Genomic DNA, 57,671 nt, shown 5'->3' on the forward strand with positions numbered 1-57,671 from the left:
CTCGGCCTCTGCCTCTGCCTCTGCCTCTGCCTCTGCCTCTGCCGCCGAGAGCCTCAGGCGCGCAGCGCCGACGCGGCGGACCTCGGCCCCACCGCGAGGTGCACGAGCATCGTCGCCGCCAGCACGACGGCCGAGATCAGCAGCAGCCGATCGGGGGCCACCCCGATCTCCAGCGCAGCCCCGCCCAGGCCGCTGCCCAGCGCCGATCCCAGCGCCATCGCGCTGCCGTTGAGGGCGAAGACGAGCGCCGCCGAGTCCGGAGCCATCGCGCTGAGGCGAGCCTGCAGCGGAACGCCGGAGCCGCCGTTGCCGACCGCGCACGCGAAGAACCACACGATCGCGGCGACCGTGCCCAGCGCGCCGGGCAGCAGCAGTCCGAGCGAGCCGAGCAGCGCGGAGGCGATGAGCAGCCCCAGGATGCCGGTGACGACCTGCACGGGCGGGCGTCGGTCGGTGAGCCTGCCCGTGAGCACGTTGCCGACCAGGCTCAGCAGGCCGTAGCAGAACATCACCAGGACCATGACGAGCCCTCCGCCCACCCTCGGACCCACGATGAGCGTCGCATAGGTGAAGCAGAGGTAGCTCGCGCACATGATGCCGACGGGCACGACGAGCGCGGCCAGCAGACGCGGCTCCCGCAGCGGCTGCAGCGTCTCCCGGAGCGAGCGCGGAGGCAGGCGCAGCCGCGGGACCCGGAGCAGGATGCCGACGAGCGCCGCCGAGCCGACGGCGACGACGAGGAACAGCGGAATCCGCCAGTCGCTCTGCCCGAGCAGCAGGCCGAGCGGCACGCCGAGCGCCGTGGCGGTCAGCCACCCGCCGAGGATGAGCGAGAGGGCGCGCCCTCGGCGCTCCGGAGGCGTCTTCGCCACCACGTAGGCGCTGATCACGGCGTTGAGCAGGGCGCCGCCGAGCGCCGAGACCACCCGCCCTGTCATGGCGATCGCGTAGGTGGGGGCGAGCGCGACGACGAGGTTGCCGATCACGAAGACCCCGAGTGCGCCGACGATCGTCGCCTTGCGCTCCCACCCTCCGGTGAGCGCGCCGAGCACGGGTCCGGCGAGGGCGCTCGTCAGGGCGAACACCGCCATCAGCTGACCTGCCGCCGCCGGTCCGACGCTCAGGTCATCGGCGATCTGCGGGAGCAGGCCCGCGAGGACGTAGCCGTCGATGCCCATCGAGAACGTGGCGACGGCGAGCCACACGAGCGCTCCGACTCCTGCACCACGGGCGCCATCGGCCCTCTCCCCCTCGACGTCGCGCACTCCGCCATCCAATCAGAGTCGGCGCCGCCACGACCGCGACGCCCCGGCGTCAGGCGTCCTGCTGATACACGTCGGGCACGCCGTCTCCGTCCTCGTCGAGAGCCTCCCTCTCGGAGATCGCGCGGTAGCGGCGGTTCCGCAGGCCGAGGAGGACGGATGCCGCGAGTGCGGCGATCACCGAGGCGCCGAGGATCGCCGTCTTCGCCGCATCGTGCGCGACCCCCGCGGGGAAGCTGAGCTCGCCGATCAGCAGCGACACCGTGAACCCGATGCCGGCCAGCATCCCCACCCCGACGAGGTCGACCCAGCGCAGTCCGTCGCTCAGCCGGCTCCGCGTCACGGTCGTGGTGATCCAGGTGGCCGCGACGATGCCGAGGGGCTTGCCGATGACGAGAGCGCAGACGATCGCGATGGTCACCGGATGGGTCATGGTCTGCACGAAGCCGTCGCCCACCACCGTGACCCCGGCGGCGAAGAACGCGAAGACGGGCACGGCGAACCCTGCGGAGAGCGGGCGGAACCGGTGCTCGAACTCCTCGGCGAGACCGGCGTCGGAGGAGCCGTCTACGGGCTTCACCGGGATCATGAAGGCCAGTGCCACGCCGGCGATCGTCGCGTGGATGCCGGAGGCGTGCACGAACGCCCAGACCGCGACGCCGATCGGGAGGAGGATCGCCCACGCCGCGAACCGGTGACGGAGGAAGAAGCCGCGGCGGCGCTGCGCGAGCGCCGCGTAGAGGGCGAGTCCGAGGAGAGCGGCGGGCAGCGGCATCGGATTGAGGTCGTCGGTGTAGAAGACGCCGATGATGACGATCGCAATGAGGTCGTCGACCACCGCGAGGGTGAGCAGGAAGAGCCTCAGCCCGCTCGGCAGGTGCGAGCCGATGATCGCGAGGACCGCCACGGCGAAGGCGATGTCGGTCGCCGTGGGGATCGCCCAGCCGCGCATCAGCACGGGGTCGGGGCCGACCACGGCGAGGTAGATCACGGCCGGAACGACGACACCGCCGACGGCCGCGATCACCGGCACGAGCGCGGTGCGCACGTCGCGGAGGTCGCCGACGACGAACTCGCGCTTGAGCTCGAGCCCCACGAGGAAGAAGAAGACCGCGAGCAACCCGTCTGCAGCCCACGCGCCCAGGCTCAGCTTGAGGTGCCAGGGCTCGTAGCCGATCTCGAGGTCGCGCAGGGCGAAGTACCCGTCGGCGAAGGGCGAGTTCGCCCACACGAGGGCGATGCCCGCCATGACGACGAGCAGGATCCCCCCGACGCTCTCCTTGCGCAGGAGCGCGCCGATGCGGCGGGCTTCGCGGTGACTGCCGCGCGCAGGGAAGGTCTGAGGGGCGACGTGCGGAGGGATGGTCATGGGATCTCCCGGGGTCTCGACAACGATGTGTCGACCAGGCTTCCCGACTCTCCGTCGCCCAGCTTACCGGGCGGTGCGCGCCCGTCCCTGAGAGGTCACGCTGCGGCGATCACGCGGAGGGAAGCGCGCGCACCCTGTTGTTGCGCGGGTTGTGCTCCAGCTCAACCAGACCGAGCGCTTCCAGTGCTGCTCTGTCATGCGCGATTCCTCTCGACGGCGTACTGCCGGGATCGGACGGGCCCCCGGCAGTACATTGTGCTCCTCCGGACCGCTGCGGCGGCAGCATCCGGAGGGAATCCGTCACTTCGCGACGATGAGCCCCTTCGTCGCCTCCTGGGCGCGCTGGAACCGGCGCTGCACGTCGGGCCAGTTCACGATCTCCCAGAACGCCTTGACGTAGTCGGCGCGCACGTTGCGGTAGTCGAGGTAGTAGGCGTGCTCCCAGACGTCGAGCTGCAGCAGCGGGGTCACACCGAGGGGCGCGTTGCCCTGCTGGTCGAAGAGCTGGAAGATCACCGGACGCGCGCCGACGCCGTCCCAGGCGAGCACGGCCCAACCGGAGCCCTGCACGCCGAGCGCGGTGGCCGTGAAGTGCGCGCGGAAGGCGTCGAGCGAGCCGAACGCGTCGTCGAGGGCGGCGGCGAGCTCGCCCTCGGGGGAGCCGCCGCCGTCGGGCGAGAGGTTCTCCCAGAACACCGAGTGGTTGATGTGGCCGCCGAGGTTGAAGGCGAGGTCCTTCTCGAGCTTGTTCACGGCGGAGAGGTCACCCGTCTCGCGTGCGGCGGCGAGCTGCTCCAGGGCGGTGTTCGCGCCGGTGACGTACGCCTGGTGGTGCTTGGAGTGATGCAGCTCCATGATCGTTCCGGAGATGTGCGGTTCGAGGGCCGAGTAGTCGTACGGCAGTTCGTGGAGGGTGTACGGAGCGGACATGCGTCTTCCTTTCGATGGAGGTTCGGGGGTCAGTGCTCGCCGCCGGAAGGCAGCGCGTGGAATCGACGGTCGACGTAGACGAGCGGACGCCCTGGGCGGCCGTGCCGCACCTCGAGCACCTCGGCGATGACGACGGTGGAGGAGCCGACGGGGACGCTCTGGATCGGGCGGCAGCGCAGGGCGACCCTGGCCTCCGGAAGGTACGGCTCCCCGGTCGGGAGCGTGCGCCATCCCTGCTCGGGGGTGAACCGCTCCGACCCGCTCACGGCGAAGCTCTGCGCCAGGGCGGAGTGCTCGTCGTCGACGAGGTGGACGACGAAGCCGTCGGCCGCGAGGATCGCCCCCGCGCTGCCGGTCGCCCTGGTCACCGAGAACACGATGGCGGCGGGGTCGACGGCGACGGAGGCGACGCTCGACGCGGTCAGGCCGACGGGCCCGGCGGGGCTCGCCGCGGTGATGATCGCGACGCCGGCCGGATGCTGTCGGAAAGCGGCTTTGAGGCCCTCGCCGACCTCGGTGGGGACCGGGGCCGCCGGTCGCGTGTCGTTCATGGTCATCGGGCGCGCACCGTCCGATGCGGGGCGCGTGCTTCTCGTGTTCGGGTCACGTCTGCAACGCTAAGACCTCAAGTACACTTGAGGTCAAATCGAGCGAAGGACGCCCCGATGAGCGCAGACACGGACCGCACGCCGCACGCCCCCGACGAGCCCCTGACGATCGGCGAGATGAGCAGGCGCACGGGCGTCGCCCCCTCCGCGCTGCACTTCTACGAGGGCCTCGGACTCATCGCCTCCACCCGCACCTCCGGCAACCAGCGCCGCTACGCCAGGCACATGCTCCGCCGCGTCTCCCTCATCACCGTGGCGAAGCGCCTCGGCATCCCCCTCTCCGACGTGCAGGAGGCGTTCGCCGACGTGCCCCTCACGCAGACGCCGAGTCATGCCGACTGGCAGCGCGCCTCCCGCCGCTGGAAACGCGAGCTGGAGAAGCGCCGCGAGGGCATCGAACGGCTCGAACGCGAACTCACCGGATGCATCGGCTGCGGCTGCCTGTCCATGAAGGCCTGCGGGCTGCTGAACCCCGACGACGCCCTCGGCAGCCAGGGCGCCGGCCCCCAGCGCCTGCGCGAGGACTGAGCTCGACGCTCGCCCCGGGCGCCCTCGAGCGCCCCCGACCCGCCGGTAGGCTCGGGCCATGACGATCGACCTCGAAGCGCTCTACATCGACCTGCACCAGCATCCTGAGCTGTCGTTCCAGGAGACCCGCACCGCCGGCATCGCGGCGCAGCACCTTCGAGATCTCGGGCTCGAAGTCGAGGAGGGCGTCGGCGTCACGGGCGTCGTCGGCGTGCTGCGCAACCCTTCGTCAGGCTCAGGGGAGTCCGGAGACGGCCCCGTCGTCTGGATCCGGGCCGACATGGACGCCCTGCCCGTCGAGGAGCAGACCGGACTGGCGTACGCGAGCACGGCGAAGGGCGTCGACCCCGCGGGCACGACCGTCCCCGTCATGCACGCGTGCGGCCACGACATGCACGTGACGGCCATGATCGGCGCGGTCGAGAAGCTCGTCGCGGAGCGCGCCGACTGGAGCGGCACCGTCGTCGTGCTCATCCAGCCCGCCGAGGAGTACGGAGCAGGGGCGCGCGCCATGCTGGACGCCGGCATCCTCGACCGCTACCCGAAGCCCGACATCGTGCTCGGACAGCACGTCACCCCGCTCCCCGCCGGGATCATCGGCGTGCGCGGCGGCACCCAGATGGCGGCATCCGACGGCCTCACCGTGACCCTGCACGGACGCGGAGGCCACGGCTCCCGCCCGCACGCGACGATCGACCCCGTCGTCATGGCGGCCGCGACCGTCATGCGGCTGCAGACCATCACCTCGCGCGAGATCGACCCCCAGGGCGTCGCGGTCGTGACGGTCGGCTCGATCCACGCCGGCCTGAAGAACAACATCATCCCCGCAGAGGCGAAGCTCGAGCTCAGCCTGCGCTACCCGGACGAGGACGCGCGGGAGAAGGTGCTCGCCAGCGTGGAGCGCATCGTGCGCGCCGAGGCCGCGGCATCCGGCGCCGAGCGCGAGCCGGAGATCCGCACCGACCACACGCTGCCCGCCACGATCAACGACGAGGAGGCCACGGCGCGTGTGACCGCCGCGCTGCAGCGGGTGCTCGGCGAGGCGTCGGTCATCGACCCCGGCATGTTCACCGGCAGCGAGGACGTCTCGTGGTTCGCGAGGGATGCCGGAGTCCCGCTGGTGTTCTGGTTCTGGGGTGGCGCCGACCCGGCGAAGTTCGCCGCGGCGAACGCCGCCGGACGTGTGGCCGAGGACATCCCGACCAATCACTCGCCCTACTTCGCCCCCGAGATCCACCCGACCATCGAGGTCGGCGTCACCGCCCTGTCGACGGCGGCGCGCGAGTTCCTGGGCTGAACGGTCTCGGTTCACCACTCCTCAAGGATCCGCGAGATCGGGCCCGCAGAGCCGGGTCCAGCGCGAGCGCACTCGATTCGTGAGGAGTTGTGAACCACGGACGAAGCGCCCCGGGCTCCGAGAGCCCGGGGCGCATCCGCGTCATCCGGCTACTGGATCTGCCACTTCTGCACGGCGCTCGCCGATACGGCCTGCTGCGTCAGCCCCGTGCCGTTCGTCGACGCCGTCGCGGTGAGCAGGAGCCCGCTCTTCACCGACGTGAGCGTGTACGTGCCGTCGGACTGGGCGGCTGCGGTCCAGCGCTGGTTCGTCCCGCCGCTGCAGGTCCACTGGATGATCTTGGCCCCCGCGGCGACCGACCCTCCGTCGACGTCGGCGCACATCCCCGACTCGACGTTCTTCACCTCGTACGAGCCGTCGGCCTGCCGGGTGAACTGCCACTTCTGGTTCGCTCCCGTGTTGCTCGTCCAGATCACCAGCTGCGTTCCGGCCGTGGTGCTGTGGTTGGGGTTGTCGATCGACTTCCCACCCGAACTGATGGTGCGGATGCCGTCGAGCACTCCCGTCGACGCGACCGGGGTCAGGGAGAGCGTCTGCTCTGCGGCGCTGCGGGTGCCTCCGACCGCGGTTCCGGCGGCGGTCCAGCTGCGGACCGGGGTGGTCTCGGCGAGGCGTCCGGTCGTGGCGGACACCGAGATGACGAGTCCGCTGTAGCGGTTGACCAGGCGGACGGTGCCGTCCGGTGCGTTCGTCGTGGCCGAGCGGTTCTGCACCACCCACCACTGCTGACCCGCAGACGGGGATGCCGCGGCCACGGCCGTGAGCGGGGCGCCCCAGGCGCGTCCGGCCGACGACTGCGACGACACCCCGAGCAGAGCGCCCGTGGCGTCGTTCGCGACGGTGAACGCCCCGTCTCCCGTCGGCGAGAACCTCCAGGTCGCCCGGCCGTTGTCAGCCGTCGCGGAGGTCACGCTTGTGTCGGCGGTCGACTGCACCAGCATCCGTCCTCCCGAGCCGATGCGGTAGGTCTTCGTCGTGTCGACGGGGGTCGCGACCGTGCCGCCGAGCGAGACGTTGACGTACTCACCCGACTTGCCGCCGGAGCATCCGAACGAGCAGTACATCCGGAAGTCCTTGCCGACGATGGCCGAGCTGGTCTTGCTGACCGGATCGAGGAACCAGCGGTACCAGGATGCCGTGTGATACGCCCCGGTGTCTCCGATCAGGGTCCACTTCTGCGAGGACAGGTCGTCGGTCGCGTAGATCTGCTGCGGGGCGTTGCCGCTCTGATCGACGGCCTGCGGCTCGCCGATCCAGAGGCCGAGGTAGGCGTTCCAGGCCACGTCCATCACGAAGAGAGGAGATGTCGGCGGAGTCGTGCCCGCGGCGACCTGCTGAGCCACCGTGCCGGGGGTCGACGGCGAGTACTCGGCGCCGACGGGCGTGTACCCGTTGGCGTTCGAGGTCGTCACCGGCACCATGTTGCTCTCCTTGCCGCCGATGCCCGGCTGCGACCACTGGCCGTCGTACCACTTCTGCCAGCTGCTCGGGGCCATCTTTCCGGAGATGGGGGCGCGGGCGACGTGCGCATGGAACGCCGCCCAGCTGCCGTTCTTGTTCACGATCCGCGAGCCGTAGAAGACGTAGAAGTAGCCGGACGCGGCATCCACGACGAGCCGGGGGTCGCCGTCTCCGTAGTGGTAGGTCTGCTGCGGGAAGTCGGTGGTGCTGCCGCGTGTGGTTCCGAACGGCGAGGTGATGATCCGGTCGCTGATGGTCCAGGTCTTGCCCTGATCCCTGGACACCGCGAGATCGATGCCGTCGAAGTGGATGCCGTCGCCGTAGGGCTGCGGCGTGAACTCGTTGTGCACGAGGCCGTACCAGTCGCCCGAGTCCGGATCGACCCAGACTCCGGCGAGGTCGCAGAAGTTGCGCTGGGAGTACGTGGTCGTGCTCGGCGCGTAGGAGGACACGAGTCCGGTGGGGCTGTTGTTGCAGCGCCAGGTGGTGTCCTTGTTCGAGTCGTTCGCGTTCGTCGGATTCACCGAGTCGGTCAGCGCGCTCGACAGGGTCGCGGTGTCCATGTTCGTGCCGGAGTAGAACGACCATCGCCGCTCCTGTGTCGCACCGTAGAGGGCGTGCGCCTGCTGGAAGTAGTAGGTGCCGTCCTTGTCGATGTAGCTCGCGGCCGGGGTGTCATCCGGCTTCGTCCAGGTGCCGGTGCTGCCCACCGTCACCGTGTACGTCCCGGTCACGGCCGCGCCCGCCGGCACGGACGCGAGGCCCGCCAGCAGAATGCTCGCACCCGCGGCTGCGATCAGTGAAAGTCGTCTTGTCCACGCCATCGTGTCCCACTCTCCGTTGAATGTTTGCGTTACCACTGAGAGCGCGATCTTCTCGCTGTTTTTGGACTGTGTCAATGTTTGAGAATGGCTAAGCGCAAACAGTTTCTCGAACACCCGCCGTGACGGCACTTGTGAGAGCGCGGCATCCGTCCGGCATCCGTGCGTTTATCGGACGGATGCCCGTTTCTCGGACGATCCTGCGCGGATCGTCCGAGAAACGGGGGATCACCCGAAGAGCGGATGCCTGTCGTCAGCCCTTCGAGACCAGGAACTCCCTGAAGTCGGCCGCGGCGAGCATCGCGCGGACTCCGGCGGTTCCACCGGTCGCGCACGACAGATCCGTCACCGACACCCTGGCCTGGTCCCACGACGAGGTTCGCTGCCCCGTCGCGGTGATCGTGCAGCCCGAGGTGCGGAGCGTGACCCGGTACCAGGAGTTCACCTGCACGCCGCCCGGCACCCCGGTGTCGGCGAGCGGCGTCCACGACCCGTTCGCCTTGCCGAGCGACAGCCGTCCGGTGCTGCCGTCGACGCCGGCGAAGTAGCCCGTGTACGCATCGGGGCCGACTCCGGGAGAGGTCGTCCGCGCGAGCACGCCGGCGTTTCCGCTCGGCGCGGTCAGCGACGTGAGTCGCACGTCGGACGACACGGTGTACGCGTCACCGGCGATCGGAGAAGCGAACTTCGGACCGTCGGTCGCGGATGCCGACTGACGTTCGATGCCGCCGGCGATCGTCGACCAGCTGCCGCCGTACCCCGTCCACCCCGTCGAGGCGCCGGATGCCCACGAGTCGGCGTAGGCGGCTGCCGTCGACGCACCGGCCTGGGTGACCTGGAGGTTGCGGAACGACGCCGAGCTCAGGTGCGTGCGCACGCCCGCCTGACCCGAGGCGAAGCATCCGGCGTCGGTCGCGGTCGCCGTGGTGGATGCCGTGCCGTTGTCGGGCTTGATCGTGGCGGTGATCGTGCAGCCGACGATGCTCGCCGTGAGGTGGTACCAGGTGCCGGCGCTCACGCCGCCGGTCACGTTCTGCAGGGCAAGTGAGGTCCAGTTGTTGTTCTGCTTGCCGATGAAGATCGTGCCGTTGGTCTCGACGCCGACGTAGTACCCCGCGTGCGCGTCAGCTCCGACCGCCGGCGCGCGAGTGCGCAGCAGCACGCCGGCCTGACCGGTGGTGTCGAGGCGGATGTCGGTGTCGAGCGTCACGTCGGTCCATCCCGTCGAGCCCACCAGGGACTTCGGTCCGCTGGAGGCTCCGGCCTGGGAGTAGATCCCGCCGCTCACCGACCAGGCGCCGCCGTACGTGGACCAGCCCATATCGTTGCCGGAGTCGAACGGCGCATAGAGGGGAAGAGCGCCCACCGGGCCGGTGCCGAACCGCACGTCGCACCTCGTCGTGGACCCGGCGACGAACTTGGGGGAGACCATCATGATCGCCGACCCGGATGCCGTCGGCACGATGCTCGGGCTGTAGTTGGCGCAGTGCTTGCCCGGTCCGTTGTTGTAGTCGCCGGTGGGGTCGATCGTCATCGGCGCTGATACGGCCTGCCAGGCGCCGACGCCGAGGTTGGTGTTGGTGAACACCACGCGTCCCGACTCGGGCTTGACGACCGTCGTCGGACCGTCCGCCCCCGTGACGACTCGCTGGCCGGACATGATGAGGGTGCCGTTCGGACCTCCGGCCGGACTCCACGCGAGTGCGGGGGTGTGCAGCAGCTGACGGCCGTCCACCGTCTGCACGAGGGTGCCGAGATCGGTCGCCGACCCCCACGAGGCTCCGTCCGGCGAGGTCTTCAGGTAGACGCGACAGGTCTGGTCGGCGTTGCCCACCGAGTCGCGGCACAGCTCGTAGCCCAGCGCGTAGGTGCCGTTGGGCAGCTTCCGCACGATCGGCATGCCGGGGCGCGAGCTGCTGTCCCCCACCGCGACGACGTCCGTCTGGCTGCCCCAGGTCGCGCCGCCGTCGGACGACGTCGTCATCACGAGCTTCTGGCTGTAGCCGGAGGAGCGCAGACGCTCATCGGAGAAATGGCAGGCGAGGTCGCCGTTGGCGTTCAGCACGATCTCCGGCTCCCACAGGCCCGTGGACACCTGGTTGGGCGCCCCCGACTTCGTCACGCAGTTGCCGCGGCGGGTCCAGGTGGCTCCGTAGTCGGTGCTGATGAAGGTCTGCACCTCCTGATTCGACCAGTTCACGTTGTCCCAGGCGTTGCCCGCGGCGATGATCGTGCCGGCGGGCAGACCTCCGGCCGCCTGCGGCAGCTCGTACATCGATCCGAAGTAGATGCCCCACCCGGCGGTCGGCGAGTAGAGGGTGCTCAGCGTCGACCAGGTCTGGCCGCCGTCGGTGCTCCGCTTGACGACGGAGTGGGTGCGCACGCCGGTGTCGTTGACGCTGTACATCACCAGCAGGTCGCCCCGCCGGCTCTGGTCCGCGCTGGCGCCCAGTCGGATGATGCGCGGGTAGTCGTTGTTCTCCGCGCCGCTCGGCGACGACGGCGCTGCGACCACCGAACCCGGTGAGGCCGAAGCCGCCGTGGGGAGGGCCACCAGGCCCGCCGCCCCCAGCACCGCCGCCGCGAGGACGGCCGTCAGACGGGAGGGTCGTCGCCGCCCCGTGGATGATCTCTGCATGACGCTGCTCCTTCTCTTCGTCGAGACGGACGTTCGCCGTCCCGGTCTAGGTGTGCGCGATCCCGCGCACCACGAGCCCTTCCACGCGGAGATCTCCGCCCGCCGCGCGGATGCCGGTGGCGCCCGCGGCGTGAGGGAGGACGTCCGCGACGTCGATGATCGGCACGCCGTCGAGTTCGACGGCGATGCGCTCTCCGTGCAGCCTCACGACGACACGGTGCGGCGCCTCGGACTCGATGTCCGCCGCCGCGGAGGCGAGGATGCGCTCGTCGTAGTCGTGCCGGGCCAGCACCACCCGGTCGACGTGCAGCTGCACGGAGTACCCGAGCAGGAAGTTCACGCCGAGTCGGGTGTCTGCGCCCTCTCCCCCCTCGGAGAAGGCGCTCGCCCTCACCAGGAGGTCTCCGTGTCCGCCGCTCTCGGTCGCCGTGAACGCGAGCGCCGCCTCGATGTCGACGTCCGCGCGCGGGGTCGGATCGAGGAGGGCCTTGCCGTAGCCCGAGAGCGCGCCGTCGACCGGGCCCGCGTCACCATCGCCGAGTCCGGGCGAGACCGTGATCAGCTCGATGACCGGCCCGCCTGCCACGGCGGAGATCCGCAGCGGGTTCTCCCCGTGCGTGAGGCGGATCTCCGCCGTCACGACGTGACCGTCGTGACTCACCAGGATGCGGGTGCTCTCCCCTCCGGCATCCACCCCGATGACGTCTCCGGCGGAGAACACCCCCGCGAGCTGCAGGGAGAACGTGTCCCCACGCGCGGCGTGCAGGCGGTAGCCGGCGGACTCCCCTGCGGCGAGCGCGAGGCTCTCGCCCTGCGTCGACGGGGCGTCGGGCGTGAGCGCGGCCCAGAGCCTCCCCGGCACCGGGACGACGGCCCGGCGATCGGACTCATCGGGAGTGGTGTCGGTGAGGGCGACGTGGCCGATGCGCACGCCGCCGCCCCGCGCATGCACGCCGACGAGGGCGGGGGCGCCGAGCGGCGCAAGCTCCAGCGGCTGACGCCGTCCGTCGAGGAAGACCTCTATGCGGTCGTGGTCGGCGACGATCCTCCACGTGTGCAGCGCGGCGTGCGCGAAGCCTGGCGGGAGCGGTGCATTCCCTGCCGGCTCCCCGCCGTCGATCGCGTGCACGCGATGCGCGTCCCGATCGATCCCGACCACGATCCGACGGCCGTCCTCCGTCTCGAGCATCACTCCGTGCTCGGCGGCATCGAGCGCCGTCAGCGACACCTCGGCGGTGAGCGTGGGCACGGCCCCGATGCGCCAGAGCGCAGCGGCGTCCAGCGCGCCGGTCAGCACGGCGGAGCGATGATCGGGGGCCAGCATCCCTCCCTCGACCTCCCAGGACGCGGCGTCGCCGTCGTTCCAGGCGCAGCGGTGGGTCGGCTCCGCGGGGACGGGGGCTTCGCGCGACGGCCCCAGCACGAGCAGCCGGCCGCCGCCCCACACCTGACGGTCGATGTTCAGATGCCGGGTCAGGTCGGGGTTCATGTTGTGGAACACGAGGTACGTCGACACCAGGTCGGGGCCGACGACGCTGCAGCTGTGCCCGAGCCCGGTGTACTCCGCGTCGGTGCTGACCACCAGCGGATTCAGCAGCCCAGGACTCCATCCGGTGAGCGGATGATCGCTCGACGCCGCATCGATCCGGTAGCCGAGGCTCAGGTAGTGGTTGCCCGTGAGCGTCATGTGGTACCTGCCGTCGCGCTTCGCCACGAAGGGACCCTCGGTCCAGCCGTTCATGTGGATGCCGGTGAGCACGGGCTCCCCGAACTCGGTCGGCGAGGGCATCTCGCACCCCCAGATGCCCTCGTCGCCCGCCCAGTAGAAGTACCGGCGACCGTCATCGTCGATGAGCACGTTGCCGTCGATCGCGTGCCCGACGTTCCCGCTCACGTCGACGAACGGACCGGTGGGGCTCTCGCTCCGCAGCACGTGGTGTCCTTGACCGGACGGCGAGGTGTACATGTGGAACTCCCCGTCGGCGTAGACCACCTCCGGCGCGAACGGGACCAGCCCGGGGAAGACGTCCGGCGCGATCGCCGGCCCGTCCGGCGTCCAGTGCAGGAGGTCGTCGGAGCTCCAGCAGTCCACCTGCGGGGTCGTCGAGTAGAGGTAGTAGCGACCGTCATGGCGGAGCACGAAGGGGTCGGCGTAGTCGCCGTCGCGGGCGATCGGGTTCTCGTAGACGGCCACGGTCACTTGATCCCGCTGATCGCGAACGAGTCGACGAAGTGCCGCTGCATGAGGCTGAACAGCACGACCACGGGGAGCACGGCGATGACGGACGCCGCCATCACCATCGGGAAGTCGGTCTGTTCGGCGTAGTAGCCGGTGAGCGAGGCGACCACGAGCTGCACGGTCGACTTGTCGGGCGAGTTGGTGAAGATGAGCGGACCGAGGTAGTCGTTCCAGGTCGCCATGAAGACGATGATCACGTTGGCGGCGATCGCCGGTCGGCACAGCGGGAGGAAGACGCTCCAGTAGATGCGGAAGTACCCCGCTCCGTCGAGCTTGGCGGCGTCGAGCAGCTCGTTGGAGAGTCCCCTCATGTACTGCCGCAGGAAGAACAGCATGAGCACGTTGCCGAGGGTGCCCGGCACGATGAGCGGCAGCAGGGTGTCGATCCAGCCGACCTCCGCGTAGACGAGGAACTGCGGGATGAGCGTGACGATGACCGGCACCATCATGGTCGCCAGCAGCAGGGTGAACAGCAGTCCCTTGAGCGGGAAGTTCAGCTTGGCGAACGCGAACGCCGCCATGGTGGTCGAGAAGGTGCCGATCGCCACGACGAGCAGCGTGACGATGGCGCTGTTCAGCAGGCCCGAGGCGAGCGGCACCACGTTCCACACGTCGACGTAGTGCGAGAAGTCGAACGGGTCGGGGATCCACTGCGGCGGGAACTCGAAGACCATCTTCGATTCCTTGAGCGAGGTCGACACCATCCACAGGAACGGCAGCACCATGGTGAGCGCCCCGAGCAGGACGAGCACGAAGAAGACGACGGTCGTCGCGCGACGTCGCGCCGTGAGGGTTCGCAGGGTGGCCATGTCGGTTCAGTCCTCCGTGTGCACCCAGCGCCGGGACACCCGGAACTGGATCAGTGTGATGACGAGGATGACGAGCGCGAAGAACACCGCGACGGCCGAGGCGTAGCCCATCTGGTTCGAGGCGAAGGCCTTCTCCCAGATGTAGTAGGTGATGGTGGCCGCGCTGTAGTTCGGCCCGCCGTTCTTGGTGAACAGCTGCACCTCGACGAAGGTCTGCAGCGAGCCGACGATGCCGACCACGATCAGGAAGAAGGTCACGGGGGAGAGCATCGGCAGGGTGATCGAGAAGAACGTCCGGATGCCGGATGCCCCGTCGAGCCGCGCGGCCTCGTAGTAGCTGTCGGGGATGTTGTTGAGGGCGGCGAGGTAGTAGATCGACGTGATGCCGATCATCTTCCAGACGATCATGATCACGATCGTGACCTTGATCCAGGCGGGGTCTCCCAGCCAGTCGGGCCCGCGGATGCCGAACCAGTCGCTGAGCCCCTGGTTGATGGGACCGAACTGGTAGTTGAAGAGCCACTTCCACATCACCACGAGCGCGACGATCGACGACACGTAGGGCAGGAAGTAGAGCACCCGGAAGATCTTGTTGCCAGGGGTGCGGCGGTGGCTGGCGATCGCGAAGAACAGCCCGAACGCGAGGTAGAACGGGATCGGCAGCAGCATGAAGAGGGTGTTGCCCGAGGCGATCCAGAACTTGCGGTCGGAGAGGAACGCCGTGAAGTTGTCGACTCCGACGAAGTGCTGCTCGCCGCTCAGCACGTTCCAGTCGGTGAAGCCGGCGTAGACGGCGACCGAGACGGGGACGACGAAGAACAGCAGCAGCTGCAGGGTGATCGGCGCGACGAAGACGACGCTCCAGGTGCGCTCATGGCGCGCCTGTCTGGGCGCTCTCCTGGGTGCCGTCATGGGCGGGCCTCTCTCGTGAGGGGTCGTCCGGGCCGGTGCACGGCCCGGACGACCCTGTCCGTCTGGTGCTACTTCGCCGTCGCGATCGCGTCGTCGAGCGCGGTCTGCATCTCCGCCTCCACCGACTTCGTGTACTCGGCGGCGGTCACCTCGCCCCGATAGACGCTCGCCACGTTCGACGAGAACACGTTCCACCAGTCGCCGTTGTAGGTGAAGGTCTGAGTGGGTCGGTGGCCGACCTCCTCGATGATGCGGATGAACTGCTGCTTGTTGGCCGGCGGCTTGTCCATCGTCAGGTACTCGTCGTTCGTCATGTCGATGAGGTTGGGGACCGCCTGACCCTTCTCCATGTTCGTGCGCTGCGCGTCTTCGTTGAAGGCGAGGAACGCGGCGAGGTTCTCGGCGTCGGTGGGGTTCTTGCTCGCCTTCGACACCGCGAAGCCGACACCGCCGTACCAGGTCGCCTCCGACGAGGTGGGCGTCGGGACCGGCCACGGCATGAGGTCCCAGTCGAACGTCACCTCGTCCCAGAACTGCCCCTGGCTCCACGGGCCGATGCCCATCATGCCGATCTTGCCGTCGATGAACCGCTGGAAGCTCCCCAGCGAGCTCTCCTCCTCCGAGCTCGGCGCCACTCCCTCTTTAAGGGAGAGGTCGGCGACCCACTGCAGGGCCTCGACGAACTTCGGGTCGGTCACGGAGACCTTCGTGTGATCCGCGTTCAGCCAGTCGGCGTCGTTCGACCACACCGCGGACTCGAGAGAGTACGGGGCGGTGCCGTAGGTCTTGTCCGCGCCCTCCCCTGAGGTCAGCTTCTTGGCGTTGGCGACGAATTCGTCCCAGGTCCAGGGGACCTCGGGGTCGGGATCGGGGATGCCGGCCGCCGCGAAGAGATCCTTGTTGTAGGCGAGGGCGAAGGGGCCGATGTCCTTGGGCAGCGCGTAGATCGCCCCCTGCCCCGGCGTCGTGCCGTCGAACTTCCAGAGGTCGATCGCGTTCTTCCACACGTTGTCGGCGTCGAAGATCTCGTTGTCGGCGACGTAGTCGCTGAGATCGGCGATCACGCCGTTCTTCACGAGCGGCTGCAGGTTCTCGCCCACCATGTAGAAGACGTCCGGCGTCTTCTTGGCGGCGATCATGGTCTGGAGCTTGGTCTGGAAGTCGGCCGCGGGCACGCTGATGTAGTCGACCTTCACCCCCGGGTACTTCTTCTCGTACTGCGCGATCATGTCCTTGAAGACGTCGACCTCCTGCGGGGACCCCCACCCCATGAAGGTGACCGTGCGGTCGCCGGACTGCTCTCCCGAGCCCCCGCCGGAGCATCCGGCCAGAACCAGGGCGGTGGCCGCGACCAGAGCGACTGCTGCGGTGCGTGTTCTCATCTGCCTCTCCTGAATGTGTGAGGAGCCGCCGGTCTCCCTCGACCGCGGCGCTGCGGGTATCCGGCCTGGGAGGACCGGCGGGAACTGCTCTGTTCGGGACGCTAATGTATAGCGCTGTAAATGTCAAAGGATTCTTCCTCGCGTTCGGCCCTAAGATGGCGGAATGGCGACAGGCAGGTCCGGCGGACGGGTGCGATTGCAGGACGTGGCGACCCTCGCCGGCGTCTCGATGAAGACCGTGTCGAACGTCGTCCACGACTACGAGCACGTGTCGGACCGGATGCGCGAGCGGGTGCAGGCGGCGATCGACGAACTCGGGTACCGCCCCAACCTCACCGCGCGACGCCTGGCGACGGGCCGCACCGGGATGCTCGCGCTCGCGATCCCGGAGATGGATCAGCCGTACTTCGCCGAGATCGCCCGCTGCGTCGGCGAGGAGGCCGGCCGCCGCGGCTACCGGATCATCGTGGAGCAGACGCTGAACGACGTCGAGGCCGAACGCGCCGTCATCCGCGACCGCGAGGAGGGACTGGTCGACGGGGTGATCTTCCACCCCGCCCGCATCGACACCCTCGAGATCGCGCGCCTGCGCCCCGACACCCCGCTCGTGCTGCTCGGCGAGGCCGCGCGCCCGCTCACCGCCGACCACGTCATGATCGACAACGTGCGTGCGGCCCGAGAGGCCACCGAGCTGCTGCTCGCGACAGGGCGGCGCCGGATCGCCTTCCTCGCCTCGGTGCGCACGGAGATCGCGGAGTCGACGCACCTGCGACTGCTCGGGTATCAGGAGGCGTTGATCGGCGCCGGCATCCCGCTCGATCCTGCGCTCGTGATCGAGAGCGACGGCTTCGCAATCGACGACGGCGTGCGCGCCCTGACCGCCGCGCTCGACAGGGGCGTCGCCCCCGAGGCCGTCCTCTGCCGCGACGACCTCTTCGGACTGGCCGCGATGAGGGCGCTGAGCAGCGCCGGACTGCGCGTCCCGGAGGACGTCTCGGTGCTCGGCTGGGACGACACGTCGTTGGCCAGGTACGCGACGCCGGCCCTGTCATCCGTGTCGCCGGACAAGCGCGCGATCGCGGCGTCGGCGCTCGATCTGCTCGAGGACCGCATGAACGGCTACGACGGCATCGGGCGCCACCTCCTCGCGCCGTACACGATCGCCGACCGCGGCACTGTGGCTCGACTGCCTCGCTGAGGCATCGCGCCGAGGCATCGGCATCCATCACCGGATTGCATCTTTCTAGCGCTGCAAGTTTTGGATATGCTTCCTGCCATGCCACAGGAAAGCCTCGCGTCGGCCAGCAGCCAAGACGGCCGGTACCCCCGCCCGCAGCTCGTCCGCGCCTCATGGGCCGATCTCTCCGGCCCCTGGCGGTTCGCCGTCGACCCGGACGACCGCGGGATCGCGGAGGGGTGGGCACAGGATCCGGCGGAGATCGCCGGGGAGATCATCGTGCCGTTCCCCCCGGAGTCGCCCGCGTCGGGCATCGGCGACACCGGGTTCCATCGCGTGCTCTGGTACCGACGCACCGTCGCCGCGGCCGAGGTGGCCGAGGCCGGTCACGGGGGAGGCCGCACGCTGCTGCTGCACTTCGGCGCGGTGGACCACCGGGCCGACGTCTGGATCGACGGCACCCACGTCGGAGCGCATGAGGGGGGCCACACGCCGTTCACGGTGGTGGTGCCGGAGAGCGCGGCAGACGGCTTCGACCTCGTCGTGCGCGCAGAGGACGATCCCCTGGACCTCGCGCAGCCCCGGGGCAAGCAGGACTGGGAGGAGCGGCGCCACGTTGTCTGGTACGACCGCACCAGCGGCATCTGGCAGCCCGTGTGGCTGGAGTCGGTGCCCGCCCGTCACGTGCGCAGGCTCACCTGGAGCACCGATCCGGATGCCGCCGTCGTGCGCCTCTCGGTCGAGCTCGACGGCCACCCGTCGCCGGGAACCCGACTCTCGGTGCGCATCACCCGCGGAGAGGAGGTGGCCGCGGCACAGGTGACGGAGCTCACCGGACCCCGCCAGACGCTCACGCTCTCCCTCCCCGCGCTGCGCAACGGCCAGGCACGGGATGCCTGGCTCTGGACCCCCGAGCATCCACTGCTGCTCGACGCGGCGGTGGAGCTGCTGCCGCCGCACGGCGATTCCGACCGGATCGGCTCGTACCTCGGCATCCGCTCGGTGGGGACCGACGGCGGCCGGGTGCTCGTCAACGACCGGCCGGTCGCCGTGCGCGCGGTGCTCTCCCAGGGCTACTGGCCGCAGTCGCATCTCGCGGCCCCGGACGCCGACGCCCTGCGGCACGAGGCGCAGCTCATCAAGGACCTCGGGTTCACCTCGGTGCGCGTGCACCAGAAGATCGAGGACCCGCGCTTCCTCTACTGGACCGATCGCCTGGGTCTTCTCGTGTGGGCTGAGATGCCGAGCGTGTACGAGTTCTCCGCGCTCGCGGTCGAGCGGCTGGTGAGCGAGTGGACGGCCGTGGTTCGGCGGGACTCGTCGCACCCCAGCATCGTCGTGTGGGTGCCGCTCAACGAGAGCTGGGGAGTCGACCGGATCGCACAGGTCTCCGAGGAGCGCGAACTGGCCCGCACGCTCTACCACCTGACGAAGACGCTCGACGGCTCCCGTCTGGTCGTGTCGAACGACGGGTGGGAGCACACCCGCTCCGACCTGTTCACCGTGCACGACTACGAGAACGACTCTGCGGTGCTGCGGGCGCGCTACGGCACATCCGATGCCGTGCGGCAGACCCTCGACGGCATCGCCCCGAACGGCCGGCGCATGCTCGTGGGCACGCCGGAGGAGTCATCCGACACCGCCGGACGGCCCGTGCTGCTCAGCGAGTTCGGCGGCGTGAGCGTCGACCGCGCCACCGACGGCACCTGGGGCTACCGGACCGTCGCCTCGGACGAGGCCCTGGAGACGCATCTCTCCACGCTGTTCTCCGCGGTCCGGGACTGCGCCCCGCTGGCCGGATGGTGCTACACGCAACTGACCGACACGGCGCAGGAGACCAACGGACTCACCGACGAGAACCGCGTGCCGAAGATCCCCGTCGATCGACTTCGGCGGATGATCACCGGCGGCGCCGAGCTGCCCGCCGCATCCCCCGTCTTCCACGCCTAGCCCCGCCCCGCGCTCCCGGCTTCCGAACTTCGGACGCATGTCGCTTTTTCGGACGATTCCGCGCGAATCGTCCGAAAATCGGGTGATCGTCCGAATTTCGGATGCGGCGGTAGGCGGATGCCGGGTCAGACGCCGATGATGCGCGGAGGGGGCGGGGGCGCCAGCTGACGCCGCGGCACCCCGTGCGCCTCGCGGTGCAGGCGCTCCATGCGGCTGTCGAGTTCGGCCGCGGCATCCGCAGCATCCGTCAGGCTGTCGACGAGGTGCGAGGGCACCTGATTCGAGAACTTGTAGTAGATCTTGTGCTCGAGGCTGGCCCAGAAGTCCATCGCTATCGTGCGGAACTGCACCTCGACCGGCACCGACAGCGCCCCCGTGGAGAGGAACACCGGCACCTCGAGGATGGCGTGCAGGCTCTTGTACCCGTTGGGCTTGGGGTTCTTGATGTAGTCCTTCACGATCCGCACGGTGATGTCGTCCTGCGCGGTGAGCAGATCGAACAGCCGGTAGACGTCGGCGATGAAGCTGCAGGTCACGCGGACACCGGCGATGTCGGTGATCTCCTCGCGGATGCGGTCGAAGTCGGGCTCCTCGATGCCCTTGCGCGCGATCTTCTCCACGATGCTGTCCGGCGACTTCACACGGCTCTTCACGTGCTCGATGGGGTTGTACGCGTGATCGTGGGTGAACTCGTCGCGCAGGATCGAGATCTTCGTCTCGACCTCGCGCATGCCGAACTCGTACTCGCGGAGGAAGCGCTGGAACTGATCCCTGAGCTCTTTCGCCTCGGTGATCGCGCTCTCGTCGACGGAAACCGTGCTCATGCTCACGACGCTACGCACTCGTGATCGGAAATCCCTGTGCATCGTCGATGAACGACGCTCAGGCGCCGGCGGTGCGCGACTCCGCGGCCGCCTCGACATCGCCTCTCGCGTCGACGAGCTCCTGACCGGTGATGAGGCCGGGGAGGCCACGGCCGAGACGCGTCGTGAACAGCAGCACGACGGACGCGAGGATGAGGAGGGACGAGATCCCGTCGAAGGCGTCGCCGAGCAGGGGCAGGGCCCCGATGCCGCCGATGCCCGCGGCCCAGCGCAGCGGACGGGTCAGCGCCGCCGGCATCCGCGACCCGGCGTAGCGCAGCTGCACCGCCAGGTCGCCCACCGACCGCCCGCTGATCAGGATGATGAGCAGCCACAGCCCTGATGCCGCCGAGATGCCCATCACCTCGGCGAGGCGTCCGTCGAGGACGGTCTGCCGATCGTGCAGGACGTACTCGAACCACAGCTGCGTGACCACCGCGACGCCGTACATCACGAAGCCGTAGGCGAGGGCGTCGCAGAGCATCGCGATCGCGCGACGTCCGCGCGTCACGGGGCGCGGCTCACCGGCATCCGCACGAGCGCGCACGCCGCGCAGCGAACGAGGCACCACGAGCGCGAACACCGAGCCGAGCACCGCGCCCGTCGTGTTGGTCATCAGGTCGCCGACGTCGAAGAACCGGTAGGCGCAGGGGTACAGGCCCCAGACGCCGGTCAGCTGCGTGGTCTCGATGAGGAGCGAGAGACCGAACCCGACAGCGAGGGCGGTGGGGATGCCGCGGGCGCCGAGCACCCGCAGGAAGACCCCGAGCGGCACGAACAGCAGCACGTTGAAGACGAGCTGCAGCAGCGCGGGGTGGCGCAGCGGGTTGCCCGGCGCGGCGAGCGCCTTCTGCACGTCGCGCACGACCTCCATCGGGTCGGTGATCATGCCGACGCAGCGGATCGCCTCGGGGTCGGGCAGCGGCAGCAGCGTGTAGGTCCAGATCGCCCAGAAGTAGACGAGGGCGGCGAGCCAGAGCAGGGTGCGGCCGAAGCTCAGGCTCCCACGGCGGCGGTAGCTGATCGCCACGAACGGCACGAAGAGCAGGATGCCGAATCCCACTCCGATCGCGATCGCGATGAACCCCAGAAACACTTGATCCCCCACGGGATCCCAGTCTATGTCGCCCCCGTAAGGATTCCGTTAGGGCAGCGCACGCGGGGCGTAGGGATTCCGTGAGGATGTCGTGAGGATCACGGGGAGTGGCGTAGGCTCGCCCGACGTGTCAGACGAATCCCGGGAGAATCCGGACGCACCGCAGATCGCCAAGCGGATCCTCATCGGAGACCCGCTGACGAGCGAGCAGGCCGACAACCAACTGCTCCCCAAGCGCATGGCGCTGCCGATCTTCGCGTCCGACGCGTTGAGCTCGGTCGCGTACGGTCCGCAGGAGATGCTGCTGACGCTCGCGCTCGGCGGGCTGGCGTTCCTCACCTTCGCGCCATGGGTCGCCGCAGCCGTCGTCGTCCTGCTGATCGTGGTCGTGCTGAGCTACCGCCAGCTCATCAAGGCGTACCCGTCCGGCGGCGGCGACTACGAGGTCGCGTCGAAGAACCTCGGCGAGATCCCCGGGGTGATCGTCGCGGCCGCCCTCCTGGTCGACTACATCCTCACCGTCTCTGTGTCGATCGCCTCCGGAGTCGACAACATCATCTCCGCGGTTCCCGAGCTCGACCCGCTCCGGGTGGAGCTCGCGGTGGGCTTCGTCGTCCTCATCGTCATCGTGAACCTGCGCGGCGTGCGCGAGGCGTCCACGGTGTTCGCGATCCCGACGTATCTGTTCATCGGCTCGGTCGGCGTCATGATCGTCACCGGCCTCATCCGCACCTTCCTCGGCGATGCCCCCGTGGCCGACAGCGCCGCGTATCAGATCCAGGGCGAGCACCTCGCGGATGCCGCCATCATCCTGCTCATCCTGCGCGCCTTCTCGAGCGGATGCTCCGCCCTCACCGGCGTCGAGGCCGTGTCCAACGGCGTGCAGGCGTTCCGCGCCCCGAAGATCCGCAACGCCCAGACGACCCTGGTGATGATGGGCTCCATCGCCGCCCTGCTGTTCGCCGGTCTCACCGCCATGGGGCTCATCACGAGCGTCCACTACGCCGAGAACCCCTGCGACCTGATCGGCTTCGACTGCTCGAAGCCGCAGCCCAGCGTGATGGCGCAGATCGCCGCCGCGACCTTCGGGGGCGGCAGCATCCCGTTCTTCATCGTGCAGGCGGCGACCGCCTGCGTGCTGCTGCTCGCGGCCAACACCGCGTTCAACGGCTTCCCCCTGCTGGGCGCCGTGCTCGCCCGCGACGGCTACGCGCCCAAGTCGCTGAACACCCGCGGCGACCGCCTCGTGTTCTCGAACGGCATGATCGTGCTCGGCATCGCCGCGATCATCGTGCTGGTGGTGTTCCAGGCGAAGCTGACGACCCTCATCCAGCTGTACATCATCGGCGTCTTCGTGTCGTTCTCGCTGGGGCAGATCGGCATGGTGCGGCACTGGAAACGGCTGCTGCGGCAGACGGACGGCAGCGTCTCGGCATCCGATCGCCAGGGCGCGAAGGTCGGCCTCGTCATCAACACGATCGGCGCGACGCTGACGGTCTTCGTGCTCGTGATCGTGACGATCACCAAGTTCACGCACGGCGCGTACCTCGTGTTCATCGCGATCCCGGTCCTGGCGTTCCTGATGCTGGGCGTGAAGCGGTACTACCGCGACGTCGAGCACGAGATCGCGATCGACGACATCACGAAGTTCGGCGCCACGGGAGACGTCGCGCTCGTCCTCGTCAGCAAGCTGCAGAAGCCCGTCGTGAAGGCCGTCGACTACGCGATCGCCGCCAAGCACGGCAAGACGATGGCGATCCACGTCGCCGTCTCCGCCGAGGAGGCCGCCGCGCTCCAGAAGGAGTGGGAGGATCACCTGATGCCGATCCCGCTCGTGATCGTGGAGTCGCCGTACCGCTCCTTCGCGCAGCCCATCGCCGGCTTCATCAAGAAGTACCGGGCGAAGCACGGATCGTCGGTCGTGACGGTCTACCTGCCGCAGTACATCGTCGGCCACTGGTGGGAGACGTTCCTGCACAACCGCCGGTCGCGGCGCATCGCCAACCAGCTGATGCTGATCCACGGCGTCTCCATCACGCTCGTGCCGTGGCTGCTCGACTCGTCGGAGCTCATCTACGGCCGCCGTTCGCGTCCGCTGCCGGGCCAGGAGCGCGCCGGTCGCCCCGTGGTCGTGAACGGACGACGCGCCCACCGCCCCGAGGGGCCGCCGTCGGAGGACCCGACGGCGAAGAAGGGCGCGAACGAGGCCTGACCGCGCGGGCGCTCCATGGAATAGCCGATCTCCCGGATGCAAACGCGGAACTGTTCAGTTAACTGGTCACGGAGACGGAGGTGTTCAGCTAACTGGTCACCGCAGATGCGGCGGCCGTCGCATGCGAGGAGTGGCTCAGCCCGAGACGAGGCTGAGCACCAGCGCCGCGACGACCACGGTCGGCACGGCCACCGCTGCACCCCAGAGCATGAAGCGGCCCCAGCGGATGTCGACGCCGAGGGAGACGACCCGGTGATGCCACAGCAGGGTGGCCAGTGACGCCCACGGGGTGATGAGCGGCCCGAGGTTCACGCCGATCAGCAGGGCCATGAGCGCGACGGGTCCGTGCGCGGAGGGTTCGAGGATCAGGTAGGCCGGGAGGTTGTTCACGCCGTTCGCCGCCACGGCCCCCGCCGCCGCGAGCCCCAGGAGCTGGCCGGGACCGTCGCCCGACGACGCGAGCGCGTCGAGGAACCCCAGGACGCCCTGCGCGTGCGCGGTCTCCACCAGCACGAACAGCGCACCGGCCAGGCCGAGCGCACGCCACGGGATGAGCGACAGACGCAGCACGTGCCTCCGGCGGACGGCGAAGAGCACGACGAGGGCGCACGCCGCAGCCGTCGCGGGGATCCAGACCTCCGTCATGACGGCCAGCAGCGGCATGAGCACGATCAGCACCCCGGTGGCGCTCCAGAACAGGATGCGGTCGGAGGGCGCACCGCCCGTGGGCACACGGTAGGCGGCGAACAGCGTGCGGTGATGCGCGACGGTGAGGATCGCGACCGGGATCGCGATGCCGACGAGCGTGGGCGCCCAGCTGAGCGCGAGGAACGCCCCCGGATCGCCGCCCATGCGCTGCGCGGCGAGGAGGTTGGTGAGGTTCGAGACGGGGAGCGCGAGGGATGCCGTGTTCGCCAGCCACACCGTGGCGAGGGCGAACGGCAGCGGGCTCACCCCGATGCTCTGCGCCAGGACCACCACGACCGGGGTGACGATCACGGCGGTGGTGTCGAGCGACAGGAACACCGTGCTCACGACGGCGAGCGCCACGACGGCGGCCCACAGGCCGATCACCCGCCCTCGACCCCAGCGGGCGAGATGCTGGGAGAGCACGTCGAACACGGCGGCATCCCTGGCGAGCTCGGCGACGACCGTGATCGCGATGACGAAGCCCATGACCGGCGCGATGCGCAGTCCGAGCACCTCGGCGTCGTGCGTCGGGAGGAGCCCCGTGAGCACGCAGACCGCCGCGACGGCGACGAGCGCGAGGATGATCACCGTCCCCGCGCTGATCCGTCGAGTCGGTGTGCCCACCCCGCGAGTGTAGACCTCCTCAGCGCGCCTCGAGAACGCCGCCCAGGATGCCGGCCGCCTCGGCGAAACGGGCGGGATCGGCGCTCGCGTAGTTGAGCCGCACGAAGGGCCCGGACGGCTCGGCGGGGAACCACTCGGCGCCGGGGGCGACGACCAGTCCGCGGAGCTCGCACTCGCGGGTGATCTGCCCCACGTCGGACCCCTCGGGCAGTCGCACCCAGAGGTTCAGACCGCCGACGGGCACGGTCTCCACGGTCGCGAGCGGGGCGTGCTCGGCGAGGCACGAGAGCATCAGGTCGCGCCGCGAGCGCAGCTGCTCGCGGAGGCCGCGGAGGTGCGTGCGCCAGCCCGGCTGCGTCACGACCTCGAGCGCGGCGACCTGGAGCAGTCCGCTGACGTACATCGATCCCGCGGCACGGTCGCCCAGGATGCGCTCCCTGGCCGGTCCTCGCGCGATCACCGCCGCGACGCGGAGCGCCGGCGACACGCTCTTCGTGAGCGATCGCAGGTACACGACGTGTCCGTCGTCGTCGAGCGCGGCGAGCGGACGCGGCTCCGCGTCGATGCCGAGATCGTGCGCCCAGTCGTCTTCGATGAGGAAGGCGCCGTGTCTCCGCACGCTCTCCAGCACCGCGTGCGCGGTCTCCGCCGGCCACTGCGCGCCGGTCGGGTTCGCGAACGTCGGCTGCGCGTAGAACGCGCGGGCTCCGGTCTGCGCGAACGCCCGCTCCACGGCATCCGGATCGGGCCCCGCCGGCCCCGAGGGGATCGGCACCAGCACGACCCCGGCCTGCTCCGCCGCGAGCATGGCGCCCCAGTAGGAGGGCGACTCGATCAGCAGCGGCCGGCCCGGTCCGACCACCGCACGGAAGATCGAGCTCAGTCCGCTCTGGCTGCCGGAGATGATCAGCGCATCCCGCGCCGTCGCCGGGGTGACGCCGGCAGGGGCGGATGCCGCGAGCTCCCCGGCGAACCACGCCTGCAGATCCGGGACGCCCGCCGCCGGCGCCCTGGTCATCGCGATCTCGGTGCGGGAGACGCGCGCGAGCGCCTGACGCACCAGACGCTCGGGGAGCAGGTCGACCGCGGGATACCCCGCATGCAGTCCGATCGCGTCGGGGGCGGCGACGCGCTGCGCCGATGCGAGCGCCGACGTGCGGTTCGGAGGAGCGCCGAGGGCTCCGGTCTGCCAGCCGTAGTCGACCGACCGGGCCGCGCGCACGGCGCGCACGAACGTGCCGACGCCTGGCCGCGACTCGACGAGCCCCAGGCCCACGAGCCGGCGCATCGCCTTCTGCACCGTCACGGGGCTCGCGCCGTACTCGGCGGTCAACGCTCGGTTCGACGGCACCCGGGCCCCCGGAGGGGCAGCGGTGATCCATCCGCGCAATCCGGCGACGATTCGGTCGGTGCTATCCTGACTCATGAAAGATCAGAGTAGCGTTATCCTCGATAAGCCGAAGGCGCTATCCTCGCGCGCCGGCCTCTGGTGGGGTCTCCTCGGCATCCTCGCGTTCTCGTTCACGGTCCCGTTCACCCGCATCGCCGTGGGCGGCCTCTCCCCTCTCTTCATCGGCGCCGGACGCGCGGTCGTCGCCGCCGGCCTCGCGGCGATCGCGCTGGCGGCGACCCGACAGCATCCGCCGACCGGTTCGCAGTGGGCGCGCCTGGCCGTCGTCGCCGGCGGCGTCGTCGCCGGCTTCCCGCTGCTCACCTCGTTCGCGCTGACGACCGCCCCCGCCGGACACAGCGCTGTCGTGATCGGCCTGCTCCCCGCGGCGACCGCCGCCATGGTCGTGCTGCGCACGAAGGAGCGACCCGCGACATCCTTCTGGGTCTTCGCCGTCCTGGGCGCGGCCGCCGCCGTCGCCTTCGCGTCGCTGCAGAACGGCGGTTTCGGCGGGCTGCAGTGGTCGGACCTGCTGCTGTTCTGCGCCGTGCTCGCCGCGGCGATCGGATACGCGGAGGGCGGCCTGCTCGCACGCGAGCTCGGCTCATGGCAGACGGTCTCGTGGGCGCTCGTGCTCGCCGCACCGCTGATGATCGCGCTCACCGCGGTCTCCGTCGCCGCCGACCCTCCGAGTGCCACGCCCGTCGAGTGGCTGGCCTTCGCCTACCTCGCCGTCGTGAGCATGTTCCTCGGCTTCTTCGCCTGGTACCGCGGCCTCGCGATCGGCCCGATGGCGCAGGTCAGCCAGGTGCAGCTGGCCCAGCCCGTGATCACGATCCTCTGGGCGGCGCTCCTGTTGCACGAGCGGATCGGCTGGGCGACCGTGCTCGGCGGCCTGGCTGTGATCGCGTGCGCCGCCCTGGCCGTGCGCACCCGGCTCACCCCCACCCGATCGACCGAGGAGTCCTGATGCGCCACACGCCCCGCTACCTGATGACCGACCAGGAGGAGGTCAAGCGGCTCATCCGCGGCAATCCGTGGGCGACGTTCGTGTCGCCGGCATCCACCGGCCTCGTCGCATCGCACTACCCCGTGCTGCTCGACGAAGACGAGAGCGGCATCGTGATCGCCAGTCACTTCGGCCGACCCGACGAGCAGCTGCACGAGCTCGGTGCGCACGAGGTTCTCGTGATCATCCAGGGACCGCACGACTACGTCTCGCCGAGCTTGTACGAACCGGGAGACCTGGTGCCCACCTGGAACCACGTGACCGCGCATCTCTACGGCACGCCCGTGATCCTGGACGAGGAGGAGAACTACGCGATGCTCTCCCGCCTCACCGACCACTTCGAGCAGCACAGGGCGCACGGCCGCAGCCTGAGCGACGACGAGGAGGGCACGCGCCGTGCGGCCAAGGGCACGGTGGGCCTGCGCATGCGGGTCACCCGGTTCGACGCCAGGGCGAAGCTCAGCCAGAACAAGCAGCCGGAGGTGCGCGAACGCATCACGCGGCGGTTCGATGAGACCAACGGCCCGCTCGCCGAGGAGATGCGGCGCATCCAGGGGTGACCGCGCGGCGTCTCACCCGTCGCGGCGTGCGCCCCGTGCGCGGCGCGGCTGGCGGGCGTCCTCCTCGATGCTGAGCATCCGCACGCGGGCGCTGCTGCGCTGGCGCGGGCGCCTGCGCAGCCGTGCGGCGCGCAGACCCCGCCAGCGGCCGGTGAGCAGCTGCACGTAGAGAGTGGCGACCCCGGCGATGAGAAGACCGCAGAGGTTGACGAGGAGCTGGATCGCCGAGCCCCGCGCCTCGTCCCAGGCGCCGACCGCGAGGGTGAGCCCGATGGTGCCCACGGCCGGCACTGTGGTGATCGAGATGAACACGCCGACGAGCGCCGACGACTTCGCCGTCGTCAGGGAGAGCACCCCCGCGATCCCCGCGAGGATGGCGATCACGAACGACCAGGCGTCAGGGGCGACGATGAACTCCGTCGCGGTTCCCGTCGTCGCCTGCGCGAACGTGATCACGCCGAGTCCGTAGAGGAGCGCCCACACGGCCCAGGCGATCGCCGCGCACGCCGCGAAGCCGCCGAGGAGCGTGCCGAGAGCCGGCGCGACGATCCCCCGGCGACGGCGCACGAGCGCATAGGAGATCGCGGCGAGGGGAGCGAACTCCGGTCCGACGACCATCGCCCCGATGATGAGGATCGGCTGATCGAGGATCCGGCCGACCCCGGCGATGAGCGTCGCGAGCAGCAGGAAGACGAAGAACGAGACCGAGGGCCGGGCATCCTCCTCGGCGTGGCTCGCGAGCTGCGCCCACAGCACGCCGTCGGCGGGATGCCCCGGCGCGACCTTCTCCGCACGATCGGCCGCGTCGGAGACGACGACCAGCGGCTCGGACACGACGATGCCGCCCTCCTCCGGCACGCCGAGGTGCCGGAGCGAGCGCATGATGTTGTTCGCGTTCTCCCTGGTCATCTCGAACAGGATCACGTCGCCGTGACCGTCGAGCGCGGCGCCGGGGACCACGATCAGCCCGCAGACGGTGGGGTCCTGCGCGAGGCTCTCGCGAACCTGTGCGGAGAGCGGGCGGGCGACGCTGACGCGGACGGAGAGCATGCCCCTATTGTGCTCGCCTCGGCCTCACCGCACCGCGACGGCGAGCGCATGCGCATACGCCGCCCGCCACACGCGGTCGAATCCGGCGCGGTCGCTCACGCCCTGACGGCAGGCGACGGCGGCGTCCTCCAGTGCCTCCGCCAGGGTGTCGAGGCGGCGCTGTCGCGCACGCTCGTCGGCCGTGTCGTCGCCGAGCCCCGACCTGCTCGACGAGAGCGTGATCGTGCGGCTCCGGATGCCGCGGGAGCGACGGGAGAGGAGGATGCCGACGGGCAGGAGCACGACGGCGAGCGCGATCGCGGCGAGCAGCGGAGGCGCACCGACGGCGCACAGGGCCACCCACGCGACGACGCTGCCGCCGAAGGACAGCGGCGCGTACAGCCGGTTCGCCTCGGCCAGCCGGCGCTCGGCATCCGAGGAGTCGGGCGGATAGATGGCCAGCACGCAGGCGACGGTGCCGTAGTGGCTCACGCTCCGCGACAGGTGCCCCCACCGCGGGGCGCGAACGAGCGCGGCGGGCACCGCGGCGGTTACGGGTGCGGTGGTGAAGCGGGGACGGTGGATGAGGGACATGCCTTCCACACTCCTCCGCGCGCGACCGCGAGGCGCGGATCCAGACGGAACCCGAACGGCTCCCGCCCGTTTCCATGCGGAACGGCTACGCGGGCCGGTCCTCAGACTCTTCGTTCGCCGCCGCCTCGATCCAGTCCACGACCTCCTGGTCGTCGGAGCCGACTTGATCGACGCCCGCACGATGCCCGTGAGCGCCCGACGTGCAGCGCGTATGGGTTCTGTGTGACGCCTTCTCGCCACCTCGCCACACGGCATAAGACGGGATCATGACTCTCACCGAGATCCTCCCCACACTGCGTCGCAGCCTTCCCGTTCCACTCACCGTGCATCTCTGGCCCGTGCACACCGAGGCGACCACCACCGACGTCACAGTCGGCGGCATCTCGCTGATGCGCCTGCTCGAGGTCAGCGGCGCCCCCGCGGTGCTGACGGGAGACCTGCCTTACTCCCTGATGGGTACCCACCGGACAGCAGGGGGAACCGACGTGACGGTGCTCGTCATCACGATCACTCTCCGCATCGACACGCAGGAGGGCAAGCGGATCGCCGTCGCCGATTGCGCCCTCGACGGGTTCGAAGCGCACTGGGCGGAGAGCCGGCTCATCGGCCGTGCATCCACCTGCCGATCCGTGGAGATCGAGTTGCTCTCCGGCGAGGGCTCCGCATCCCGCTGGCCGCACCCGACCGCGAACCTGCCGTCGGACCTCCGTGAAGGCGATGTCGTCGCCGTCCCGTGCACCGGTGCGGTCACCCTGCACGATGTCCGCATCGGGCCCGCAACCGCGCAATCCGAGGCGGTCGCGCGATGATCCTGTCCCACTCGATCCTGCACGCGACGTCACTCGTGCGCAACGACATCCGGCGCGACACCAGCGCCCTGTGGCCGGCGCACACCGCCGTGGGCGCGCATGACATCACGGTGGGCGGACGCTCCCTCGTCGAGCTGGCGCGGGAACGCCGCACACCCTGCGTCCTGATCGCGCCGAGATCAGAGACCGCCCGCAGCGTCGAGGAGCACCTGACCACGGTGATCGCGGCGGTCACGATCCGGAGCGAACCCCGCCGATGGCACGGCGAGGTCGACGTCGCGGTCGACTGCACACTCGGCGCGATCGCCTCCCGCGTGATGCATGTGGAGCTCCTCAGCTCCCCACGCTCCCGCGTGCTCCGCCGGGTGCTGATCCACCCCGCAGACGGCGGGACGCCGATGCACGCCCGCCTCCCCGAGACGACAGCCCCGGGCGATCTCATCGTTTTCACCTGCACCGGATCGGTGTCGCCCAGCCAGCTCGTGCCTCGTGCAGCGATCTCCCCGACCTCGGAGGAGGAGGGCGGATTCAGCGGATGCCGCAAGTACGGCGGCGCCCCCGCCGAGTGACCCTCCCCGGCCCGCAGGTTTCGACGTGTTCATTCGCGGAGGCGTCGGAGACCGGATGCCGTGAGCATCCTGCATGCGTCGCCCTGGACGCCGTAGGGGAACCGTGAGGATCGCGGCGGCGCCCCTCGCACAGGAGTTTGATCGACTCTCGTGCTCGACATCATCTACATCGCGCTGACTCTCGCGCTGTTCGCCCTCGTCTCCCTCGTGGCCAAGGGGGTGGAACGACTGTGATCTTCTTCGAGATCGCCGCCGCGGCTCTCGCCGTGGCCGCCGTCGTCTACCTCGTGGTCGCCCTCGTCGCCCCGGAGAAGTTCTGATGGGCGGGGAGATCTGGTTCGGCGTCGCACAGGCGGTCGCCGTGGTCGTGGTGCTCGTGCTGCTGTACCGCCCGCTGGGCGACTACATGGCGCACGTGTTCAGCACCCCCAAGGATCTGCGCGTCGAGCGCGGCATCTACCGCCTGATCGGCGTCGACTCCTCGTCGGAGCAGACGTGGCGGGCCTACCTGCGGGGCGTCCTCGCCTTCTCGGTCGTCGGGCTACTCCTCGTCTACGGCCTGCAGCGGCTCCAGGCGTTCCTCCCCGAATCGCTCGGCCTTCCGGCCGTGCCGGAGGGACTCGCGTTCAACACCGCGGCATCCTTCGTCGCCAACACGAACTGGCAGTCGTACTCGCCCGAGACCACGATGGGCTACACCGTGCAGCTCGCCGGTCTCGCCGTGCAGAACTTCGTGTCGGCCGCGGTCGGCATCGCCGTCGCCGTCGCACTCGTGCGCGGATTCGCCCGCCGCGGCTCCACGACGATCGGCAACTTCTGGGTCGACCTCATCCGCGGGCTCGGGCGCATCCTGCTCCCGATCGCGCTGATCGGCGCCGTGGCCCTGATCGCCGGAGGGGTCATCCAGAACTTCGCCGGCTTCACCGACGTCACCACGGTGTCCGGGGGCGCGCAGACGATCCCCGGAGGCCCCGTCGCCTCGCAGGAGGCCATCAAGCTCCTCGGCACGAACGGCGGCGGCTTCTTCAACGCGAACTCCGCGCACCCCTTCGAGAACCCCACAGGGTGGACGAACCTGCTGGAGATCCTGCTCATCCTCGCGATCCCGTTCGCACTCCCCCGCACGTTCGGACGCCTGGTCGGCGACGACCGGCAGGGGTACGCGATCGCCGCGGTCATGGGCACGATCTTCCTCGTCTCCACCTTCGCGCTCTCGGCACTGGAGCTCGCCGGTCGCGGCAGCGCCCCGGAGCTCGCCGGAGCGGCGATGGAGGGCAAGGAGCAGCGCTTCGGCATCCTTGGCTCCGCCCTGTTCGGCAGCGCGTCGACCCTCACCTCGACCGGGGCCGTGAACTCGATGCACGACTCCTACACGGCACTCGGCGGCATGATGCCGATGCTCAACATGATGCTCGGCGAGGTCGCCCCCGGCGGCGTCGGCTCTGGTCTGTACGGGATGCTCGTGCTCGCGATCATCGCGGTGTTCGTCGGCGGACTGCTCGTCGGCCGCACGCCGGAGTACCTCGGCAAGCGCATCGGCCCGAGGGAGATCAAGCTCGCCAGCCTGTACATCCTGGTCACGCCGACCCTGGTGCTCGCCGGCACCGCGCTGAGCTTCGCGATCCCCGCCGTCAGGGCGGATGTCGAGGCCACGAGCATCTGGAACCCCGGGGTGCACGGCATGAGCGAGGTGCTCTACGCCTTCACCTCCGCCGCCAACAACAACGGATCGGCGTTCGCGGGGCTCACCGCGAACACCCCGTGGTTCAACACGGCGCTGGGCATCGCGATGCTGCTCGGCCGGTTCCTCCCGATCGTGCTCGTGCTGGCGCTGGCCGGCTCGCTCGCCGCTCAGCAGCACGTGCCGGAGACCTCCGGCACCCTGCCCACCCACCGGCCGCAGTTCGTCGGCCTCCTCATCGCCGTGGCGGTCATCGTCACCGCGCTCACCTACTTCCCGGTGCTCACCCTGGGCCCGCTCGCCGAAGGACTCGTCTGACATGACGCTCATCACCACACCCGCAGAACACACGGATGCCGCGGCATCCGCTCCCGCCCCGAAGCCGCGCTCGTTCAGCTGGGGCCAGCTCGTCGAGGCGCTGCCCGGCGCCCTGCGCAAGCTCAACCCCGCGTCTCTCGTGCGCAACCCCGTCATGCTGCTGGTCTGGGCCGGCGCCGCGTTCACGACCGTGCTCGCGATCGCCGAGCCGTTCCTGGGCGGCCCTGCCGAGTCCGGCGGCACGGCGGTGCCCCCGATCTTCACGTGGGGCATCGCGATCTGGCTGTGGTTCACGGTGCTGTTCGCGAACGTCGCCGAATCGGTCGCCGAGGGGCGCGGCAAGGCCCAGGCGGCCAGCCTGCGCAAGACCCGCACGAGCACCATGGCCCGTCGCGTCGCACACTACGACCAGGCGACGGATGCCGCGGCCGAGCGCTCCGAGATCGTCGAGGTGTCGTCGGCCGAACTGCAGCGCGACGACGTCGTGATCGTCACGGCGGGCGAACTGATCCCCGGCGACGGCGACATCGTCGCGGGCATCGCGACCGTCGACGAGTCGGCGATCACGGGCGAGAGCGCCCCGGTGATCCGCGAATCGGGCGGCGACCGCAGCGCCGTGACGGGCGGCACGCGGGTGCTGTCCGACCGGATCGTCGTGCGCATCACCTCGAAGCCCGGCGAGACCTTCGTCGACCGCATGATCGCGCTCGTCGAGGGGGCGAGCCGTCAGCGCACACCCAACGAGATCGCGCTGAACATCCTGCTCGCGAGCCTGTCGATCGTGTTCGTCGTCGTCGTGCTCGCGCTCAACCCGATCGCGTCGTACGCGGCGTCTCCCGTCAGCATCCCGGTGCTGATCGCCCTGCTCGTCTGCCTCATCCCGACCACCATCGGCGCCCTGCTCTCCGCGATCGGCATCGCGGGCATGGACCGCCTCGTGCAGCGCAACGTGCTGGCGATGTCCGGTCGGGCCGTCGAGGCAGCGGGCGACGTGACGACGCTGCTGCTCGACAAGACCGGCACCATCACGTACGGCAACCGGCGTGCGCACGAGGTCCTGCCCCTGCCGGGCGTCGACGCCGATGAGCTGCTGCGGGTCGCCGCGCTGTCATCCCTCGCCGACCCCACCCCCGAGGGCGCGTCGATCGTCGAGCTGGCGACGGCGCGGGGCATCCGCGTCGCCGAGCCCTCGGACGCCGTGGTCGTGCCGTTCACGGCGCAGACCCGCATGTCGGGGCTCGACCTCGTCGACGGCACGCAGATCCGCAAGGGCGCAGGCTCCGCTGTCGCCGCATGGCTGGGCGGGACGGCGGATGCCGAGCTCACCCGCCTCGTCGACGGCGTCGCGCAGAGCGGCGGGACCCCGCTCGTCGTCGCCGTGACCGCAGCCGACGGCGACGCCCGCATCCTCGGCGTCGTGCACCTCAAGGACATCGTCAAGGACGGACTCCGCGAGCGCTTCGACGAGCTGCGCAGCATGGGCATCCGCACCGTCATGATCACGGGCGACAACCCCCTCACGGCGGCGGCCATCGCGAAGGAGGCCGGTGTCGACGACTTCCTCGCCGAGGCCACCCCCGAGCAGAAGCTCGAGCTGATCCGCCGAGAGCAGGAGGGCGGACGCCTGGTCGCGATGACCGGCGACGGCACGAACGACGCCCCCGCGCTCGCTCAGGCCGACGTGGGCGTCGCGATGAACACCGGCACCTCGGCCGCGAAGGAGGCCGGCAACATGGTCGACCTCGACTCCGACCCGACCAAGCTCATCGACATCGTCCGCATCGGCAAGCAGCTGCTCATCACGCGCGGCGCGCTCACGACGTTCTCGCTCGCGAACGACATCGCGAAGTACTTCGCGATCATCCCCGCGATGTTCATGGGCGTGTTCCCCGGTCTCGCGGCGCTCAACGTGATGCAGCTGCACTCACCGGCATCCGCCGTGACCAGCGCGATCATCTTCAACGCCATCGTGATCGTCTTCCTCATCCCGCTCGCCCTCCGCGGCGTCGCCTACCGGCCGGCGAGCGCATCGCAGATCCTGCAGCGCAACCTGCTGATCTACGGCCTCGGCGGCGTCATCGCGCCGTTCATCGGCATCAAGCTCATCGACCTCGTCGTCAGCCTCATCCCGGGCTTCTGAAAGGCGCACACCATGTCCTCCACCCGCACCGCCCTGCGCACCACCGGCGTCGCCGTCCGTGCCATGCTCGTCCTCACCCTCCTCCTCGGCGTCGGCTACACGCTCCTCGTCACCGGCATCGGCCAGCTGCTGCTGCCCTGGCAGGCGAACGGCTCCGCGCTCCCCGGCGACAAGGGCAGCGCCCTCATCGGGCAGTCCTTCACGGATGCCGACGGCAACGCCCTGCCGCAGTACTTCCAGTCCCGCCCGTCGGCCGCCGGCGACGGCTACGACGCGGGCGCGTCCAGCGGCAGCAACCTGGGGCCGGAGAACCCCGACCTCGTCGCCGCGATCCAGGAGCGCAAGACGGCCATCGCCGAGCGCGAGGGCGTGGATCCGGCGCAGGTGCCGGCCGACGCCGTGACGGCATCCGCCTCCGGTCTCGACCCGCACATCAGCGTCGCCTACGCCCTGCTGCAGGCGCCCCGCGTCGCCGCGGCGCGCGGACTCTCGGAGCAGGAGGTCACGGACCTCGTGGAGTCTAGGATTCAAGGGCGGGATCTGGGATTCCTCGGCGAGGAGCGCATCAACGTCGCCGAGCTCAACCTCGCACTCGACGAGCGGGAGAGCGAATGACGCCAGAGCGGACGGACCGCGAGCGGATGCCCCGCCGCGGTCGTCTTCGCGTGCTGCTCGGCGCCGCGCCAGGAGTCGGCAAGACCTTCGAGATGCTCGCCGAGGGCCGGCGCCTGCTGCAGGAGGGCCGCGACGTCGTGATCGCGGTCGTCGAGACCCACGGCAGGGCGGCCACCCTGGCGCAGACGATCGGCCTCCCCGAGATCCCCCGGCGCACGGCGGTGCACCGCGGCGTCGAGCTCACCGAGCTCGACCTGGAGGCGGTGCTCGAGAGGTCGCCCGAGATCGCCCTCGTCGACGAGCTCGCCCACACGAACATCCCCGGCTCCGCTCATCCGAAGCGCTGGCAGGACGTGGATGCGCTGCTCGACGCCGGCATCGACGTCATCACCACCGTCAACGTGCAGCACATCGAGTCGCTCAACGCGGTCGTCGAGAAGATCACGGGCATCGCCCAGCAGGAGACGCTGCCGGATGCCGTGGTCCGCGGCGCCGACGAGATCGAGGTCGTCGACCTCGCGCCGCAGTCGCTGCGGGACCGGCTCTCCGCGGGCCTCGTCTACCCCGCCGAGCGGATCGACGCGGCCCTGTCGAACTACTTCCGGCTCGGCAACCTCACGGCACTCCGCGAGCTCGCGCTGCTGTGGCTGGCCGACGAGGTCGACAGCGCCCTGCGCACCTACCGCGCCGAACAGGGCATCGAGGGCACCTGGCAGGCCCGCGAGCGCGTCGTCGTCGCGCTCACCGGCGGCCCCGAGGGCGAGACCCTGCTGCGCCGCGGCGCGCGCATCGCCGCACGTTCGGCCGGAGGCGAGCTGCTCGCCGTGCACGTCACCGCCCAGGACGGACTCCGCGACGAGACCCCCGGCGCCCTCGCCGCCCAGCGGTCGCTCGTCGAGTCGCTCGGCGGCAGCTTCCACCAGATCATCGGCGACGACATCCCCGGCACGCTCGTCGAGTTCGCGCAGGGGGCGGACGCCACGCAGCTGGTCATCGGCGTCAGCCGGCGCAGCCGCCTCACCGCCGCCCTCACGGGACCGGGCATCGGCTCGGAGATCATCCGCCGCTCCGGCGACATCGACGTGCACATCGTGACCCACGCCGCCGCCGGCGGACGGGTCGTGCTGCCCCGGCTCAAGGGCGGAGCGCTCGGCTGGCGCCGAGAGGCCCTGGGCTTCGCCACCGCCCTCGTCTTCGGCCCGCTGCTCTCCTGGGTGATGTTCACCTTCCGCAGCCCGGAGTCGATCACCGCCGAGGTGCTCGCCTACCAGCTGCTCGTGGTCGTCGTCTCCCTGGTCGGCGGTCTGCGTCCGGCGGTGTTCGCCGCCGTGCTCTCCGGGATCACGCTGGACTTCCTCTTCGTCGCGCCGCTGTTCACCATCACGATCGCCCACCCGCTGCACGCCCTCGCGCTCAGCCTGTACGTCGTCATCGCGATCCTGGTCAGCCTCATCGTCGACCAGGCCGCCCGCCGAGCACGCACGGCCCAGCGCGCCGCGGCCGAAGCCGAGCTGCTGGCCGCGGTCGCCGGCAACGTGCTCCGCGGAGACAACGCCGTGCTCGCGCTGGTCAGCCGCACGCGCGAGGCGTTCGGGCTGAGCGGCGTGCGGCTGCTGTCGCCGGAGGGCGAGCTGCTGGCCAGCGACGGCGAACCCGTGGCCGACGGCCGGGCGACGACCGTACCCGTCGGGCTGACCGTCACGGGAGCGCCGCGGGCCCTCCTGGAACTCAACGGCGCTCCGCTCGACGGCCCGGAGCGGCGACTGCTCGACGCCATCGTCGCGCAGCTGTCGGCGGCGATGGAGCACACCGACCTGCGCGCGACCGCCCGTGAGGCCGAGGCGCTGGTCGAGACCGATCAGGTGCGCAGCGCCCTGCTCTCCGCGGTCAGCCACGACCTGCGCCGTCCGCTCGCCTCGGCGGTCGCGGCGATCGGCGGACTCCGCGGGGCGCACGAGCTGTCGGCATCCGACCGCGACGAGCTGCTCGCCACGGCCGACGAGAGCCTCGCCACGCTGTCGACCCTCGTGACCGACCTGCTCGATGTGAGCCGCGTGCAGGCGGGGGTGCTCGCCGTGTCGGCCACGCGGATGGATGCCGCCGGCACCGTCCTCGCCGCGGTCGACGAGCTGGGCCTGGGGCCGGCAGATGTCGAGCTCACCCTCGACCCCGACCTTCCCGCGCTGTACGCCGACCCCGTGCTGCTCCAGCGCGTGATCGTGAACGTGCTCGCCAACGCCCGCCGCCACTCGCCCGACGACACCAGGGTGATCATCTCCACCAGCGCCCTCGGCGACCGCGCGGAGATCAGGGTCATCGACCGCGGAGACGGCGTGCCCGTCGAGCGCCGCGACCGCATGTTCCAGCCCTTCCAGCGCTTCGGCGACACGGACAACACGACCGGCCTCGGCCTCGGTCTCGCCCTGTCGCGCGGGTTCACCGAGGGCATGGGCGGTAGCCTGACACCCGAGGACACCCCTGGAGGCGGACTCACGATGGTCATCTCCCTGCCGCTGGCCGCAGGACTCCCCGAGCCGGAGACGGAATGAAGCTTCTCATCGCCGACGACGACCCGCAGATGGTGCGGGCGCTGCGGATCACCCTCGCCGCCCACGGATACGAGGTCGTCGTCGCCCCCGACGGGGCCGCGGCCATCGCCGCCGCCGCCCAGACCCACCCCGACCTCATCATGCTCGACCTCGGGATGCCGCGGCTCGACGGCATCGAGGTGATCCAGGCGCTGCGCGGCTGGACGAACGTGCCGATCATCGTCGTCTCCGGGCGCACCGGCTCGGCCGACAAGGTCGAGGCGCTCGACGCCGGAGCCGACGACTTCGTCACCAAGCCGTTCCAGGTCGACGAGCTGCTCGCGCGGCTGCGGGCGCTCTCCCGCCGCAGCGTGCCCGCGGGCGGCGAGTCGACCGTCGGCTTCGGCGACGTCGTCGTCGACCTGGCCACCAAGACGGTCACGCGCGCCGGTGCGCGGGTGCACCTGACCCCGACGGAGTGGCGGATGCTGGAGCACCTGTCACGGCATCCCGGCGCCCTGGTCACGCGGCAGGACCTGCTGAAGGAGATCTGGGGCAGCGAGCAGGTCTCCGACTCCGGGTACCTGCGGCTCTACATGTCGCAGCTGCGCAAGAAGCTCGAGGCCTCCCCCGGTGCACCGGAGCACCTGCTCACCGAGTCCGGGATGGGCTACCGGCTCGTGCTCTGAGGAGGCTCTTCCTCTGAGGAGACTCTTCCTCTGAGGCCGCTTCTCGCCCGAAGCCGCTCCCCGTCTGAGGCCGCTCCTCGTGCGCCCGAGATCCGGAAAATCGACCGACATCCGGATGCTGCGGCCGACGGCATCCGGATCTCGAACCATCCACCGGACACCGGGCGCGACCTGCGGCGGTTCGAGCGGTCCAAAGGTGCCGGGCCGCGGGAGGGCAACGCTGCGTCTCCCCTACGCCCCAGATCCGGAAGAACGACCGACATCCGGATGCTCGGGCCGACGGCATCCGGATCTCGAGCCATCCGCCGGATCCCGGGCGGCCCCTCGGCGGACCCGGGGCATCGGGGCACCGGAGCACCGGCGCACCGGACAGTGCGTCCGGGCGGGGAGAACCTATGCCGCGGATGCCGGCGCCGCAGCGGGAGCCCAGTGGAAGCGTTCGATGACACCGGAGAGCCCGGGAACGCGATACAGGCCGAGCAGCAGCAGGTAGCCGAGCATCCCACCGGCGACGTTGGAGAGCAGGTCGTTGACGTCGGCGATGTGCCCTCCGGCGAAGTACTTCTGCGCCGCCAGCTGGATCAGCTCGATGCCGAGGCTCGTGCCGACCACCGCCAGGAGCACCTTCCCCCACGTCGGCTTCGCGAGAAGCAGCGGGACGAGCATCCCGAGCGGCACGAACACCGCCACGTTGATCAGCGCGTCCTCGATCTCGTAGTCGGCGAAGGGGATGAGCGCGAGTCCGGGGGTCCAGTCATCCGGGCCGATGATGGGGTTCACGAAGATCGGGAAGACCGTGTTCCCGACGATGCCGGCGGCGTACACGGCCAGGGCGGCGGCCACCAGCGCCCGCGGAACGGAGAGCAGCCGCTTCGCCACGAGGCGCCACAGCAGCAGCCCGAAGATCACGATGCCGAGGGGGATGACCACCGGCAGCACCGGAACCTGAACCTGCTCATAGACGCCTTGCACGATCGTCAACGCTAGCCGACTTCGTATGTGAGGTTTCCGAAGGCGCTACGCCATCGCGGCGTCGATGAGGACCTCGGCTGCTCCGCGCGCCTGCACGGCGACCTGCGGATCGGCGGAGATCGCCGCGGTGCTCTGGGCGCCCTCGGCGAGGATCGAGAGCTGCGCGGCGAGGGATGCCGGGGCGCCCGCCTCGACGACGAGGCCCGCCATGTACGCCTGGAACGAGGCCTTGTGCTCGCGAACGATCGTCGCGACCTCGGGGTTGGTGCCGCCGAGCTCGCCGAACGCGTTGATGAAGGCGCAGCCGCGGAAGTCGCCGGTGCAGAACCAGTCCTCCAGGTAGCCGTAGACCGCGAGCAGCCGGGCACGCGGATCCGTGCCGGCATCCGCCACCGCCGCCGCCAGCGACGACTCCCACTCGCGGTGCTTGCGCTGCAGCACCGCGGCGACGATGTCGTTCTTCGCGGGGAACAGGGCGTACAGCCGCCGCAGCGACACGCCGGCGGCAGCGCGGAGCTCGTCCATGCCGACCGCCGCGTAGCCCTTGCGGTAGTAGAGCTCCTCGGCAGCGGAGAGGATGCGCTCGCGGGCGTCGTCTTCGGTCATGCCCCCAGTGTACTTGACATGAGAACGATCGTTCTCTAGATTGGAGCACATCGAGCGAGAACGATCGTTCTCACCGAATCGAAAGGACACGATCATGGGTTACATCACCGTCGGACAAGAGAACAGCACCCCGATCGAGCTGTACTACGAAGACCAGGGAGCAGGCCAGCCGGTCGTGCTGATCCACGGCTACCCGCTCGACGGCCACAGCTGGGAACGCCAGACCCGCGAGCTCCTCGCCCAGGGCTACCGGGTGATCACCTACGACCGCCGCGGCTTCGGCCAGTCCTCGAAGGTGAACTCCGGCTACGACTACGACACCTTCGCCGCCGACCTCAACACGGTCCTCGAGACCCTCGATCTGCGCGACGTCGTGCTCGTCGGCTTCTCGATGGGCACCGGAGAGCTCGCCCGCTACGTGGCGCGCTACGGCCACGACCGCGTCGCGAAGCTCGCCTTCCTCGCCTCGCTCGAGCCCTTCCTCGTGCAGCGCGACGACAACCCCGAGGGCGTCCCGCAGGAGGTCTTCGACGGCATCGAAGCCGCCGCCAAGGGCGACCGCTTCGCGTGGTTCACCGACTTCTACAAGAACTTCTACAACCTCGACGAGAACCTCGGATCGCGCATCAGCGAGCAGGCCGTCACCGGCAGCTGGAACGTCGCCGTCGGCAGCGCCCCCGTCGCCGCCTACGCCGTGGTCCCGGCGTGGATCGAGGACTTCCGCGGAGACGTCGACGCCGTGCGCGCGGCCGGGAAGCCCACGCTGATCCTGCACGGCACGAAGGACAACATCCTCCCCATCGACGCGACCGCCCGTCGCTTCCACGAGGCCGTGCCCGCGGCCGACTACGTCGAGGTCGAGGGCGCCCCGCACGGGCTGCTCTGGACCCACGCCGACGAGGTCAACGCCGCTCTGAAGGACTTCCTCGCGAAGTGATCGAATGCCGCGGCGGCGCCCCCGTCGCGGCATTCCCCAGGTCGCACGCCCGGTCCCGTCCTTCGCGGATCGACGACCGGGTGTGCGACCGGAGCGGAGGAGGGCGGCTCAGCCGCGCATCGCGACGCCGCGGCGCCAGTAGCCCATGAAGGCCACCTGCCCGCGGTCGACGCCGAGGTCCTTCACCAGGTGCCGGCGCAGCGTGGTGACGACGCCGCTCTCGCCCGCGATCCAGAAGTAGCGATCGGCCGGCGCATCGGCCGCGGCGATCTCCTCGCCGAGGCCGGAGTAGTCAGGGGTCTCCCACAGGAGATCCTCGCCGTCGATGTCCTGCACCTCGAGGGCCGACGGGGCGTCGCCGAGATGGGTGAGGACCGCGGGCATCAGCGCCGATCCGTGCAGCTCGCCCTCGGCCCGGGGCAGCCAGGTGACCTCGACGCCCGAGGGCGCATCGATCGAGAGGATGTCGGATGCCGTCGGCACCTCGATGAACGCGGTGCCGCGGAGCTCGCGCGGGGCGTCCTCCAGGATGCGGGCGATCGCCGGCGCCGCGGTCTCGTCTCCGGCCAGCAGCACCGACCTCGCGGTGCCCGGCGCGAACTCCGCCCCGCCGTGCACGCTCGCGGGGATGCCGCGACGCGGCCCGACGATGAACACCGGCTGGCCGACCTCGGCGGAGCTCGCCCACGTCGACGCGGGGCCGGTGAGGCCGGGCTCGAGATGCAGCACGAAGTCGACGACCACCTCGGTGCCGGCATCCGTCACCCTCAGCTCGCGTACGGAGTAGGTGCGCATCGATCCGCGCTCCTCCTCCGGCACGGCGAGGTAGGAGCCCCACCAGTCGTCGGAGTCGCGGTCGATCGCCGGGATCGCATGCGGCGCGGGCGGGAAGATGATCTTGATCCGCGCGTCGAAGACGTCGCCGGGCGTACCGAACTCGTCGAGATCCTCGCCGCCGAAGGTGATCCGCACGAAGTTCGGCGACACCCGGTCGACCGCGCGCACCTCGGTCAGGGCGAGCGCGTAGGTCGGACGGGCCTTGGTCTCTGCAGCGGTGGTGGTCTCAGCGGACATGATGCCTCCCGATGGGTGTGACGAGCGGTGTCCCCGACACCGGGTCGATGGTGACGTGGTTGGCGAGCCCGAAGACCTCGCGGACCAGCTCGGCGGTGACGACCTCGTGCGGGGTGCCGACGGCGTGCACGCGGCCGTCCTTCATGGCGACGAGCTCGTCGGCGTAGCGGGCGGCGAGGTTGAGGTCGTGCAGCACCATCACGATCGTGGTGCCGCGCGAGACGCTGAGGTCGGTGAGCAGATCGAGCACCTCGACCTGATGGGCGACGTCGAGGAAGGTGGTCGGCTCGTCGAGCAGCAGGATGTCGGTCTCCTGCGCGAGAGCCATCGCGATCCACACGCGCTGGCGCTGCCCGCCGGAGAGCTCGTCGACGCTGCGGTCGGCGAGCTCGGTCGTTCCGGTCGCGGCGAGCGCGTCGGCGACCACCTCGTAGTCGTGCGCGGTCCAGCGCGACAGCATCCTCTGGTGCGGATGCCGGCCGCGTCCGACGAGGTCGGCCACGGCGATCCCCTCCGGAGCGACGGGCGACTGCGGCAGCAGCCCGAGGACCCGTGCGACCTCCTTGGTCGGCCGCGCGTGCAGGGACGTGCCGTCGAGCACGATCTGCCCCGAGGTCGGCGAGAGCAGGCGCGCCAGCGCGCGCAGCAGCGTCGACTTGCCGCATCCGTTCGCCCCGACGATCGTGGTGATCCTGCCGGGAGCGATCTGCAGATCGAGCCCGTCGATGATGGTGCGGTCTCCGTAGGCGAGGGTCACGGCCTCGGCCGACAGGGTGTGCGCCTCGGTCACAGGGAGCCTCCCGAGCGGTTGGTGCGGATGAGCAGGTAGATCAGGTACGGGGCGCCGAGCACGCCGGTGATGACGCCGACCGGGTAGCGCTCCCCGAAGGCGAACTGGCCGATCAGGTCGCCGCCGAGCACCAGCACGGCGCCGACGAACGCGCTCGGCAGGAGCAGGTTCGCGCCGGGCCCGGTGAGGCGGGCGGCGATGGGACCCGCCATGAACGCCACGAAGGCGATCGGCCCCGTGGCCGCGGTGGCGAAGGCGAGCAGCGCGACCGCTCCGAGGATGAACAGCAGACGGGTGGGGGTCACGCGCACGCCGAGCCCCGCGGCCGAGTCGTCGCCCAGCTGCATCGCGCCCATCGCCCTGCCCTGCAGGAGCATGAGCGGCAGGATCACCGCGGAGGCGATCGCGAGGGGGATGACGCGCTCCCAGGAGGCGTTGTTCAGGCTGCCCGTGAGCCACTGCATCGCCGTCTGGATGTCCCACTGCGCCGCCCGCGACAGCAGATAGGAGATCACGCTCTGCAGCATGGCCGCGACGCCGATCCCGATGAGGATCAGCCGGGTGCCCGCGAAGCCGCCCTTGATCGACAGCAGGTAGATCGCCCCGGCGGTGAGCAGCGCCCCGCCGAGCGCGAGGAGCGAGACTGCCGGCCCGCTCAGCGAGAGCACCACGATGCCGATGACCGCAGCGGCTCCCGCACCGTCGGCGATGCCGATGATGTCGGGGGAGGCGAGCGGGTTCCGCAGGAGGGTCTGGAAGCAGACCCCGGCGATGCCGAACGCGAACCCGGCGAGCACCGCGAGCACCGAGCGCGGCAGCCGCAGCTCGCCGACCGTGAAGGAGGCGCCGGGGACCGTCTGCCCGAGGATGACGCGCACGACCTCGCTCGGACCGTAGAAGGTGTTGCCCACCATGAGCGCGACGGCCAGCAGCGCGAACACCAGGACGCCCAGCGCGATCGTCGTGCGCGCGTGCCTGCGGTGGCGGGAGCGGCGCCCCGCGATCACGGCGGCGGCACGGTCGGTCGCGGCGAGCACCGCGGTCTCGGTGGCGGTCACAGTTCACGCACCTTCTGGCGGCGGACGATCCAGATGAAGAAGGGGGCGCCGATGACGGCGGTGATGATGCCGACCTGGATCTCCTCGGACGAGGGGGCGATCACGCGGCCGATGACATCGCTCGCGAGCAGGAGCGCGGAGCCGGTGAGAGCCGAGAACGGCAGGAGCCAGCGGTGGTCGGTGCCGATGAGCATCCGGCAGGCGTGGGGCACGATGAGGCCGACGAAACCGATCGGACCCGCGATCGCCGTCGCCGCGCCCGCGAGGATCACCGCACCGAGCGCCGAGACGAGCCGCGTGCGGAACACGTGCTCGCCGAGACCGGCGGCCATGTCGTCGCCGAGAGCGAGGGAGTTCATGCCCCGCGCGCTGGCGATGCAGATCAGCGCGCCCGCCGCGAGCACGGGAGCAGTGATCGCGATGCGCGGCCACTCGGCGCCGCCGACGCCGCCGACCTGCCAGGACTGGAACGCCGGGAGCAGATCGACGCGGGGCAGCATGATCGCGCTGATGAGCGAGGCGAACGCGGCCGAGGTGGCGGCGCCCGCGAGAGCGAGCTTGAGCGGCGTCGCTCCGCCGCGGCCGAGTGAGCCGACCGTGTAGACGAAGGCGGCGGCCGCCGCCGCGCCGACGATGGCGAGGGCCATCTGCCCGTACGGCTCGGTGAGACCGAAGAACGCGAGGCCCACGACCACCGCGAGAGCGGCGCCGTTGGTGACGCCGAGGATGCCGGGGTCGGCGACCGGGTTGCGGGTCACGGCCTGCATCGCCGCGCCCGAGAGAGCGAGGGCGGCGCCGACGAGGATCGCCAGCACGGTGCGCGGGACGCGCTTGACGATGGCGGCCTGCGAGATCGTCTCATCGTGCCCGGAGAGCGCGGCGAGGATGTCGGACAGGCCGACCTCGCGCACCCCGAAGGACACGGAGAGGATGCCGAGCACGACGATGAGTGCGACGCCGGCGAGGAGCCAGGCGGTGCGCACCACGACCGGGCGCCGCAGGTCTGCGGCGCCCGGTCTCCCGCTGGTCGCGGTGGTGATGGTGGAGCTCACGATGAGGTCGTTCCGCCGGCGCGGACCCGATGTCAGCTCGCGGCGAGCGGCTTCGCCAGCACGGCGAGGTAGTCGTCGAGACCCCACGGGATCGACAACGGCGACGGGTTGGCGGATGCCGCGAGCGGCGTCGCGTCGCCGAGCACGGCGATGCGCCCTTCGGCGATGGCGGGGATCTTCGACAGCAGCGGGTCGGCCTGGAGCACGGGGATGATCGACTCGTCACCGTAGACGACGAAGACGTCGACGTCCTGGAACTTCTCCGCCTCCTCCGAGCTCACCGTCTGGTAGAACTCGGTGCTGTCGGCGCTCTCCTCGACGATCGAGGGGTACGGCAGTCCGAGGTTGTCGTGCAGGTAGCCGGGGCGCGTGTCGACGGCGTTGTAGAAGCCGATCTGGCTGAGGTCGGACGCGTCGATGTAGGAGAACAGCAGCTTCTTGTCCTTGAGCACGCTGTGCGCCTCGAGCGCGGCATCCGCCTCGGCCTTCAGATCGCCGATCAGCTTTTCGCCCGACGTGGAGAGGCCGATGGCCTTCGCGTCGAGACGGATCATGACGTCGATCGAGGTGCCCCACGCGACGTCGGGGTAGGCGACGACGGGCGCGATCTTGGAGAGCGTGTCGTACTGCTCCTGCGTCAGACCGGAGTAGGCGGCGAGGATCACGTCGGGCTTGGTGTCGGCGACGGCCTCGTAGTCGATGCCGTCGGTCTCGTCGAACAGCACGGGGGTGTCGGCGCCGAGCTCGTCGAGCTTGTCCTCGACCCAGGGCAGCACGCCGTCGCCGTCGTCGTCGCCCCAGGTCACCTTGGCCATGCCGACGGGCACGATGCCGAGGGCGAGCGGGACCTCCTGGTTGGACCAGGCGACCGTGGCGACCCGCTCGGGCTGCTTCTCGATCGTGGTCTCGCCGTAGGCGTGGGCGATGGTCACGGGGAACGTGCCGTCGGCGACGACCCCTGAGGAGTCGGCGGAAGACGTGGGCGCGCCTCCGGTAGTGGTGGACCCCGCGCAGGCGGTGAGGCTCAGGGCGAGTGCGGCGGCGCCGAGGGCGAGGAGACGGGAGGTGCGCACAGGCGTTCCCTTCGGTTCGGGTGAGGGGGCGTGGCGCTGTTCGCGCCGGAAGGCTTTGGTAAGCCTGGCCTAACCTAACACAAACGTTTAGGTCACCCTAACTCCCCCGTAACGCAGAAACCGGCCGGACCCGTGAGGGTCCGGCCGGTTCAGGAAGTCAGCGCGCGCTCAGAGAGCGCGGATGTTCGCCGCCTGCATGCCCTTGGGGCCACGCTCAGCGTCGAATTCGACCTTCTGGTTCTCGCGGAGCTCCTTGAAACCGGAGCCGGCGATAGCCGAGTAGTGGGCGAAGAGGTCGTCCGAGCCGTCATCAGGAGCGATGAAGCCGAAGCCCTTCTCCGCGTTGAACCATTTCACAGTGCCAGTGGCCATGTGTTTCTACTTTCTGTTGAAATGACCGCTTTCGCAGTCTGCGCCGCGGCGGAACATCCACCGCGCGCGCTCCGTCACCGTACCACGCCCGGCTGACAGTCTGCTCGTTCATTCCCCCGGGACGAAGAAGCAGCCCGAGGCGTCCGTGGTCGTGGCCGCCATCAGGTCGTCCATCTCGTCCATCCGGCGCTGCGTCATCACGAAGGTCTGCGGGTCGGACAGGAAGGCGATGAACACCAGACCCGCCCCGCTCGGCGGGTCGAAGCTGTAGCTGCGGCGCAGCATCAACGGGCGTCCGATGTGCGACGGGTGCGCACGGCGCGCGTGGCTCGCCGCCGGGGTGAGCAGCCTCCCGTCCGCGGTCTTCGCGAACAGGTCGACCTCGTCGTCGGGGCCGCCGCCCGACAGCGGGGCGCCGGTGTCGCGCGAGCGCCCGACGGCCTGCTCCTGCGCAGCCACGGGCTGCGCGGTGAACGACGCGGAGATGAGCATGCGACGGACCACCAGGTGCGTGTCGTGGTGGGCGGCATCCGTCCAGACCCCGGCCTCGCGCAGCTCTGCCGTGCGCGGGTTGACGATCCCGTCGATGAAGCCGGTCGAGGTCCGCGCCGTGCCGTGGGGGGTCGGGGCGTCGCGGTAGCCCGCCTGCTGCCACACGATCCTCGCGCCGAGAGCCGCGACCACCGCGTCCGCGGCATCCCGCGCTCCGGATGCCGTCTCGGCGCACACCTGCACCGCGAGGTCTCCTCCCGTCACGATGGCGGGATCGTCGTGCGCGAACGCGGGGAGCTCGGATGCCGCGGCGGCGCGCTCCGGCCACAGCGTGAGCGCGTGCGCCGGGGCGTAGCCCACGGTCACCGTCACCTCGCCGGCATCCGGCGGGGACTCGACGCGCGACGCGGCGGCGACCAGCGCGGGGAGAGCGGCCGACTCCACCCCGTCGAGGGCGAGGACGCGCAGCGCGAGGTGCCGTTGCGGCACGTCGGGGAAGGTGATGCCGGGGCGCCGGTCGGCGTCCGGCGCCGGCGATGCGGATGCCGTCGGGGCTCCCTCCGCGGTCGATGCGTCTCCGTCGACCCCGCGCAGCAGCCAGCCGGTCGCGCCCGCGGCGACCGCGGTCCCTGCGGCGACGGCGGCCCCGACGAAGAACCCGCGGCGGGTGGGCCCCGTTCCCTCGTCAGCCATCTGCGTCCCCGAGCTCCAGCCCGGCCGGTCGCGGAAGCGGCGCGTCGTCGGTGAGGAGGATCACGAGGCGCTCGTCGTCTCCGGCATCCATCCGACGCAGCCGTCCGTCGCCGTCGAGCCAGAGCCTCGTCACCGCCTCGCCCCCGCCGTCGACGCTCGGCAGCCGGAACACCTGCTGCTGCTCGCCGTCCACCTCGACCTCGCCGAGGTGACGCGCATCGGACTGCCGCAGCAGCTGCGCGTTCTCGGGCCGGTCGGCGGCGAGCGCGAAGACCACCGACAGCGCGGAATCGAGGGCGGCCTCGCTCTGCCACTGTCCGTCGACCTGCCGCAGGAACGCCGTGGGCGAGAACGCCACGGTCTCCTCCACGGCCAGTGACGAGGGCCCGCGGAGCATGACACCCCACGCGGCGTGGGCCACCGGATCGAGGGTGACCTCGTACTCGCGGTGATCCACGTCGTCATCCGCGAGCATGCTGATGTGCAGCACGACATCTCCCCGGCTCGCGACCTGGAACCGCGTCTGCGCGAGCATCTCCGACTGTGCGACCGTCAGCGGCTCGCCCTCGTCGGACAACCCGACTTGGCACCCGGTCAGGAGCAGCACGGATGCCGCGACCGCCGCGACGGCGGCGAGCATCCGCCTCACGACCCCGACTCCGCCAGAAGATCGGCCGATGGCACGGACACGGCGCTGAGATCGGGCATCTCGACCGTGCGCGGCAGCGTGCGGGGCGTGTCGTCGACGTCGTCGAGTCCGGGGCGCTGGGGCGGCAGGGCGACCTTCGAGAACATGATGCCCGCCGGCCCCGGCGCCTGCGTGAACGAGCCCGGCGCCGTCGCGCATCCGCTCAGCCCCGCGGGAACGGTCGTCGCGGAGGCGTCCAGGGTGAAGCAGTTGTCCGAGCCCGTGGCCCGCTCGTTCGGCGCGAAGGCGACGTCGAGAGCGTTCCCCGCGAAGACGTCACCCGCGAGAGAGGTGCCGGTGGGGGCGAAGTCCTCCGACGACGTCACCCACACCCCGGCCGCGCTGTGCCCCGTGATGAGGTTCGCCGTGACGACGGCATCCACCGTCCCGCCGAGTCCGACACCGACGCCGAACGCGCCGCCCGCCTGCTCCGGCGTCTGCGCCTCGTTGTTGTCGGCGATCACGTTGCCGACGATCTGCACGCCCGCGGTCGGCCCGTGCGCCTCGAGGTAGTTGCTGAGCACGCTGATGCCGATGCGGTTGCGCACGATCCTGTTGCCGGTGATGACGACGCCCGACGCGTTGGCGAGCTCGAGCCCCGCGGCGTTCATCGTGATGACGTTGTCCTGCACGAGCGCTGCGCACTGCTCGCACTGACCCACGTAGATGCCCGAGTCCGAGCCGCCGCTGGCGAGGTTCTCGCGGATCACCCCGTCGGTGCGGTTGAAGGCGTAGATGCCGTACAGGCCGTTGTTGTTCGCCGTGACCCGCTGCACCAGGTAGCCGGGCACCGGCGGCGGGCTCTGATCGGGGAGGTAGCCGTCGGGGCCCCGCGCGATGCCGGCGCCGTTCTCGTCGGTGACACCCGTGATGAGAACGCCGTTCTGCAGGAAGTTGCGGACGGTGAGGTTCTCGACCGTGATCCGCTCCCCCGTGCCGACGACGCCGTTGCTGCGGGTGAGCTCGCCGTCGAGGATCACCGCATTGCGGTCCTCGCCCCGCACGGTCACGTCGTCGCCGCGCACGTCCAGGCTCTCGGTGTAGGTGCCGGGGGCGATCAGGATGATGCCGCCGTCGGCGACGAGCGCGCCGGCATCCGTCAGCGACGCGTCCTGCGGGACGCGCACGACGTCCTTCTTCTCCTGGGGATCGGGGGACGCTCCGGCCGCGCAGCCGACGAGGGATGCCGCAGCCAGGAGCACTGCCACCAGGACGGGGGCGACTCTCTTCACGTGAGCACGCTACCGGCGAGGACGCGACGCCTCGGGCGCCACACCGGCCTGTGACCCCCGAAAGGGGTCACAGAGCTTGAGCGCTGATCGGGAACTCGCGCCGGCCCGACGTCAGCGGCTGACGAGATCACCCGCGGCGAGTGAGCGCTGAGCCACCACGGCCGCCTCCGTGCGCGTGCTCACGCCGAGCTTGCGCAGCACCGCCGACACGTGCACGCTCACCGTCTTGACGCTGATGAAGAGCCGCTCGCCGATCTGCCTGTTGCTGAGCCCCTCGGCGATCAGGTCGAGCACCTGGTGCTCTCGCGCGGTCAGCGCATCGGCATCCGACGCCGCACTCGTGCCGAGCCCCGCGGCCGCAGCGAAGGCCGCGACGGAGGACTGCAGCTGCACGTGACCGAGCTCCTCGGCGATCTCGGCCGCCCTGCCCAGAAGGGCGGCGGCTTCGACGCGGTCGCCCGCGGAGACGAGCAGGCGTGCGAGCGCGAGTCGGGTGACCGCGCGGAACACGACCGGCACGTCGTCGCCGTCGGCGAGTGCGATCGCCGCGCGGAGACCGGACGTGCTCGGCGCGAGCAGCGCGTCGAGGAGAGCAGACCAGGAGTCGCCCCTGAGCTGCTCGCCCTGCGCATCCCAGGCCGCGCGCACGGCGGCGACGGCGACGGTCACGTCGACGCCCTGTGCCCGCAGCTCGGCGATGATCCATCCCGACTGCAGCATGAGGCGCCGCTGGTGCAGCAGCACGGGGCCGTCGTCGCGGAGCATCGCGAGGATCGCATCGAGCGCGCCGGGGAGATCGCCCCTGCTCTCGGCGACCGCGACCGTCATGACGGTGATGTCGTACCAGATCTGCCGCTCGACGGTCCCCGTCTCCTGGAACGCGGACAACGACTCGTTCAGCAGCTCGGCAGCCTCCTCGTGCCGCCCGCGCCACGACAGCACCCGCACGCGCGTCATCGTGGTGTACATGCGGAACACCCGCAGCGTGTTCTGCGAGAGCTCGCGGCGGAGCATCTCCTCTACGCGCTCGATCTCGCCGAGCTCGAGCAGCGGCACGGCCATGTTCTGCGTCATCACCGAGCCGGAGGTGCGCTCGACGCCGAAGGTGCGCGACCGCGCCAGCCCCTCTTCCGCGAGCGCGACGGCCTCGCGGTACCGGCCGAGCAGCGTCAGCAGATCGGAGTAGTTCACGCGGTAGCGCAGCTCGGCGGTCGAGCCTTTGGCGAGGGTGCGGGCGAGCTCGTACTCGCGGGCGCCGACGTCGAGGTCTCCGCCGTGGGCCGAGGAGGCCGCACGCACGTTCGCGGCGATCGAGGCCTCGTCATCGGACCCCGCGCGGGCCGCGAACTCCCCGGCCTCGACGCCGAGCGCGTACCCGCGGTCGAGGTCGCCGGCGATCATGTACCTGCTCGCGAGGTTGTTGAGGATCGTCGCGCGCAGTCGGTCGTCGTCGACCCTCCCGTCGAGCACCGCCAGGGATTCGTGCAGCAGCGCGATCGCGCCTGGCCGCCCGAGGTTCATCGTGTAGTACGCCTTGTCGCGCAGCAGCCGCGCGTGCAGACGAGGATCGACGACGGCCGGATCGAGCTCGCCGAGAGCCACGTTCACGACGGCGAGCGCGCGTTCGCCGTCTCCGGCGTTGCGCAGGATTGACCCCAGCACCAGCAGCAGGTCGAGCCGATCGATGTGCGCGGCCTCCGCGGCATCCGGAACCTGCGCCCACAGGCCGAGCGCCAGCTCGCCGAACCGCGCCGCACTCGCGAAGGCGAACCGGGCCTTCGCATGGCGCATGGCGTCGACGGCGGCGATCAGCGCCCTTCGGTCGTCTTGCGCGAGCTGCCAGTGGTACGCGAGGGCCGCGGCATCGGCGCTGTCGCTGCCGTCGCACTGCGCCTCCAGCGTCTCGGCATACGCCCGATGCAGCCGCGCGCGCTCACCGGGGAGGAGGTCGTCGTGCACGGCCTCTCGCAGCAGCGCGTGACGGAAGCGGTAGTCGTCGTCTGCGACCACGAGGATGCCGCTGCGCGTCGCCTCCCGCACGGCCTCGTCGAGCCGGTCGTCGGGCACGGTGGCGAGCTCGACCAGCAGCGGATGGGACAGCGGACGCTCGGCGCCGGACGCCACCTGGACCACGCGGCGGGCGTCGTCGGAGAGGCGGTCGAACCTCGCGAGCAGGAGATCGCGCAGCCCGTCGGGGAGAGGGCCCTTCGAGCATCCGGCGATCTCCTCCACGAAGAACGGCACCCCCTCGGCCCGCTCCTGGATGCGGTCGAGAGCCAGCGCGCTCAGGGCATGGCCGGTGATCTGCTCGACGATCTCCCGCACGGCGTCGATGTCGAGGCGCTCCAGGGACACGCGCTCGAGGAGTCGCGCCCTGGTGGCCTCGCCGATGAAGCGGCTCACCGCGTCGCCGCGGCGCACATCGTCGGAGCGGCAGGTCAGCAGGAGGAGGATGCGCCCCCGCCCGAGGGCGCGCAGCAGGAAGGAGAGGATCGCGAGGGTGGATTCATCGGCCCAGTGCAGGTCTTCGACGACGAGAACCTGCGGAGCGCGTTCGGACGCGCACTCGATGAGGCTCGCGATCGCGTCGCGCAGCCGCTCGGGGCTCGTGCTCGCCCTGTCGTCGGACGTGGAGGCGAGCTCGGGCAGAAGCATGCCCAGCGCGTCGGCGCCGGCCCCGACGACCTCGCGCACCCGCTCGACGCCGACCGTCTGCACGATCGAGCGCAGGATGCCGGTGAGCGGACCGTACGGAGAGCGCGCGGTGCCGAGATCGAGACACCAGCCGACGTGGATGTCGGCCCGGTTCTCGATCTCGTCGGCGAACTCGCGCAGCAGCCGGGACTTGCCGATGCCCGCCTCACCCTCGACGAGGAGGGCGGTCGGCACCCCGCCGCTCGCGCGCTCGAAGAGCAGGCGCACGTGCGCGAGATCGGCGTCGCGGCCGACCATCGGAGCGCTCGGAGCGAGAGGGGGCATGGACTCATCGTGCCACTCCCGTCGGACATCCGGGGCTGCTGTCGGCAGAACGATCGTCACCGTGCGGCGACCGGCTCGCAGGTCGTCGGCGACGGGCTCTGCGCACGCGTGCGCGAACCCGCGGCGAGACGACCCAGCATCCGCCGGATCACGCCCTGCGGGCGGGCGACGATCTGATCGGCGTGCTCGGCGATGAACCGCGCGCGCTCGGCGGAGCGCTCCATCTGCTCCTGCTCGAACCGGGTGATCTGCTGGCTGAGGTACGGGTGCTCGTACATGGGGGTTCTCCTCTGTGGGTGTATGCCTACACTCCGCTCTGAGGCGGGACCCCGGCATCGGGCACCTTCCCTATCTTTCGGACGGGGGGTGCCTAGGCGCGTCCGTCTCCCGAACCGGGGGCGCCCCCGGCCGCGCTCGTGACACGGCGCTGACGCACCCAGGCGCCGATGATGAAGCGCGCGTCGTCGCTCTCGAGATCCACGCCGATCGACTCCGCCGCGCGCGCGAGCCGGTAGTACACGGTCGCGCGGTGCACGCCCAGCCGATCGGCCAGATCGGCGACCCTGGCGCCGTGCGCGACGTACGCCTCGAACAGGGCGAGGACGTCGGGGGGCGCGTCGGCGAGACGGCGCAGCGGCTCGGGGAGCAGGTGGGCAGGCGGCTCAGCCGCGAGGAGCGTGACGATCGACGCGGCGACCGGATCGGCGGTCCACGACGCGGACCTGCTCTCGCGCGATCGCGCGACGCGCACGGCGACCAGAGCCTGCTCGTACGACTCCCAGCTCAGCGAGAGCTCGCCCACCGGGGAACCCACCCCCAGGACCCCCTGGAGCGGCTCGCTCACGTCGGCCGCATCCGTCTCCCTGATGATGGCCGCCACGACGTTCTCCATCGCCTCACGAGTCGGCTCGTTCCGGAAGCCGAGGAGGATCAGCGCCTCGGGCGACGTCGGCACGAAGCTGTACGCGTCGATCATGGGGGTCGTGATCGCCCGGAGCAGCGCCCGCGAGATCACCTCCCTCGACGGAGGGCCGTCCCAGGGAGACCACTCGGCGCTCAGAGACAGGCAGAGCGCGACGAAGTGGCGCGAACGGGTGAACATGCCCAGATCGAGGAGCTCGTCCGCCGCCCTCCGACGGCTCGGCTCATCGGGGGCGAGGAGGCCGAGCATCTCCGATTCGACCTCGGCGTTGACCGCCGCGATCGACTGCGAGACGCTGACCAGGAGCGCCCGCAGCGTGTCGGCGGTCTCCAGCACGAGGAACGCCTCGCTCGGGGTGAGCGGCCGGGTGAGGGTGATCCAGAGGAACCCGAGCACCTCGTAGCGGGAGCGCACGGTGATCACCAGCCGCTCGTGCTCCATCCCGAGCTGCGGCTCGACGCCGAGCACCCGCGGGACGAGCTGCGCGTGCAGGCGCCACGCCCTCATCTCGACCACCAGCGCCGGCGCGGGACGACGTGCGGTGAGGGTGTGCAGTCTGGCGGGATCGAGATCGTCGAAGTGCGCGCTGCTGGCGAGCAGGGTCCACTCGGCATCCTCCAGCACCACCGACCGCTGCAGCGCCATCGCCAGCCGATCGACGGTCTCCTGAACGGCGTCGAACATCGCACCTCCGCTCCCCGACCGGCGGGACGACTCCGATCCTACGCCGCGCTCGACGCCGCCGTCACTCGACGATCCGCCCGCCCTTGAGCACGGCGGCGACGTCGGTGAAGCGCCCGATCTCGTCGAGGTGAGCGCCGGGGACCGCCACCAGATCGGCGAAGCGTCCAGGGGCGACCGCGCCGACGTCCGCAGAGCGTCCGAGGCACTCCGCCGCGACGCTCGTCGCCGACTGCAGCGCCTGCATGGGCGTCATGCCCGCCTCCACGAACTCCGGCAGCTGACCGGCGTTGCGCCCGTGCGGGAAGACGATGGCATCCGTGCCGTAGGCGATGCGCACCCCGGCCTCGACCGCGAGGCGCACGGCGGCCCGTGCCGACGTCCCGACGCTCGCGGTCTTCTCGCGCACGCCGATCGGATGCTCCTCGCGCTCGGCGTGCTCCTCCACCCAGTTCAGCAGGTAGGTGGTCGGCACGTAGTAGGTGCCGTGCTCGATCATCGCCGACATCGCCGTGTCGCCGAGCATGGTCCCGTGCTCGATCGTGCGGGCGCCGGCGCGGATGGCGCGCAGCGCACCCTCCTCCCCGTGCGCGTGAGCAGCGACGTAGAGGCCGTACAGCGCCGCCTCGTCGACGCAGGCGCGCAGCTCCTCCTCGGTGTACTCGGGCGCACCGGGCACCGTGCCCGAGGCGTACACCGCACCGGTCGCGATGATCTTGATCACATCGGCGCCCCGATGGGCGATGCGGCGCACGGCCGAGCGCACCTCGTCGACGGAGTCGGCGACGCCGAAGCGGAAGGACGTGGGCAGCGGGATGTCGAGGGCGAGGTCCGTGATCTCGCCGCCGCCGGAGCTGCACGTGACGTAGGCGCCCGCGCAGACCATGCGGGGCCCCTCGCAGATCCCGGAGTCGATCGCGTCGCGCAGATCGCAGTCGACGAAGGCGCGGAAGCTGCCCACGTCGCGGACGGTCGTGAAGCCCGCGCGCAGCGTCGCCCTGGCGTGGCGCACCCCCAGCAGCGCATCGCGCGCGGGGGAGCCGGTGAGGTACGGGCTGTAGCTGCCGCGCTCCAGCTCGCCGATCAGATGGGTGTGCAGGTCGATCATCCCCGGAGCGACCAGGTGGTCGCTGAGGTCGAGCACGTGCTCGCCGCCGTGCCGGGAGGGCGACCAGGGCTCGACCGCGGCGATCCTCTCGCCGTCCAGCACGATCGCGTGGTCGGCGAGCACCTCTCCGGCGAGCACGTCGGCGACCGCTCCGGCGCGGATCACCCTGATGTCCGTCGCCGCGCTCATCGGACGACCTCCACACCCTCGACCGCGACGAGTCTTCGGCCGAAGCCGATGCGCACGACGATCATCGCGACGGCGACGGCGGCGCCCACGATCGCGAACGCGGCGAAGTAGCCGGTCTCGTTCTCGCCCGGCACGAACCCCTCGCCGGTCACGCCGGCCGCGGCGATCCCCATGGCGACCGCGAGGTAGTGCACCGAGAGCATCCTGGTCTCGAACCCCGGGGGTGCGACGGCCGTCGCGAGGGACAGGCCGGAGGGGGAGACCACGACGTCGGAGGCGCCGAAGACGAACACGATGAAGACGAGGACGATGATCGGCGTGAGCCCTCCGGCTCCCGAGGCGACGGCGAGCCACCCCATGCCGATGGCGCATCCGGCGAACGCGACCGCGAACTTCACGGCGAGGGAGGGCTGGCGATCGCCGAGCCGACCCCACACCGCGGCGAGGATCGGCGCCACGAGGATCGTGCAGAGGGGAGCGATGCCGAGCACCGTGGACGGCGGCAGCTCCACGCCGAACACGACGCGGTCCGTGCTGGCCTCGGAGTGGATCGCCACGGTCGTGTAGAGCTGCTGGTAGAGCATGGCGAACACGCCGGTCGCGACGAAGAACGGGAGGTAGCGGATGACCCGGCCCTTCTGCTCGCGGGTGAGATCGCGGCGCGAGAGCAGCTTCACCAGCGCTCCGACCGCGAGGACGAGGGCCCCGAGGCCGACGATCGTCGCGGGGTTGAACCCTGCCGCGACACTGCCCACCACCAGCGCGATCGCGAACGCCACCGCCGCGATCGGCCACGCGAGGGCCCAGCCGCGGACGCCGGCCACCGGGACGGGCGGCGCCGTCGCCTCGGTGCCGCGTCGGAACGGCAGGTAGATGAGGAGTCCGATCAGGATCGCCACGGCCGACGCGAGGAAGCCGAGTCGGAAGCCGACGGCCGACTGCAGCACGCCGCTGAGGGTGATGCCGATGAGCGCGCCCCCTGCACTGCCGAGGTAGTAGACCGTGAAGCCCGCCTCCCGGTGCGACTCGTGCGCGTCGAGCGTGCCGCCCAGCACCACGCCCTCGCTCACCCACATCGAGGCGGCGCCGAACGCGATGGCGATGAGTCCGATCGTGAGCCCGATGGCGCCGGGGACGATCGCGAGGGTCAGGTAGCCGGCGAACGCGAGCATAGCGCCGTAGCGGAGTCCTCGCCCCGCGCCGAGCACGTTGTCGGCGAGCCACCCCATGAAGATGGTGGCGAGGAAGGTCGCGGCGCTCGACGTCGACACGATCGCGATCGCGACGGCCGGCTCGAGAGCCAGGCCCCCCTCGCTCGCGGAGAAGTACACGTAGTAGACGAGGATCGTCTGCATCCCGTAGAAGGAGAGGGCGTCGAAGCCGGCGAAACCCGCCACGGGGAACATGGTGCGAGGCAGGCCGAAGAACGTGCGCCCGACGGGTGGGGCGTCTGTCGTGCTGCTGAGGGTCATTGCGCCTCCATCGGAGCAGTGGTGCCGCCGCGCGGCTTCAGGGTTGTCGAGAGTCAATCCGATCCCCGAGGCGCCGAGGATCCGACAGGCGTCGGAATGTCCGGCGGAACCTGCGACAGATGTCGCCTCCACCGCCATGATCCACCCGCGACCATGGTCGGATGAGCATCGACGCAGATCTGCCCTTCACCCGAGACGAGTACGCCGATCGCCTGCGACGTCTGCGGGCGGCGATGGCCTCGGCCGACGTCTCCGTGGCGGTCCTCACCGCTCCGGACACGATGGCGTGGCTCACCGGCTACCGCAGCCGGTGGTACCGCCAGCACACGTCGACGTCGATGCCCCCGGCGCAGTGCGTGGTCCTCCACGTCGAGGAGGGCGCCCCGTTCCTCATCGAGGCCGGCTATCACGAGGAGCTCGCC

49 protein-coding genes (1 of these 49 only partly in view) are annotated in these 57,671 nt (G+C 70.5%); 17 read left to right on the forward strand and 32 right to left on the reverse strand.

What is annotated here, in order from left to right:
* Window positions 1–53: 53 nt before the first annotated feature.
* The 4 genes from LC438_RS16825 to LC438_RS16840 form a co-directional block, all read right to left on the reverse strand.
* Window positions 54–1,265, reverse strand: coding sequence for an MFS transporter (locus LC438_RS16825; protein ID WP_223587251.1), 1,212 nt, complete (start codon window positions 1,263–1,265; stop codon window positions 54–56).
* A 49-nt stretch (window positions 1,266–1,314) separates the two neighbouring features.
* On the reverse strand, window positions 1,315–2,631 hold the full coding sequence (gene nhaA / locus LC438_RS16830; RefSeq protein ID WP_223587252.1) for a Na+/H+ antiporter NhaA: 1,317 nt from the start codon (window positions 2,629–2,631) through the stop codon (window positions 1,315–1,317).
* A gap of 300 nt (window positions 2,632–2,931) precedes the next feature.
* On the reverse strand, window positions 2,932–3,561 hold the full coding sequence (locus tag LC438_RS16835) for a superoxide dismutase (RefSeq protein ID WP_223587253.1): 630 nt from the start codon (window positions 3,559–3,561) through the stop codon (window positions 2,932–2,934).
* 29 nt (window positions 3,562–3,590) lie between these two features.
* Complete coding sequence (locus LC438_RS16840; protein ID WP_223587254.1) at window positions 3,591–4,118, reverse strand: flavin reductase family protein; 528 nt, start codon at window positions 4,116–4,118, stop codon at window positions 3,591–3,593.
* A gap of 108 nt (window positions 4,119–4,226) precedes the next feature.
* Between LC438_RS16840 and soxR the strand changes: the two genes are divergently transcribed.
* Window positions 4,227–4,697, forward strand: a complete 471-nt coding sequence (gene soxR / locus LC438_RS16845) for a redox-sensitive transcriptional activator SoxR (protein WP_105673197.1) — start codon at window positions 4,227–4,229, stop codon at window positions 4,695–4,697.
* A 58-nt stretch (window positions 4,698–4,755) separates the two neighbouring features.
* Entirely contained in the window at window positions 4,756–5,994 is a 1,239-nt protein-coding gene (locus tag LC438_RS16850; RefSeq protein ID WP_223587255.1) for an amidohydrolase, read from the forward strand.
* A gap of 149 nt (window positions 5,995–6,143) precedes the next feature.
* On the opposite strand, the gene LC438_RS16855 is transcribed toward LC438_RS16850, so the two are convergent.
* From LC438_RS16855 to LC438_RS16880, 6 genes are all read right to left on the reverse strand, one after another.
* Complete coding sequence (locus tag LC438_RS16855; protein WP_223587256.1) at window positions 6,144–8,339, reverse strand: RICIN domain-containing protein; 2,196 nt, start codon at window positions 8,337–8,339, stop codon at window positions 6,144–6,146.
* A gap of 250 nt (window positions 8,340–8,589) precedes the next feature.
* Window positions 8,590–10,974, reverse strand: a complete 2,385-nt coding sequence (locus LC438_RS16860; RefSeq protein WP_223587257.1) for a family 16 glycoside hydrolase — start codon at window positions 10,972–10,974, stop codon at window positions 8,590–8,592.
* Window positions 10,975–11,020: 46 nt separating this feature from the next.
* Entirely contained in the window at window positions 11,021–13,174 is a 2,154-nt protein-coding gene (locus tag LC438_RS16865; RefSeq protein WP_223587258.1) for a glycoside hydrolase family 43 protein, read from the reverse strand.
* On the reverse strand, window positions 13,171–14,022 hold the full coding sequence (locus tag LC438_RS16870; protein WP_223587259.1) for a carbohydrate ABC transporter permease: 852 nt from the start codon (window positions 14,020–14,022) through the stop codon (window positions 13,171–13,173). Before LC438_RS16870 ends, LC438_RS16865 begins: the two co-directional genes overlap by 4 nt.
* A gap of 6 nt (window positions 14,023–14,028) precedes the next feature.
* On the reverse strand, window positions 14,029–14,934 hold the full coding sequence (locus tag LC438_RS16875; RefSeq protein WP_105673191.1) for a carbohydrate ABC transporter permease: 906 nt from the start codon (window positions 14,932–14,934) through the stop codon (window positions 14,029–14,031).
* A 68-nt stretch (window positions 14,935–15,002) separates the two neighbouring features.
* Window positions 15,003–16,316 (reverse strand): sugar ABC transporter substrate-binding protein, encoded by a 1,314-nt coding sequence (locus tag LC438_RS16880; RefSeq protein ID WP_105673190.1) that lies wholly within the window; start codon window positions 16,314–16,316, stop codon window positions 15,003–15,005.
* 163 nt (window positions 16,317–16,479) lie between these two features.
* On the opposite strand from LC438_RS16880, the gene LC438_RS16885 reads away from it, so the two are divergent.
* Window positions 16,480–17,514 (forward strand): LacI family DNA-binding transcriptional regulator, encoded by a 1,035-nt coding sequence (locus tag LC438_RS16885; protein ID WP_223587260.1) that lies wholly within the window; start codon window positions 16,480–16,482, stop codon window positions 17,512–17,514.
* Between the two features lie 78 nt (window positions 17,515–17,592).
* Entirely contained in the window at window positions 17,593–19,443 is a 1,851-nt protein-coding gene (locus LC438_RS16890; RefSeq protein ID WP_223587261.1) for a glycoside hydrolase family 2 TIM barrel-domain containing protein, read from the forward strand.
* Between the two features lie 125 nt (window positions 19,444–19,568).
* Here the strand turns inward: LC438_RS16890 and LC438_RS16895 are convergent, their stop codons facing one another.
* On the reverse strand, window positions 19,569–20,267 hold the full coding sequence (locus LC438_RS16895; protein ID WP_105673243.1) for a GTP pyrophosphokinase family protein: 699 nt from the start codon (window positions 20,265–20,267) through the stop codon (window positions 19,569–19,571).
* 58 nt (window positions 20,268–20,325) lie between these two features.
* Window positions 20,326–21,414 (reverse strand): VanZ family protein, encoded by a 1,089-nt coding sequence (locus tag LC438_RS16900; RefSeq protein WP_223587262.1) that lies wholly within the window; start codon window positions 21,412–21,414, stop codon window positions 20,326–20,328.
* 226 nt (window positions 21,415–21,640) lie between these two features.
* Between LC438_RS16900 and LC438_RS16905 the strand changes: the two genes are divergently transcribed.
* Window positions 21,641–23,614, forward strand: coding sequence for an APC family permease (locus tag LC438_RS16905; protein ID WP_223587487.1), 1,974 nt, complete (start codon window positions 21,641–21,643; stop codon window positions 23,612–23,614).
* A gap of 135 nt (window positions 23,615–23,749) precedes the next feature.
* Here the strand turns inward: LC438_RS16905 and LC438_RS16910 are convergent, their stop codons facing one another.
* Both LC438_RS16910 and LC438_RS16915 read right to left on the reverse strand, forming a co-directional pair.
* Complete coding sequence (locus LC438_RS16910; protein ID WP_223587263.1) at window positions 23,750–24,928, reverse strand: SLC13 family permease; 1,179 nt, start codon at window positions 24,926–24,928, stop codon at window positions 23,750–23,752.
* Window positions 24,929–24,947: 19 nt separating this feature from the next.
* The gene (locus LC438_RS16915; RefSeq protein WP_223587264.1) at window positions 24,948–26,354 is read right to left on the reverse strand and encodes a PLP-dependent aminotransferase family protein; all 1,407 of its coding nucleotides are present in this window, start codon (window positions 26,352–26,354) and stop codon (window positions 24,948–24,950) included.
* Between LC438_RS16915 and LC438_RS16920 the strand changes: the two genes are divergently transcribed.
* Complete coding sequence (locus tag LC438_RS16920) at window positions 26,353–27,288, forward strand: DMT family transporter (protein WP_105673183.1); 936 nt, start codon at window positions 26,353–26,355, stop codon at window positions 27,286–27,288. The genes LC438_RS16915 and LC438_RS16920 overlap by 2 nt on opposite strands.
* Entirely contained in the window at window positions 27,288–27,887 is a 600-nt protein-coding gene (locus LC438_RS16925; RefSeq protein WP_223587265.1) for an FMN-binding negative transcriptional regulator, read from the forward strand. Before LC438_RS16920 ends, LC438_RS16925 begins: the two co-directional genes overlap by 1 nt.
* Window positions 27,888–27,899: 12 nt before the next feature.
* Here the strand turns inward: LC438_RS16925 and LC438_RS16930 are convergent, their stop codons facing one another.
* Together LC438_RS16930 and LC438_RS16935 are read right to left on the reverse strand one after the other, a co-directional pair.
* Complete coding sequence (locus tag LC438_RS16930) at window positions 27,900–28,937, reverse strand: DUF389 domain-containing protein (RefSeq protein ID WP_223587266.1); 1,038 nt, start codon at window positions 28,935–28,937, stop codon at window positions 27,900–27,902.
* 24 nt (window positions 28,938–28,961) lie between these two features.
* Window positions 28,962–29,510, reverse strand: a complete 549-nt coding sequence (locus tag LC438_RS16935; protein ID WP_105673180.1) for a DUF6611 family protein — start codon at window positions 29,508–29,510, stop codon at window positions 28,962–28,964.
* A gap of 266 nt (window positions 29,511–29,776) precedes the next feature.
* On the opposite strand from LC438_RS16935, the gene LC438_RS16940 reads away from it, so the two are divergent.
* The 8 genes from LC438_RS16940 (at window position 29,777) to LC438_RS16975 (ending at window position 38,859) form a co-directional block, all read left to right on the forward strand.
* Window positions 29,777–30,319, forward strand: a complete 543-nt coding sequence (locus LC438_RS16940; RefSeq protein WP_223587267.1) for a hypothetical protein — start codon at window positions 29,777–29,779, stop codon at window positions 30,317–30,319.
* Complete coding sequence (locus LC438_RS16945) at window positions 30,316–30,888, forward strand: hypothetical protein (RefSeq protein WP_223587268.1); 573 nt, start codon at window positions 30,316–30,318, stop codon at window positions 30,886–30,888. Before LC438_RS16940 ends, LC438_RS16945 begins: the two co-directional genes overlap by 4 nt.
* A gap of 230 nt (window positions 30,889–31,118) precedes the next feature.
* Window positions 31,119–31,208 (forward strand): potassium-transporting ATPase subunit F, encoded by a 90-nt coding sequence (locus LC438_RS18815; RefSeq protein ID WP_105673176.1) that lies wholly within the window; start codon window positions 31,119–31,121, stop codon window positions 31,206–31,208.
* Entirely contained in the window at window positions 31,208–32,887 is a 1,680-nt protein-coding gene (kdpA, locus tag LC438_RS16955; protein WP_105673175.1) for a potassium-transporting ATPase subunit KdpA, read from the forward strand. The genes LC438_RS18815 and kdpA overlap by 1 nt, the downstream gene beginning before the upstream one ends.
* 1 nt (window position 32,888) lies before the next feature.
* Window positions 32,889–35,027, forward strand: coding sequence for a potassium-transporting ATPase subunit KdpB (kdpB, locus tag LC438_RS16960; RefSeq protein WP_105673174.1), 2,139 nt, complete (start codon window positions 32,889–32,891; stop codon window positions 35,025–35,027).
* Window positions 35,028–35,039: 12 nt separating this feature from the next.
* A complete protein-coding gene (gene kdpC, locus LC438_RS16965; protein WP_105673173.1) occupies window positions 35,040–35,642 on the forward strand; it encodes a K(+)-transporting ATPase subunit C in 603 nt (200 codons plus the stop codon).
* 26 nt (window positions 35,643–35,668) lie between these two features.
* Window positions 35,669–38,191, forward strand: coding sequence for an ATP-binding protein (locus LC438_RS16970; RefSeq protein WP_105673242.1), 2,523 nt, complete (start codon window positions 35,669–35,671; stop codon window positions 38,189–38,191).
* The gene (locus LC438_RS16975; protein ID WP_105673172.1) at window positions 38,188–38,859 is read left to right on the forward strand and encodes a response regulator; all 672 of its coding nucleotides are present in this window, start codon (window positions 38,188–38,190) and stop codon (window positions 38,857–38,859) included. The genes LC438_RS16970 and LC438_RS16975 overlap by 4 nt, the downstream gene beginning before the upstream one ends.
* Before the next feature lie 393 nt (window positions 38,860–39,252).
* Here the strand turns inward: LC438_RS16975 and LC438_RS16980 are convergent, their stop codons facing one another.
* Together LC438_RS16980 and LC438_RS16985 are read right to left on the reverse strand one after the other, a co-directional pair.
* Window positions 39,253–39,831 carry a VanZ family protein gene (locus tag LC438_RS16980; RefSeq protein WP_223587269.1) on the reverse strand — a complete coding sequence of 193 codons (579 nt, stop codon included), beginning with the start codon at window positions 39,829–39,831 and terminating at the stop codon, window positions 39,253–39,255.
* A gap of 45 nt (window positions 39,832–39,876) precedes the next feature.
* Window positions 39,877–40,437 (reverse strand): TetR/AcrR family transcriptional regulator, encoded by a 561-nt coding sequence (locus tag LC438_RS16985; protein WP_223587270.1) that lies wholly within the window; start codon window positions 40,435–40,437, stop codon window positions 39,877–39,879.
* 94 nt (window positions 40,438–40,531) lie between these two features.
* On the opposite strand from LC438_RS16985, the gene LC438_RS16990 reads away from it, so the two are divergent.
* Window positions 40,532–41,374 carry an alpha/beta fold hydrolase gene (locus tag LC438_RS16990; RefSeq protein ID WP_223587271.1) on the forward strand — a complete coding sequence of 281 codons (843 nt, stop codon included), beginning with the start codon at window positions 40,532–40,534 and terminating at the stop codon, window positions 41,372–41,374.
* A gap of 108 nt (window positions 41,375–41,482) precedes the next feature.
* Here the strand turns inward: LC438_RS16990 and LC438_RS16995 are convergent, their stop codons facing one another.
* The 14 genes from LC438_RS16995 to LC438_RS17060 form a co-directional block, all read right to left on the reverse strand.
* Window positions 41,483–42,448 carry a siderophore-interacting protein gene (locus LC438_RS16995; RefSeq protein ID WP_105673169.1) on the reverse strand — a complete coding sequence of 322 codons (966 nt, stop codon included), beginning with the start codon at window positions 42,446–42,448 and terminating at the stop codon, window positions 41,483–41,485.
* Window positions 42,438–43,238: an ABC transporter ATP-binding protein gene (locus tag LC438_RS17000; protein WP_105673168.1), complete on the reverse strand. Its 801-nt coding sequence runs from the start codon at window positions 43,236–43,238 to the stop codon at window positions 42,438–42,440. Before LC438_RS17000 ends, LC438_RS16995 begins: the two co-directional genes overlap by 11 nt.
* Window positions 43,235–44,296 (reverse strand): iron chelate uptake ABC transporter family permease subunit, encoded by a 1,062-nt coding sequence (locus LC438_RS17005; RefSeq protein ID WP_223587272.1) that lies wholly within the window; start codon window positions 44,294–44,296, stop codon window positions 43,235–43,237. The genes LC438_RS17000 and LC438_RS17005 overlap by 4 nt, the downstream gene beginning before the upstream one ends.
* On the reverse strand, window positions 44,293–45,348 hold the full coding sequence (locus LC438_RS17010; protein WP_223587273.1) for an iron ABC transporter permease: 1,056 nt from the start codon (window positions 45,346–45,348) through the stop codon (window positions 44,293–44,295). The genes LC438_RS17005 and LC438_RS17010 overlap by 4 nt, the downstream gene beginning before the upstream one ends.
* Window positions 45,349–45,380: 32 nt before the next feature.
* Entirely contained in the window at window positions 45,381–46,421 is a 1,041-nt protein-coding gene (locus LC438_RS17015; RefSeq protein WP_223587274.1) for an iron-siderophore ABC transporter substrate-binding protein, read from the reverse strand.
* Between the two features lie 168 nt (window positions 46,422–46,589).
* Window positions 46,590–46,793 (reverse strand): cold-shock protein, encoded by a 204-nt coding sequence (locus LC438_RS17020; RefSeq protein WP_017831237.1) that lies wholly within the window; start codon window positions 46,791–46,793, stop codon window positions 46,590–46,592.
* Window positions 46,794–46,901: 108 nt separating this feature from the next.
* On the reverse strand, window positions 46,902–47,978 hold the full coding sequence (locus LC438_RS17025; protein ID WP_223587275.1) for a Dyp-type peroxidase: 1,077 nt from the start codon (window positions 47,976–47,978) through the stop codon (window positions 46,902–46,904).
* A complete protein-coding gene (locus LC438_RS17030; RefSeq protein WP_223587276.1) occupies window positions 47,971–48,618 on the reverse strand; it encodes a hypothetical protein in 648 nt (215 codons plus the stop codon). The genes LC438_RS17025 and LC438_RS17030 overlap by 8 nt, the downstream gene beginning before the upstream one ends.
* 5 nt (window positions 48,619–48,623) lie before the next feature.
* A complete protein-coding gene (locus LC438_RS17035; RefSeq protein WP_223587277.1) occupies window positions 48,624–49,898 on the reverse strand; it encodes a right-handed parallel beta-helix repeat-containing protein in 1,275 nt (424 codons plus the stop codon).
* A gap of 111 nt (window positions 49,899–50,009) precedes the next feature.
* On the reverse strand, window positions 50,010–52,877 hold the full coding sequence (locus LC438_RS17040; protein WP_223587278.1) for a LuxR family transcriptional regulator: 2,868 nt from the start codon (window positions 52,875–52,877) through the stop codon (window positions 50,010–50,012).
* Between the two features lie 56 nt (window positions 52,878–52,933).
* Entirely contained in the window at window positions 52,934–53,155 is a 222-nt protein-coding gene (locus LC438_RS17045; RefSeq protein WP_223587279.1) for a hypothetical protein, read from the reverse strand.
* A 92-nt stretch (window positions 53,156–53,247) separates the two neighbouring features.
* Window positions 53,248–54,483: a CdaR family transcriptional regulator gene (locus LC438_RS17050; protein WP_223587280.1), complete on the reverse strand. Its 1,236-nt coding sequence runs from the start codon at window positions 54,481–54,483 to the stop codon at window positions 53,248–53,250.
* Between the two features lie 61 nt (window positions 54,484–54,544).
* Window positions 54,545–55,777: an amidohydrolase family protein gene (locus LC438_RS17055; protein ID WP_105673161.1), complete on the reverse strand. Its 1,233-nt coding sequence runs from the start codon at window positions 55,775–55,777 to the stop codon at window positions 54,545–54,547.
* Complete coding sequence (locus LC438_RS17060; protein ID WP_223587281.1) at window positions 55,774–57,249, reverse strand: peptide MFS transporter; 1,476 nt, start codon at window positions 57,247–57,249, stop codon at window positions 55,774–55,776. Before LC438_RS17060 ends, LC438_RS17055 begins: the two co-directional genes overlap by 4 nt.
* Window positions 57,250–57,410: 161 nt before the next feature.
* On the opposite strand from LC438_RS17060, the gene LC438_RS17065 reads away from it, so the two are divergent.
* Window positions 57,411–57,671, forward strand: the start of a protein-coding gene (locus tag LC438_RS17065) for a Xaa-Pro peptidase family protein (RefSeq protein ID WP_105673159.1). 930 nt of this gene lie beyond the right edge of the window; only the first 261 of its 1,191 coding nucleotides appear in the window; it begins with the start codon at window positions 57,411–57,413; the stop codon falls past the right edge of the window.

It is taken from the genome of Microbacterium sp. OVT16B (genome assembly GCF_019969705.1).
GTDB lineage: Bacteria > Actinomycetota > Actinomycetes > Actinomycetales > Microbacteriaceae > Microbacterium > Microbacterium natoriense.

Excerpts from the sequence above, each read along its gene's own strand:
- nhaA (WP_223587252.1), bottom strand. The coding sequence starts at position 2,631 with ATGACCATCCCTCCGCACGTCGCCCCTCAGACCTTCCCTGCGCGCGGC.
- LC438_RS16835 (WP_223587253.1), bottom strand. The coding sequence starts at position 3,561 with ATGTCCGCTCCGTACACCCTCCACGAACTGCCGTACGACTACTCGGCC.
- LC438_RS16840 (WP_223587254.1), bottom strand. The coding sequence starts at position 4,118 with ATGACCATGAACGACACGCGACCGGCGGCCCCGGTCCCCACCGAGGTC.
- soxR (WP_105673197.1), top strand. The coding sequence starts at position 4,227 with ATGAGCGCAGACACGGACCGCACGCCGCACGCCCCCGACGAGCCCCTG.
- LC438_RS16850 (WP_223587255.1), top strand. The coding sequence starts at position 4,756 with ATGACGATCGACCTCGAAGCGCTCTACATCGACCTGCACCAGCATCCT.
- LC438_RS16855 (WP_223587256.1), bottom strand. The coding sequence starts at position 8,339 with ATGGCGTGGACAAGACGACTTTCACTGATCGCAGCCGCGGGTGCGAGC.
- LC438_RS16860 (WP_223587257.1), bottom strand. The coding sequence starts at position 10,974 with ATGCAGAGATCATCCACGGGGCGGCGACGACCCTCCCGTCTGACGGCC.
- LC438_RS16870 (WP_223587259.1), bottom strand. The coding sequence starts at position 14,022 with ATGGCCACCCTGCGAACCCTCACGGCGCGACGTCGCGCGACGACCGTC.
- LC438_RS16875 (WP_105673191.1), bottom strand. The coding sequence starts at position 14,934 with ATGACGGCACCCAGGAGAGCGCCCAGACAGGCGCGCCATGAGCGCACC.
- LC438_RS16880 (WP_105673190.1), bottom strand. The coding sequence starts at position 16,316 with ATGAGAACACGCACCGCAGCAGTCGCTCTGGTCGCGGCCACCGCCCTG.
- LC438_RS16885 (WP_223587260.1), top strand. The coding sequence starts at position 16,480 with ATGGCGACAGGCAGGTCCGGCGGACGGGTGCGATTGCAGGACGTGGCG.
- LC438_RS16890 (WP_223587261.1), top strand. The coding sequence starts at position 17,593 with ATGCCACAGGAAAGCCTCGCGTCGGCCAGCAGCCAAGACGGCCGGTAC.
- LC438_RS16895 (WP_105673243.1), bottom strand. The coding sequence starts at position 20,267 with ATGAGCACGGTTTCCGTCGACGAGAGCGCGATCACCGAGGCGAAAGAG.
- LC438_RS16905 (WP_223587487.1), top strand. The coding sequence starts at position 21,641 with ATGGCGCTGCCGATCTTCGCGTCCGACGCGTTGAGCTCGGTCGCGTAC.
- LC438_RS16920 (WP_105673183.1), top strand. The coding sequence starts at position 26,353 with ATGAAAGATCAGAGTAGCGTTATCCTCGATAAGCCGAAGGCGCTATCC.
- LC438_RS16915 (WP_223587264.1), bottom strand. The coding sequence starts at position 26,354 with ATGAGTCAGGATAGCACCGACCGAATCGTCGCCGGATTGCGCGGATGG.
- LC438_RS16925 (WP_223587265.1), top strand. The coding sequence starts at position 27,288 with ATGCGCCACACGCCCCGCTACCTGATGACCGACCAGGAGGAGGTCAAG.
- LC438_RS16930 (WP_223587266.1), bottom strand. The coding sequence starts at position 28,937 with ATGCTCTCCGTCCGCGTCAGCGTCGCCCGCCCGCTCTCCGCACAGGTT.
- LC438_RS16935 (WP_105673180.1), bottom strand. The coding sequence starts at position 29,510 with ATGTCCCTCATCCACCGTCCCCGCTTCACCACCGCACCCGTAACCGCC.
- LC438_RS16940 (WP_223587267.1), top strand. The coding sequence starts at position 29,777 with ATGACTCTCACCGAGATCCTCCCCACACTGCGTCGCAGCCTTCCCGTT.
- LC438_RS16945 (WP_223587268.1), top strand. The coding sequence starts at position 30,316 with ATGATCCTGTCCCACTCGATCCTGCACGCGACGTCACTCGTGCGCAAC.
- kdpA (WP_105673175.1), top strand. The coding sequence starts at position 31,208 with ATGGGCGGGGAGATCTGGTTCGGCGTCGCACAGGCGGTCGCCGTGGTC.
- kdpB (WP_105673174.1), top strand. The coding sequence starts at position 32,889 with ATGACGCTCATCACCACACCCGCAGAACACACGGATGCCGCGGCATCC.
- kdpC (WP_105673173.1), top strand. The coding sequence starts at position 35,040 with ATGTCCTCCACCCGCACCGCCCTGCGCACCACCGGCGTCGCCGTCCGT.
- LC438_RS16970 (WP_105673242.1), top strand. The coding sequence starts at position 35,669 with ATGCCCCGCCGCGGTCGTCTTCGCGTGCTGCTCGGCGCCGCGCCAGGA.
- LC438_RS16975 (WP_105673172.1), top strand. The coding sequence starts at position 38,188 with ATGAAGCTTCTCATCGCCGACGACGACCCGCAGATGGTGCGGGCGCTG.
- LC438_RS16985 (WP_223587270.1), bottom strand. The coding sequence starts at position 40,437 with ATGACCGAAGACGACGCCCGCGAGCGCATCCTCTCCGCTGCCGAGGAG.
- LC438_RS16990 (WP_223587271.1), top strand. The coding sequence starts at position 40,532 with ATGGGTTACATCACCGTCGGACAAGAGAACAGCACCCCGATCGAGCTG.
- LC438_RS16995 (WP_105673169.1), bottom strand. The coding sequence starts at position 42,448 with ATGTCCGCTGAGACCACCACCGCTGCAGAGACCAAGGCCCGTCCGACC.
- LC438_RS17020 (WP_017831237.1), bottom strand. The coding sequence starts at position 46,793 with ATGGCCACTGGCACTGTGAAATGGTTCAACGCGGAGAAGGGCTTCGGC.
- LC438_RS17025 (WP_223587275.1), bottom strand. The coding sequence starts at position 47,978 with ATGGCTGACGAGGGAACGGGGCCCACCCGCCGCGGGTTCTTCGTCGGG.
- LC438_RS17030 (WP_223587276.1), bottom strand. The coding sequence starts at position 48,618 with ATGCTCGCCGCCGTCGCGGCGGTCGCGGCATCCGTGCTGCTCCTGACC.
- LC438_RS17040 (WP_223587278.1), bottom strand. The coding sequence starts at position 52,877 with ATGCCCCCTCTCGCTCCGAGCGCTCCGATGGTCGGCCGCGACGCCGAT.
- LC438_RS17045 (WP_223587279.1), bottom strand. The coding sequence starts at position 53,155 with ATGTACGAGCACCCGTACCTCAGCCAGCAGATCACCCGGTTCGAGCAG.
- LC438_RS17050 (WP_223587280.1), bottom strand. The coding sequence starts at position 54,483 with ATGTTCGACGCCGTTCAGGAGACCGTCGATCGGCTGGCGATGGCGCTG.
- LC438_RS17055 (WP_105673161.1), bottom strand. The coding sequence starts at position 55,777 with ATGAGCGCGGCGACGGACATCAGGGTGATCCGCGCCGGAGCGGTCGCC.
- LC438_RS17060 (WP_223587281.1), bottom strand. The coding sequence starts at position 57,249 with ATGACCCTCAGCAGCACGACAGACGCCCCACCCGTCGGGCGCACGTTC.